This window comes from Amorphus sp. MBR-141 (assembly GCF_053628695.1).
In genome coordinates, this window is the sequence record NZ_JBRJGW010000007.1 from 55,092 (window position 1) to 111,084 (window position 55,993).

Annotated in this window: 49 protein-coding genes (2 of these 49 only partly in view); 26 read left to right on the forward strand and 23 right to left on the reverse strand. The window is 69.1% G+C overall.

From position 1 onward, the window contains the following. Positions 1-971: the 3' portion of a glucose-6-phosphate isomerase gene (pgi, locus tag ACSSVZ_RS11370; protein ID WP_453970065.1), read on the forward strand. Its footprint begins 673 nt before the window's first position; 971 of the gene's 1,644 nt are visible here — the last part of the coding sequence; its start codon lies beyond the left edge, outside the window; the stop codon is at positions 969-971. A gap of 176 nt (positions 972-1,147) precedes the next feature. Further along, on the forward strand, positions 1,148-3,469 hold the full coding sequence (locus ACSSVZ_RS11375; protein WP_453970066.1) for a xanthine dehydrogenase family protein molybdopterin-binding subunit: 2,322 nt from the start codon (positions 1,148-1,150) through the stop codon (positions 3,467-3,469). Positions 3,470-3,475: 6 nt separating this feature from the next. Here ACSSVZ_RS11375 and ACSSVZ_RS11380 read toward each other — a convergent pair whose 3' ends face one another. Beyond that, positions 3,476-4,096, reverse strand: coding sequence for an AAA family ATPase (locus tag ACSSVZ_RS11380; RefSeq protein WP_453970067.1), 621 nt, complete (start codon positions 4,094-4,096; stop codon positions 3,476-3,478). Positions 4,097-4,239: 143 nt separating this feature from the next. On the opposite strand from ACSSVZ_RS11380, the gene ACSSVZ_RS11385 reads away from it, so the two are divergent. Next, entirely contained in the window at positions 4,240-5,292 is a 1,053-nt protein-coding gene (locus ACSSVZ_RS11385) for a DMT family transporter (protein WP_453970069.1), read from the forward strand. Between the two features lie 28 nt (positions 5,293-5,320). Here the strand turns inward: ACSSVZ_RS11385 and ACSSVZ_RS11390 are convergent, their stop codons facing one another. Continuing rightward, positions 5,321-5,860, reverse strand: a complete 540-nt coding sequence (locus ACSSVZ_RS11390) for a MarR family winged helix-turn-helix transcriptional regulator (protein ID WP_453970071.1) — start codon at positions 5,858-5,860, stop codon at positions 5,321-5,323. A gap of 107 nt (positions 5,861-5,967) precedes the next feature. Here ACSSVZ_RS11390 and ACSSVZ_RS11395 point away from each other — a divergent pair, with 107 nt between their 5' ends. Beyond that, positions 5,968-7,005, forward strand: a complete 1,038-nt coding sequence (locus tag ACSSVZ_RS11395; protein WP_453970073.1) for a peptidase M29 — start codon at positions 5,968-5,970, stop codon at positions 7,003-7,005. Positions 7,006-7,118: 113 nt separating this feature from the next. On the opposite strand, the gene ACSSVZ_RS11400 is transcribed toward ACSSVZ_RS11395, so the two are convergent. From ACSSVZ_RS11400 to ACSSVZ_RS11415, 4 genes are all read right to left on the reverse strand, one after another. Further along, positions 7,119-7,649 (reverse strand): CreA family protein, encoded by a 531-nt coding sequence (locus tag ACSSVZ_RS11400; RefSeq protein ID WP_453970075.1) that lies wholly within the window; start codon positions 7,647-7,649, stop codon positions 7,119-7,121. Positions 7,650-7,780: 131 nt separating this feature from the next. After that, positions 7,781-8,674, reverse strand: a complete 894-nt coding sequence (locus ACSSVZ_RS11405; RefSeq protein WP_453970076.1) for a cation diffusion facilitator family transporter — start codon at positions 8,672-8,674, stop codon at positions 7,781-7,783. Positions 8,675-8,832: 158 nt separating this feature from the next. Next, entirely contained in the window at positions 8,833-9,861 is a 1,029-nt protein-coding gene (locus ACSSVZ_RS11410; protein WP_453970077.1) for a glycosyltransferase family 4 protein, read from the reverse strand. After that, complete coding sequence (locus ACSSVZ_RS11415) at positions 9,858-10,664, reverse strand: UDP-2,3-diacylglucosamine diphosphatase (RefSeq protein ID WP_453970079.1); 807 nt, start codon at positions 10,662-10,664, stop codon at positions 9,858-9,860. Before ACSSVZ_RS11415 ends, ACSSVZ_RS11410 begins: the two co-directional genes overlap by 4 nt. A 408-nt stretch (positions 10,665-11,072) precedes the next feature. Here ACSSVZ_RS11415 and ACSSVZ_RS11420 point away from each other — a divergent pair, with 408 nt between their 5' ends. The 4 genes from ACSSVZ_RS11420 to ACSSVZ_RS11435 all read left to right on the forward strand — a co-directional run bounded on the left by ACSSVZ_RS11420 (position 11,073) and on the right by ACSSVZ_RS11435 (position 14,010). Next, entirely contained in the window at positions 11,073-11,861 is a 789-nt protein-coding gene (locus ACSSVZ_RS11420; RefSeq protein ID WP_453970081.1) for a hypothetical protein, read from the forward strand. Between the two features lie 160 nt (positions 11,862-12,021). Continuing rightward, positions 12,022-12,456: a DUF1489 family protein gene (locus ACSSVZ_RS11425; RefSeq protein ID WP_453970082.1), complete on the forward strand. Its 435-nt coding sequence runs from the start codon at positions 12,022-12,024 to the stop codon at positions 12,454-12,456. A gap of 62 nt (positions 12,457-12,518) precedes the next feature. Then, positions 12,519-13,295, forward strand: coding sequence for a VWA domain-containing protein (locus tag ACSSVZ_RS11430; protein WP_453970084.1), 777 nt, complete (start codon positions 12,519-12,521; stop codon positions 13,293-13,295). Position 13,296: 1 nt separating this feature from the next. Further along, positions 13,297-14,010, forward strand: coding sequence for a DnaJ domain-containing protein (locus ACSSVZ_RS11435; RefSeq protein ID WP_453970086.1), 714 nt, complete (start codon positions 13,297-13,299; stop codon positions 14,008-14,010). 97 nt (positions 14,011-14,107) lie between these two features. Here ACSSVZ_RS11435 and ACSSVZ_RS11440 read toward each other — a convergent pair whose 3' ends face one another. Continuing rightward, positions 14,108-15,490, reverse strand: a complete 1,383-nt coding sequence (locus ACSSVZ_RS11440; RefSeq protein ID WP_453970088.1) for a D-alanyl-D-alanine carboxypeptidase — start codon at positions 15,488-15,490, stop codon at positions 14,108-14,110. A gap of 235 nt (positions 15,491-15,725) precedes the next feature. On the opposite strand from ACSSVZ_RS11440, the gene ACSSVZ_RS11445 reads away from it, so the two are divergent. From ACSSVZ_RS11445 to ACSSVZ_RS11470, 6 genes are all read left to right on the forward strand, one after another. After that, complete coding sequence (locus ACSSVZ_RS11445; protein WP_453970089.1) at positions 15,726-16,061, forward strand: phasin family protein; 336 nt, start codon at positions 15,726-15,728, stop codon at positions 16,059-16,061. Between the two features lie 453 nt (positions 16,062-16,514). Further along, positions 16,515-16,838, forward strand: a complete 324-nt coding sequence (gene clpS, locus ACSSVZ_RS11450; protein WP_453970090.1) for an ATP-dependent Clp protease adapter ClpS — start codon at positions 16,515-16,517, stop codon at positions 16,836-16,838. A gap of 9 nt (positions 16,839-16,847) precedes the next feature. Further along, positions 16,848-19,334: an ATP-dependent Clp protease ATP-binding subunit ClpA gene (gene clpA, locus ACSSVZ_RS11455; RefSeq protein ID WP_453970092.1), complete on the forward strand. Its 2,487-nt coding sequence runs from the start codon at positions 16,848-16,850 to the stop codon at positions 19,332-19,334. A 233-nt stretch (positions 19,335-19,567) separates the two neighbouring features. Next, positions 19,568-20,302: an AzlC family ABC transporter permease gene (locus ACSSVZ_RS11460; RefSeq protein WP_453970094.1), complete on the forward strand. Its 735-nt coding sequence runs from the start codon at positions 19,568-19,570 to the stop codon at positions 20,300-20,302. Further along, positions 20,299-20,652: an AzlD domain-containing protein gene (locus ACSSVZ_RS11465; RefSeq protein WP_453970095.1), complete on the forward strand. Its 354-nt coding sequence runs from the start codon at positions 20,299-20,301 to the stop codon at positions 20,650-20,652. Before ACSSVZ_RS11460 ends, ACSSVZ_RS11465 begins: the two co-directional genes overlap by 4 nt. Positions 20,653-20,733: 81 nt before the next feature. Then, complete coding sequence (locus ACSSVZ_RS11470; protein WP_453970096.1) at positions 20,734-21,501, forward strand: hypothetical protein; 768 nt, start codon at positions 20,734-20,736, stop codon at positions 21,499-21,501. Between the two features lie 94 nt (positions 21,502-21,595). Here ACSSVZ_RS11470 and ACSSVZ_RS11475 read toward each other — a convergent pair whose 3' ends face one another. From ACSSVZ_RS11475 to ACSSVZ_RS11490, 4 genes are all read right to left on the reverse strand, one after another. Further along, entirely contained in the window at positions 21,596-22,030 is a 435-nt protein-coding gene (locus ACSSVZ_RS11475) for an HIT family protein (protein ID WP_453970098.1), read from the reverse strand. 134 nt (positions 22,031-22,164) lie between these two features. Further along, the gene (locus tag ACSSVZ_RS11480; RefSeq protein WP_453970100.1) at positions 22,165-23,394 is read right to left on the reverse strand and encodes a GNAT family N-acetyltransferase; all 1,230 of its coding nucleotides are present in this window, start codon (positions 23,392-23,394) and stop codon (positions 22,165-22,167) included. A gap of 114 nt (positions 23,395-23,508) precedes the next feature. Next, positions 23,509-24,261, reverse strand: coding sequence for a glycerophosphodiester phosphodiesterase family protein (locus tag ACSSVZ_RS11485; RefSeq protein WP_453970102.1), 753 nt, complete (start codon positions 24,259-24,261; stop codon positions 23,509-23,511). 37 nt (positions 24,262-24,298) lie between these two features. Continuing rightward, positions 24,299-24,763, reverse strand: a complete 465-nt coding sequence (locus ACSSVZ_RS11490) for a RidA family protein (RefSeq protein WP_453970104.1) — start codon at positions 24,761-24,763, stop codon at positions 24,299-24,301. 273 nt (positions 24,764-25,036) lie between these two features. Between ACSSVZ_RS11490 and ACSSVZ_RS11495 the strand changes: the two genes are divergently transcribed. Continuing rightward, positions 25,037-25,894 carry a cell envelope integrity EipB family protein gene (locus tag ACSSVZ_RS11495; RefSeq protein WP_453970106.1) on the forward strand — a complete coding sequence of 286 codons (858 nt, stop codon included), beginning with the start codon at positions 25,037-25,039 and terminating at the stop codon, positions 25,892-25,894. Between the two features lie 66 nt (positions 25,895-25,960). Here the strand turns inward: ACSSVZ_RS11495 and ACSSVZ_RS11500 are convergent, their stop codons facing one another. Then, on the reverse strand, positions 25,961-26,863 hold the full coding sequence (locus tag ACSSVZ_RS11500; RefSeq protein WP_453970108.1) for an HNH endonuclease: 903 nt from the start codon (positions 26,861-26,863) through the stop codon (positions 25,961-25,963). A 121-nt stretch (positions 26,864-26,984) separates the two neighbouring features. Further along, the gene (locus ACSSVZ_RS11505; protein ID WP_453970110.1) at positions 26,985-28,271 is read right to left on the reverse strand and encodes a DNA polymerase IV; all 1,287 of its coding nucleotides are present in this window, start codon (positions 28,269-28,271) and stop codon (positions 26,985-26,987) included. Between the two features lie 174 nt (positions 28,272-28,445). On the opposite strand from ACSSVZ_RS11505, the gene ACSSVZ_RS11510 reads away from it, so the two are divergent. After that, on the forward strand, positions 28,446-28,817 hold the full coding sequence (locus ACSSVZ_RS11510) for a response regulator (RefSeq protein ID WP_453961214.1): 372 nt from the start codon (positions 28,446-28,448) through the stop codon (positions 28,815-28,817). Between the two features lie 215 nt (positions 28,818-29,032). Here the strand turns inward: ACSSVZ_RS11510 and ACSSVZ_RS11515 are convergent, their stop codons facing one another. The 7 genes from ACSSVZ_RS11515 to topA form a co-directional block, all read right to left on the reverse strand. Next, positions 29,033-29,458: a VOC family protein gene (locus tag ACSSVZ_RS11515; protein WP_453970111.1), complete on the reverse strand. Its 426-nt coding sequence runs from the start codon at positions 29,456-29,458 to the stop codon at positions 29,033-29,035. Between the two features lie 183 nt (positions 29,459-29,641). Then, positions 29,642-29,809 (reverse strand): 50S ribosomal protein L33, encoded by a 168-nt coding sequence (gene rpmG / locus ACSSVZ_RS11520; RefSeq protein WP_453961216.1) that lies wholly within the window; start codon positions 29,807-29,809, stop codon positions 29,642-29,644. Positions 29,810-30,076: 267 nt separating this feature from the next. Continuing rightward, positions 30,077-31,243: an MFS transporter gene (locus tag ACSSVZ_RS11525; protein ID WP_453970112.1), complete on the reverse strand. Its 1,167-nt coding sequence runs from the start codon at positions 31,241-31,243 to the stop codon at positions 30,077-30,079. A gap of 64 nt (positions 31,244-31,307) precedes the next feature. Further along, a complete protein-coding gene (locus ACSSVZ_RS11530; RefSeq protein ID WP_453970114.1) occupies positions 31,308-32,042 on the reverse strand; it encodes an NUDIX hydrolase in 735 nt (244 codons plus the stop codon). Next, positions 32,039-32,497: a DUF983 domain-containing protein gene (locus tag ACSSVZ_RS11535; RefSeq protein ID WP_453970115.1), complete on the reverse strand. Its 459-nt coding sequence runs from the start codon at positions 32,495-32,497 to the stop codon at positions 32,039-32,041. Before ACSSVZ_RS11535 ends, ACSSVZ_RS11530 begins: the two co-directional genes overlap by 4 nt. Beyond that, positions 32,494-34,785 carry a ribonuclease R gene (rnr, locus tag ACSSVZ_RS11540; protein WP_453970116.1) on the reverse strand — a complete coding sequence of 764 codons (2,292 nt, stop codon included), beginning with the start codon at positions 34,783-34,785 and terminating at the stop codon, positions 32,494-32,496. Before rnr ends, ACSSVZ_RS11535 begins: the two co-directional genes overlap by 4 nt. 127 nt (positions 34,786-34,912) lie before the next feature. Further along, on the reverse strand, positions 34,913-37,603 hold the full coding sequence (topA, locus tag ACSSVZ_RS11545) for a type I DNA topoisomerase (RefSeq protein WP_453970117.1): 2,691 nt from the start codon (positions 37,601-37,603) through the stop codon (positions 34,913-34,915). A gap of 285 nt (positions 37,604-37,888) precedes the next feature. On the opposite strand from topA, the gene ACSSVZ_RS11550 reads away from it, so the two are divergent. The 3 genes from ACSSVZ_RS11550 to ACSSVZ_RS11560 all read left to right on the forward strand — a co-directional run bounded on the left by ACSSVZ_RS11550 (position 37,889) and on the right by ACSSVZ_RS11560 (position 39,089). Continuing rightward, a complete protein-coding gene (locus ACSSVZ_RS11550; RefSeq protein WP_453970119.1) occupies positions 37,889-38,104 on the forward strand; it encodes a hypothetical protein in 216 nt (71 codons plus the stop codon). A gap of 191 nt (positions 38,105-38,295) precedes the next feature. After that, positions 38,296-38,652 carry a DUF883 family protein gene (locus ACSSVZ_RS11555; protein WP_453970121.1) on the forward strand — a complete coding sequence of 119 codons (357 nt, stop codon included), beginning with the start codon at positions 38,296-38,298 and terminating at the stop codon, positions 38,650-38,652. Further along, positions 38,649-39,089, forward strand: coding sequence for a hypothetical protein (locus ACSSVZ_RS11560; RefSeq protein ID WP_453970122.1), 441 nt, complete (start codon positions 38,649-38,651; stop codon positions 39,087-39,089). Before ACSSVZ_RS11555 ends, ACSSVZ_RS11560 begins: the two co-directional genes overlap by 4 nt. 54 nt (positions 39,090-39,143) lie before the next feature. On the opposite strand, the gene pbpC is transcribed toward ACSSVZ_RS11560, so the two are convergent. Beyond that, a complete protein-coding gene (gene pbpC, locus ACSSVZ_RS11565) occupies positions 39,144-41,255 on the reverse strand; it encodes a penicillin-binding protein 1C (protein ID WP_453970123.1) in 2,112 nt (703 codons plus the stop codon). Beyond that, positions 41,252-46,702, reverse strand: coding sequence for an alpha-2-macroglobulin family protein (locus ACSSVZ_RS11570; protein WP_453970125.1), 5,451 nt, complete (start codon positions 46,700-46,702; stop codon positions 41,252-41,254). Before ACSSVZ_RS11570 ends, pbpC begins: the two co-directional genes overlap by 4 nt. A 254-nt stretch (positions 46,703-46,956) precedes the next feature. On the opposite strand from ACSSVZ_RS11570, the gene ACSSVZ_RS11575 reads away from it, so the two are divergent. Further along, entirely contained in the window at positions 46,957-47,727 is a 771-nt protein-coding gene (locus tag ACSSVZ_RS11575) for an ion transporter (RefSeq protein WP_453970429.1), read from the forward strand. Between the two features lie 17 nt (positions 47,728-47,744). On the opposite strand, the gene tlpA is transcribed toward ACSSVZ_RS11575, so the two are convergent. Then, positions 47,745-48,410, reverse strand: a complete 666-nt coding sequence (gene tlpA, locus ACSSVZ_RS11580; protein ID WP_453970126.1) for a thiol:disulfide interchange protein TlpA — start codon at positions 48,408-48,410, stop codon at positions 47,745-47,747. A 61-nt stretch (positions 48,411-48,471) separates the two neighbouring features. On the opposite strand from tlpA, the gene argH reads away from it, so the two are divergent. From argH to ACSSVZ_RS11610, 6 genes are all read left to right on the forward strand, one after another. Then, positions 48,472-49,881, forward strand: coding sequence for an argininosuccinate lyase (gene argH, locus ACSSVZ_RS11585; RefSeq protein ID WP_453970127.1), 1,410 nt, complete (start codon positions 48,472-48,474; stop codon positions 49,879-49,881). 116 nt (positions 49,882-49,997) lie between these two features. Next, positions 49,998-50,144: a hypothetical protein gene (locus ACSSVZ_RS11590; RefSeq protein WP_453970129.1), complete on the forward strand. Its 147-nt coding sequence runs from the start codon at positions 49,998-50,000 to the stop codon at positions 50,142-50,144. A gap of 145 nt (positions 50,145-50,289) precedes the next feature. Then, positions 50,290-51,558, forward strand: coding sequence for a diaminopimelate decarboxylase (lysA, locus tag ACSSVZ_RS11595; RefSeq protein ID WP_453970131.1), 1,269 nt, complete (start codon positions 50,290-50,292; stop codon positions 51,556-51,558). Between the two features lie 197 nt (positions 51,559-51,755). Beyond that, complete coding sequence (locus ACSSVZ_RS11600) at positions 51,756-54,338, forward strand: TIGR02302 family protein (protein WP_453970133.1); 2,583 nt, start codon at positions 51,756-51,758, stop codon at positions 54,336-54,338. 199 nt (positions 54,339-54,537) lie between these two features. Continuing rightward, complete coding sequence (ftsE, locus tag ACSSVZ_RS11605; RefSeq protein ID WP_453961232.1) at positions 54,538-55,197, forward strand: cell division ATP-binding protein FtsE; 660 nt, start codon at positions 54,538-54,540, stop codon at positions 55,195-55,197. Between the two features lie 4 nt (positions 55,198-55,201). Further along, positions 55,202-55,993 carry the 5' portion of a cell division protein FtsX gene (locus tag ACSSVZ_RS11610; RefSeq protein WP_453970136.1) on the forward strand. 210 nt of this gene lie beyond the right edge of the window, so the window shows 792 of its 1,002 coding nt (coding positions 1-792); its start codon is at positions 55,202-55,204; its stop codon lies off the right edge, out of view.

A 55,993-nucleotide genomic window follows, 5' to 3' on the forward strand; every position in this document is an offset into this window, starting at 1 on the left:
CCGCGCTCGGCGAGGCCGCGGTGCCGGACCATTTCGCGGCGCTGTCGACGGCCCTCGACAAGGTCGCCGCGTTCGGCATCCGCGAGGACCGGATCTTCGGCTTCTGGGACTGGGTCGGCGGGCGCTATTCCATCTGGTCGGCGATCGGCCTCTCGCTCGCCCTGTCGATCGGCTTCCGCAACTTCTCCGACTTCCTGGCCGGCGCGGCGGAAATGGACGCGCACTTCCTCGACGCGCCGCTCGACCGCAATCTGCCGGTGCTGATGGGGCTGATCGGCGTCTGGTACCGTGATCTGTGGGATTGCCGCAGCCTCGCTGTGCTGCCCTACGACCAGCGGCTCGCGCACTTCCCGGCGTTCCTGCAGCAGCTCGACATGGAATCGAACGGCAAGCGGGTGACCCGCGACGGCACCCCGGTGCCCCGCCCCACCGGGCCGGTGGTGTTCGGCGAGCCCGGCACCAACGGCCAGCACGCCTTCTACCAGCTCCTACACCAGGGCACCGACGTGATCCCGTGCGAGTTTCTGGTCGCCTGTGAACCGCACGAGGCGGACGACGATCATCACACCAAGCTGGTGGCCAACTGCTTCGCCCAGTCCCAGGCGCTGATGCGCGGCCGGACCGCCGACGAGGTGCGCGACCTGATGCTGGCGCAGGGCGCCAGCGCGGAGGAGGCCGATCGCCTGGCGCCGCACCGGGCGTTCCCCGGCGACCGTCCGTCGACCACCCTGATCTATCGGACCCTCGATCCCCGCACGCTCGGGCGGCTGATCGCCCTCTACGAGCACAAGGTGTTCGTCCAGGGGGTGATCTGGAACATCAACTCGTTCGATCAGTATGGGGTGGAACTCGGCAAGGAGCTTGCGAGCGCGCTGCTCGGACCGATCGAGACCGGTGCGGCGCTGCCCGATACCGACGCCTCGACGGCCGGCCTCGTGGCGTACTTCCGCTCCGTGCATGCAGCCCGCTGATGCAGTCGCGACGCGCGACCCATGCAGCACGGGTCATGGTGCTCATGCGCCCGACAGGTTAGACTCGTTTCAACGTCCGGCTCCGGACCGCACCTGACACCGCACCGCGACTGGCACCTTCGCCGGCGGATCCTCCGCCCGGCGCCCGCGCGGTCACTTCTTCCCATGGAGGTCCCATGAACGACATGACCGCTCCGAAGTTCGGCATCGGCGCTCCCGCCCGGCGCATGGAAGACCAGGCGTTCGTCACCGGCAAGGGCAGCTACGTCGACGACTACCGACCGGAAGGCACGCTGGTCGCATTCGTCCTGCGCTCGCCGATCGCGGCGGGCAGCTTCACCATCACCGGCGGACTGGACGACGCGCGGGCCCTCGACGGGGTCCGGCTCGTGCTCACCTACGACGACATCGCCCATCTCGGCCCGCTGCCGTCGAAGGGCATCGGCCCGCAGGTCGACGGCTCGCCGACCGAGGTCCCGCCGCGCACCGTTCTGTGCAAGGACGTCGTGCGCTTCGTTGGCGACCCGGTGGTGTTCATCGTCGCGGAAACCCGCGCCGCCGCCGAAGACGCCGCCGAGCTGATCGAGATCGACTGGGACGCCGCCCCGGCGATCGCCGACCCGGCGCGCGCCCTCGACGCCGATGCGCCGGTGGTCTGGCCCGAGTACGGCTCCAACCTCGCCTTCACCTACGGCAGCGGCGATGCCGTGGCCACGGATGCGGCCTTCGCCAAGGCGGAGAAGGTGGCCAAGCTCACGCTGCTCAACAACCGCCTCGTCACCAACTACATGGAGACGCGCGGCTGCGTCGCCGAGTACGACGCCGGCTCCGGCCGCTACACCCTGACCGTCGTCAGCCAGGGCGGCCACTCGATGAAGGGCATCCTCGCCAAGGACGTCTTCGGCATCGAGCCCGACCGCATCCGCGTCGTCACCCCCGACGTCGGCGGCGGCTTCGGCACCAAGATCTTCATCTATCCGGAATATCCGCTGGCGATGGTCGCCGCGGAGAAGCTCGGCGCGCCGGTGAAGTGGATCTCGACCCGCGGCGAGGCGTTCCTCTCCGACAGCCAGGGCCGCGACAACATCACCACCGCCGAAGTCGCCATGGACGGCGCCGGCAAATTCCTCGGCCTGCGCATCGACCTGGTCGCCAACATGGGCGCCTACCTGCACCAGTTCGGCCCCTTCGTTCCCCGCGTCGGCACCAGCATGTCGACCGGTGTCTACGACATCCCGGCGGCCGACGTGCGCATCCGCGGCGTCTACACCAACACCGTGCCGCTGGACGCCTATCGCGGCGCCGGCCGGCCCGAGGCGGCCTACGTCATCGAACGGCTCGTCGACGAGGCGGCCCGGGTCATGCACGTGTCGCCGGTGGAGATCCGCCGGACCAACTTCATCCGTCCGGAGCAGATGCCCTACGAGACCCCGGTCGGCCGCGTCTACGATTCCGGCGAATTCGCCGGCCATCTCGACCGCGCGCTGGAGGTCTCCGACCATGCCGGCTTCGAGGCGCGCATCGCCGAGAGCACCGCGCGCGGCCGGCTGCGCGGCATCGGCCTCACCACCTACATCGAGGCGTGCGCCTTCCCGGGTGGCGAGACGGCCACGGTCGGGCTCGCCGACGACGGCATCGTCACGCTGCTGATCGGCACCCAGACGAACGGCCAGGGCCACGCGACCTCCTACGCCCAGGTGATGGCCGAGACGCTCGGTCTCGACTTCGACCGCATCAAGGTCGTCCAGGGCGACACCGACCGGGTCGAGACCGGCGGCGGCACCGGCGGCTCGCGCTCGATCCCGCTCGGCCTTCCCTCGGTCAAGGTCGCCTCCACCGATCTCGCCGAGAAGCTCAAGGCGATCGCGGCCGACCACCTGGAAGTGGCGCCGGCCGACCTGGAGCTGGTTGACGGCAGCGTCCGCATCGTCGGCACCGACCGCGCCATGTCGCTCGCCGACATCGCCCGGGCCACCGACGACAAGAGCCTTCTCTCGGCAGCCGGACGCGTCGAGCAGGACAAGCCGACCTTCCCGAACGGCACCCACGTCTGCGAACTCGAGATCGATCCGGACACCGGCCACGTCCACATCCTGCGCTACACCATCGTCGACGACTTCGGGGTCACGGTGAACCCGGTCCTGCTGGCCGGCCAGGTCTTCGGCGGCGTGGTGCAGGGGATCGGCCAGGCGCTGCACGAGCGCACCGTGTTCGACGCCGACGGTCAGCTGCTGACCGCGACGCTGCTCGACTACGCGGTGCCGCGCGCCGACGACGTGCCGTTCTTCCACTTCGAGACCCGCAACATTCCCACCACCGCCAACGCGCTCGGCATCAAGGGCGCGGGCGAGGCCGGCACCATCGGCGCGGCGAGCGCGGTGATGAACGCGGTGGTCGACGCACTGGAGCGGGCGATGGGCGTCACCCACGTCGACATGCCGGCAACGCCGGCCAAGCTTTGGGCGATTATCGACGAGGCCCGCGCCGGCGGTGCCTGAGGGCGCTCAGCGGCGCCCGATCGTCTCCAGAACGAACGCCACGCGCGCCGCCACGGTCCCGCGTGGCAGCTCCACGAGGTCGTAGCCGGCCGCCCGGTAGGTCGCGACCATCGCCGCATGGGTGCGCTCGGCCTCGTCCAGGTCCTGCCTGCGCTCGTCGTCCTGGCCGAAGATCTCCGGCCAGGGCGGGGCGATGAAGACCGTCGGCGCGTAGCGGAAGATCGCCATGGCCCGGGACACGTGCGGCGGAACCTCCAGTCCGCAGACGCGCAGGTAGCCGGCCACGTCCAGAACCCCGCGGTCGAAGAACACCGGTCCGCCGGCTGCGGTCGCGCTCCGGTAGGAGCGCATCTCCCAGGACAGCATCAGCTCGGCGAACGCGGATCGGTCCGCCCATGGCAGCGCGGTGCCGCCGATCGCCACCTGGTCGCGAATGATCGCCCGGCCGGCCTCCTCGGTGGTGGCATATCCGCGGGCAGCAAGCGCCTCCAGCAGCGTGCTCTTGCCCGCGCCCGGTCCGCCGGTGACGACGAAGAAGCGCTCAGCCCGTGTCCGGTCCGGCCTTTCCGCCGATGCGGCCGCGCCGCCATCGGCCGGCCAGGCCTCGCGGGCCTGCATTGCTGCCATCCGGTTTCTCCATTTGCCGGCTTCGTCGTTACTCGTCATAATTTTACTGCAGATGCTCACTATTTGATCGCGCCGTCGCCGCCCGAGGTCTTTCCGGGTGCGGGACGAAGCGCGTTTTCCTTCGTATTCGAGGCCAGACGTCCGTGCGGACAGGAGATGATCACGGCGGCTTTTCGGGAGCCGCCGGTGACGATGCCGATGGGGATCCCGTCCCGGATGCCGCGCTGACGGCGACGTCCGTGCCGCGCGGCCTTGCCGAGATCGCCGTGCCGCCGCTGAATACGATGAAGGGCATCGGCCTCAAGGTCCTCTCCGCCTTCATCTTCTGCGCAATGCTGGCGCTGGTGAAGATCGCCGGCGAGCGGGTTCCGATCGGCCAGATCCTGTTCGCCCGCAATTTCTTCGGTCTCATCCCGGTCGTCGTGATGGTCGCCTATCTCGGCTCGATGCGCAGCATCCTGCGGACGAAGCGTCCGTTCGGCCACATGAAGCGGGCGATCGTCGGCACCGCCTCGATGGCGCTCTGGTTCGCCGCCCTGCAGCGACTGGCGCTGCCCGACGCCACCGCGATCACCTACGCCTCGCCGCTGATCATGGTCGCCTTCGCGGCCGTCTTCCTGGGCGAGAAGGTGCGTATCTACCGCTGGTCGGCGGTTGGCGTCGGCTTCGTCGGCGTCATCGTGATGCTGACCCCGCAGTTCGCTTCCGGCTTCGACATCGCCGGCAGCGCCGAGGCGACCGGCGCGGCGATGGCGCTCGCCTCCGCGGTGTTCATGGCGCTCGTGTCGGTGTTCGTCCGGGAGCTGACCGCCACCGAGCAGACCGGCACCATCGTGATCTACTTCTTCGCGACCGCCGCGCTGCTGTCGCTGATCACCGTGCCGTTCGGCTGGGTCATGCCGACGCCGATGGAAGCGGCCCTCCTGGTCGGGATCGGCCTGCTCGGCGGCATCGCCCAGATCTTCCTGACCCAGGCCTACCGCCACGCCGAGGCCTCGACGATCGCGCCGTTCGAGTACACCACCATGCTGTGGACCGTGCTGCTCGGCGTGTTCGTGTTCGACGAGATGCCGCAGATGGCGGTGATCGCCGGTTCGGTGGTGGTCGTCGGGGCCGGGCTCTACGTGATCTACCGCGAACGCAGCCTCGGTCTGGTGCGCAGCGAGCTGGCGGCCACCACGCCAGCGCGCGGCTGAGCGGCGCCACTTCTGCCGGCCGGAGCGCTCAATCGGCCGGGTCGTGGCCGTTTCCGGGGACGTTGATGGCGAGCGACCGGTCGATGAGCTGCCTCAGGATCCTCTTGATCGCCGCGACCTCGGCATCGGTGTAGCCGGCGAGCATTTCCGCTTCGTGCTGCCTGGCGATCTCGATGAGCGGCCTAGCGATCGCCAGCCCGGCGGGGGTGATGTGGACCCGCACCCGGCGACGGTCGCTGGTGTCGCCGCGGCGCTCGATCAGCCCCTGCGCCCCCAGCCTGTCCAGCACCTTGGAGAGGCGGGGCTGGTTGAACAGGGCGATCTCCGCAAGCCGCGACACCGACATCCCGTCGACGTCGATCAGGCACGTCAGCACCCGCCATTCGGCGATGCCGCTGCCTTTGCCCTTGATGCGGGCGTGCACGCCGGCCGAATAGACGTGGCTCGCCTGCGCCAGCAGATAGGACATGTAGCCGGCGACGAACGAGCCCTCGGGCGGGCCGTAGTCGCGCCCGGCATCCATCGGGGTGTCGTCCGGGGCAGACCGGCGGTCGGGATCGTGCTTCATGGGATTGCGTGCGCCCTCCGACTGATTCATAACTTTTCATGCAATCCGGGAAAAGGGCCCGCCATCCCGTCCCGGGCGATGGCACCGAATCGGGAGTCGATTTCATCATGCTAGCCGATCGTATCGAAGCAAAATGGATCGACAGCTTCGCCGAAGCGTTCGAAGCCTCTGCGATCCGCGCCGACGAAACCGTCGCCATCCTGTCGGAAACCCAGTCGCGCCCGCTCAACGTCCATCTTGCCGAGCTCGCCCTCCAGCGTCTCGGGGTCCGGCCGTTCCACCTGGTGGTGCCGACGCCGCGCAACCCCTGGGGGGTGATCGCGCGGTCGACGGGCGGTACCCAGTCGCTCGGCAACATCCGGCCGGTGGTGCAGGCGCTCGCCTCGTGTGACGTGGTCGTCGACGTGACGCTCGAAGGCCTGATGCACGCGCCGGAGACCGCCGAGATCCTGAAGGGCGGCGCGCGAATCCTGGTGATCTCCAACGAGCATCCGGAATGCCTGGAGCGGATGCGGCCGGACCCCGATCTGGAAGCCCGCGTCAAGGCGGCGGTCAAGCAGGTACGCGCCGCCACCGAGATGCGGGTGACTTCAGCCGCGGGCAGCGACCTGACCGTGGCGATCAAGGGAGCGCCGACGGTCGGCATCTGGGGGTCCACGACGCGTCCCGGCACGCTCGCCCACTGGCCGGGCGGCATCATCGTCTCGTTCCCCAGCCCGGGCACCGTCAACGGCCGGCTGGTGCTGGCGCCGGGCGACGTGAACCTGACCTTCAAGCGCTATTTCGAGGGGGAGGTCGCGCTCACCATCAAGGACGACTACGTGGTCGAGGTGGAAGGGGCCGGCGTGGATGCCGACCTGATGCGCGACTACTGGGCCGCCTGGAAGGACCGCGACGCCTATGCCGTCTCGCACGTCGGCTGGGGGCTCAACCGCAACGCCCGCTACGATGCGCTGCAGATGTACGACCGCCGCGACACCAACGGCACCGAGCTGCGCGCGGTCGCCGGAAACTTCCTGTTCTCCACGGGCGCCAACGAGTTCGCCGGCCGCTACACCGCCGGCCACTTCGACCTGCCGATGATGCACACCACCATCGCTTTGGATGGGGTTCCCGTCGTCGAGGACGGCCGGCTGGTGGACTGAGGAAAGTCTTTTCCTGAGGAAAGTCTTTTCCTCACACCGGCTCGCATTGCTCGCGGCTCCGCATGGGCGGCCTGATCGCCCGGCGCGCTGGCATCGCGTCCTGAGTGGGCTGTCTACTTCTCCAGCGCGTCGGCGCAGCGCGGCGCCGGCTGGTCGCCCCACGGCATGATCGGCACCGTCGACGTCGAGTTCTTCGGGCTGCCTTCGATCAGCTTGTCGGAATAGACTAGGTAGATCAGCACGTTGCGCTCGGCGTCGCAGCCGCGCACGATGCGCATCTTCTTGAAGAAGAACGATCGCCGCTGGCGGAACACCTCGTCGCCCTGCTCGAACGTGCCCTTGAACGACACCGGGCCGATCTGCCGGCAGGCGAGCGAGATGTCCGACACCTCCTCGGCCACGCCGAACATGCCGGAGACGCCGCCTTTCTCCGGCAGGGTGTAGTGGCAGGCCACTCCGTCCACCAGCGGGTCATCGATGCCGTAGACCGCCAGCTTGTGGTCGGGCGTCAGCATGTTCCACTTGGTCGACTTGTCGAAGATCCGGTCCGGCTCCTCGGCGGAGCCGGGAGCCGACGTGGCGAGAGCCGCGAGCGCGAGAACGAGCGCTGCGGCGAGCGACTTGGCAAGCGTGGACACGGCCATCTTCGACGTGATCTCCTTCTCGAGCGTTCCCGGGCGAGGCGGGACACCGGTCTTCCTCGCCCCTCGCGGGGCGCGACCCAGAGATGGGAGCGGCCGGGTCCGCAGACAAGCGGCGCCCGGGGCGGAGGCGGTCAGTCGGTCGCCACCTGCACGGCAGAGCGCTTCGCCTTGTATTCGGGCTCGACGTGGATGGTAATCACCGACTCGGGCACGCCGTTGCGCAGCGCCGCCTCAATGCGATCGCAGATCGCATGGGACTCCGAGACCGTCATCTCGCCGGGCACCACCAGGTGAAACTCGATGAAGGTCGTCGGACCGGAGTGGCGGGTGCGCACGTCGTGAGCCTGCATGGCGCCGCTCGCGTGGCCGGCGATCAGCTCGGTGATCGCATCCATCGTCTCCTGCGGTACCGCCTCGTCCATCAGTCCGCCGACCGATTCACGGATCATCCGCCATCCCGACCAAAGGATGTTGAGCGCCACGATCATCGCCAGGACCGGATCGAGGACGAGCCACCCGGTGAGGCTGACGAGGGCGACGCCCACGATCACGCCGCCGGAGGTGACCACGTCGGCCATCAGGTGGCGCCCGTCCGCCGTCAGCGCCGGCGAGCGGGTCCGTCGGCCGTGGCGCAGCAGCACCATGGCCCACGCCAGGTTGATCACCGTCGCGAGGCCGTTCAGCGCCAGCCCCTCGACCGGGGCGTCGATCGGATCCGGGGCTGCCAGCGCCATGCCGGCGGTCACGAAGATGGCCAGTGCGGCGATGACGATCAGCACGCCCTCCAGCACGGCGGAGAAATACTCCGCCTTGCTGTGTCCGTAGGGGTGGTTGTCGTCGGCCGGCATCGCCGAGATGCGCAGCGCCACCAGGGCCGCCGCGGCGGCCGCGATGTTGATGATGCTCTCGATCGCGTCGGACAGCAGCGCCACGCTGCCCGTCAGCCAATAGGCGAGGAACTTCAGCGCGAAGACGCCGCAGCCGATGGCGATGCTGCCGAGCGCGAGCTTGATCGCCTTGGTCATTCGGGTACCAGAAGTCCGGGTTGGATCGGGCGCGGCGGTGCCGCTAGATCGCGGTCAATTCAGGTCGGGCCGACCTGGTTTCATCGACCGTGATCGACAATGATGTCCTGGAGCGGGAGGCGCGCGCAAAGCCGGGATCCACCGCTCCTCACCCCGCTCTAGGCCGCGTCGGCCGGTCGCGAGGACTGGTTGGCGGCAAGCACGTTCTGGAAGAACTGCTCCGCGCTTGCCTCCCACGAAAACGTCTCCGCGTAGGCCCGGCATCGGTCGCGCGGAATGTCGAGGGCGGCGAGGGCGGCCTTCCGGAGGTCGTTGTCGAGCACGCCGCACTGGGAGTCGCCCACCACGTCGATCGGCCCCATGATCGGAAAGGCGGCGACGGGCACCCCGGCCGCCATCGCCTCCAGCAGAACCAGTCCCCAGGTGTCCGTCAGGCTCGGGAAGACGAAGACGTCGGCCGACGTGTAGTGCGCCACCAGCTCGTCGCCGAGCTTCGGGCCGGTGAACACCACGTCCCGGTAGCGGGACTTCATGTCCTCCAGCGCCGGCCCGCCGCCCACGACCACCTTGGTGCCGGGCAGGTCGAGCTTGAGGAAGGCCTCGATGTTCTTCTCCACCGAGACGCGGCCGACGTACATGAAGATCGGCCCGGGCAGGTTGAGTGCCGGCGGCACGTCCGGGCGGAACTTCTCGTGATCGACGGCGCGCACCCAGCGGTAGAGGTTGGTGAAGCCGCGCTCCGCCAGCGAGCGCTCCAGGGTGGTGTTGGAGACCATGCAGCCGGCGCCCGCGTTGTGGAAGCGGCGCACGAACGAATAGGACCAGCTCAGCGGCACGGGGACGCGTGCCGCGATGTATTCGGGAAAGCGCGTGTGGTAGCTCGTCGTGTAGGGCTGCTTGTTGATGAGGCACCATTTGCGCGCCATCATGCCGAGCGGCCCTTCGGTCGCGATGTGCATGTAGTCGGGCGCCATGTCGTCGATGCGGCGGCGGATCCCGGCGGGTGAGGTGATGCTCAGCCGGATCTCGGGATAGGTCGGCAACGGCACCGTGCGGAAGCCTTCGGGCGACAAAACGTCGACCTCGATGCCCATGCGCCGCAGCTGCTCGATGGTGATCTGCAGCGTCGTGACGACGCCGTTGACCTGCGGATGCCAGGCATCCGTCACCATGACGATCTTGCTCATGCGGCGGCCTGGCGCGTGGTGGCGATCTTCGCCACCGGCTGCGCCCCGATCTCGGTCCAGCGGATCAGCTCGAAGCGCCCGTCCTGCGTCTCGCCGACGGCTGTGCAGCTTTCGACCCAGTCGCCGGTGTTGATGTAGTGCACCCCGTACTCTTCGTGCATCGCGGCATGGTGGATGTGGCCGCAGATGACGCCCTGCACGTCCCGCCGCTGCGCCTCGCCGGCCAGCGTCTGCTCGAACTTGCCGATGAAGTTGACGGCGTTCTTCACCTTCAGCTTCGCCCACGCCGACAGCGACCAGTAGGTCAGGCCCAGCTTGCGGCGCACGATGTTGACCCAGGTGTTGATCCCGAGCGCCGTGACGTAGGCCCAGTCGCCGAGGAAGGCGAGCCACTTGGCGTGCCGGACGACGACGTCGAACTGGTCGCCGTGGATGACCAGATAGCGCTGCCCGTCGAGCCCCTCGTGGATGATGCTGTCGACCACCTCGACGCCGCCGAAATGCGTGCCGACATAGTCGCGCAGGAATTCGTCGTGATTGCCGGGAATGTAGACGACCCGGGCGCCCTTGCGGGCCTTCCGCAGGATCTTCTGGACCACGTCGTTGTGCGGCTGGGGCCAGTACCACGACCGCTTCAGGCGCCATCCGTCGATGATGTCGCCGACCAGGTAGATCGTCTCGGCCTCGTGGTAGCGGAGGAAATCCAGAAGCAGGTCGGCCTGGCACCCGCGGGTGCCCAGATGGACATCGGAGAGGAAGAGCGCGCGGTAGGTCTGCGTCTCGATCCGGTCTGGCACTGGCATCCTATCGACCACGATTCCGGTCCCGAGGGTGTCGATGGGTTCGGTCTGCAAGCTGTTTGCCAGCCTCAGCCTATTTCATCAACTCGATTCGAATATCAACTATATGACACCGCTGTGGTCGATTCACGACCCCGGACCGCGGCATGGCTGTCGGCCGCTCCGTGCGGGGGCGGGCGGGGCGTCCTGAGCCGGCGAAACGGCCCGGCAGATCGCCGCGTCGGCGACCGCCGCAAGGGGGGTGACGGGACCGGCCGACGGTTGACTCTTGCGCCTTCGTCCGTAGTGATAGCGGCACGTTTTTCGCCAGTCGCGGTGGGTTTCGCCGCGCTGCACCGACCACCGAAGATCCTGTTCGACACCGCGGCGGCCAGGGCGCTCGCCTGGGTGATTGCCAAAGAGGACGCAGGAATGCGATCGATTTTGTGTGCGGCGCACGCCGGTGGCCAGGGCAAGACGACCCTGGCCCAGCTCGTCTACCTCGGACTGCAGCGTTCGGGGGCGACGTACAAGCTTGCGTCCGCCGACTTCGTCGACGACACCGGCCGTTCGAAAATCGGCAAGATGTATCCCCAGCGGGTCACCGAGTTCGGCGTCGGTGCCGAACTGTCGATCGCCAAGAAGGCGAACGACATGAACGCCTCCCTGAAATACTGGGACCGGCTCGGTCGCAGCCTGCTCGAAGGCGGCGTGGTGGTCGACCTCGGCGCCAACGTGGTCTCCCAGGTGACTGAATGGGCGCGGGCCCGCCGCGTCAGCCAGATCTTCCAGTCGCGCAAGGCCCCGCCGGTCGACGTCATGCTCGTCTGCCGCGCCGAGAAGCACGCCATCGACGACATTGCCGACCTCGTCCGCCAGTTCAACGACCAGGACGTGATGCCGATCTCGCGCATGTACATCGTCCTCAACGAGGCCGGCGGCAGCTTCTCGACCCTGAAGATCTCCCAGGAGCTCAACAAGATCGCCGAGAACCGCGCGCTGCACTACATCAAGCTGCCGCGCTGCACCTCCGAGCTGTGGCACCTGATGGAGCTGAACTTCGTCTCCATCGAGGACGCCCTGAACCTCACCGAGGACGAGGCGGCGGAGAAGTTCGACATCGACATCTGGGAGGCCACCTCCGGCGTCGCCGACCTCCGGATCTGGTTCGACCGCGTCTATGCGAACATGAAGGAAGAGGGCGTCTTCGAGGGCGCCTGATCCCCGCGCCGCAAGATCGTCGCGATCCGGGCCGCCGTCTCCGAAGGGGGGCGGCGGCCCGTTCGTTTCGGGCGCCGGCGGCGCTGCGGACGCACCTATCCCCAGGAGATGGCGCGGCCGCCCTTGAAGCGGCCCGCGCCGCGCGCCAGGTTTACCGGCGATGACAGTGCACATCCTGAAACTCTGCGTCGGCGCGGACACGATCGACGACCTGCGCGGTTGGGTCGAGCAGCGGGTCGACGCGCGCCGGGCCGCCGGCGAGGAGGCGGTGTCGCGCCATGTCACCCGGATGACGCCGAAGCGCGGCGACGAGATCGCCGGATCCGGGTCGCTCTACTGGGTGATCCGCGGCTTCATCCAGGTCCGCCAGCCGATCCTTCGCCTCGATCCGATCGTCGATGCCGATGGCGTCAAGCGCTGCGCGTTCGTGCTCGCCCCCGACCTGATCGAGACGCGCAAGACGCCGCGGCGGCCGTTTCAGGGCTGGCGGTATCTCACCCCTGCCGAGGCGCCGCCCGACGAGCTCGGGCTCGAGGGGGACGACGACATGCCGGCGGACATGCGCCGCGAACTCGCCGATCTCGGCCTGCTCTGAACGACCGGATTCGCCCGCCCGAACGGCCTCCGCGACACGACGCACTTTGCCTGTCGCGCCGGATGCGCCATCTAAGAGGGGTGAGCAACGACAAACGCCCCACCACCCGCACGCCCGTGCGCCCGACCGTGACCGCTTCGACCGGCCAGCCGCCGGCCGAACGGTCGACCCGTGCCGACATCGACGCCTTCGTGGCGCGATCGCGCACAGTGGCGACGTCCCCCGGCACCGGCCGGCGCGGGCGGCTGATGTTCGCTCTCGATGCGACCATGAGCCGTCAGGCGACCTGGGACCGCGCCTGCGCCATCCAGGCCGATATGTTCGACGAGGCGGGCAAGGTCGGCGGCCTCGACATCCAGCTCGTCTATTTCCGCGGCTTCGGCGAATGCCGGGCCTCGAAATGGGTGTCCGACACCTCCCGGCTGCGCGACCTGATGACGCGGATCGACTGCCGCGGCGGCCTGACCCAGATCCGCAAGGTGCTGCGGCGGGCGATCGAGGAGACGCGGACCGAGAAGGTCCACGCGGTGGTCTATGTGGGCGACTGCATGGAGGAGGCGGTCGACGAGCTCTGCGCCCGCGCCGGCGAGCTGGGCCTTCTGAAGGTGCCGGTGTTCGTCTTCCAGGAGGGCACCGATCCGGCCGCCTCCCGCGCCTTCGCCGAGATCGCGCGGCTGACGGGGGGCGCCCACCTGACGTTCCGCGCCGACGCGGCCGACGAGCTGGGCCGGCTGCTGCGGGCCGTGGCTGCCTATGCGGCCGGCGGCCGGGCGGCACTTGCCGACATGAGCGCGCGCGGCGAAGAGGGGGCGCGGCTCCTGATCGGGAAGATGAGCTGAGATGATCTGGCTGTTGCTCGGAACCCTGGCGTTCGGTGCCATCGTGGTGGCGAGCCACGGGTTCTCGCAGGCCGATCCGGCGGTGCTGGCGCGCCGGGCGCGGATCGCCGGCGGGATCGTGTGCCTGCTGGTGGCGGTGGGGCTGGCGGTGCGCGGCATCTGGCCGCTGTCGGGTCCGCTCGGCCTGTTCGGCCTGTCGCTGCTGGGCCTCGGTCCGCTGGCGGGCCTGCGCCGGTCGCGCGGAGCGCCGCGATCAGCCGGCCAGTCGTCCGCGGTCACCACCGACTTTCTGCATCTGAGCCTCGATCACGATTCCGGAGCGATCGAGGGGGAGGTGCGGGCCGGCCGGTTCGCCGGGCGAAGCCTCGACAGCCTGTCGGAGGCGGACCTGCGGGAGCTGCTGCACGAGGTCGGCGGCGACCCGGACAGCGTGACGCTAGTCGAAGCTTATCTCGACCGCCGGACGCCCGGCTGGCGTGAAGACCTCCACGAGGACCCGGGTCCGCGGCAGGACAGCACGGCGGCTGCGACTGGTTCCCTGAGCGAAGAAGAGGCCTACCAGATCCTTGGTCTTCAGCCAGGTGCTGGAGAAGGCGAGATCCGTGCCGCGCACCGTCGGCTCATGAAGGGGCTGCATCCCGACCGGGGCGGCAGCACGTTCCTTGCGTCGAAGATCAACGAAGCCAAACAGCGGCTTCTGGGCGGGCATAACTGACACGGTACGCATCCCCTCGGAGTTCCCCAGTTTCAGGTGCGCCGCAGTCCGCGGCGCAAGTCTCGCGGTGTTGTCGGAGCACCCGGATGGTGCTCGTCTACGACGACGGATTGAGCGCCCAGCAGGACACCTTCCGCTTCTTCAGCTCGCTGCACGCTTCCCAGGCCTCCGACTTGGAGGCGAACCCGGTGAAGCGGGCGCGGTAGAGGGTGGTCCCGTTGACGTCGACCCGCTCCGTGTAGATCTGCCGGCTGCCCAGGATCGCACCGTTCTTGCGCTGGGCGTCGAGCAGCAGCGACCGGGCGTTGCTTTCGCTTTCCGCCGCCGCGATCTGCACGTGCCAGCCGCTCGGTGCGGCCGCCGTCGGCTCGGGCGCCGCGGCGGTGTCGACCACCGAGGCCGTCGCGTCTTCGGCAAGGTCGACGCTGTCGGCCGATCCGATCGCCGCGACCTGTTCGATCGGGTCGTTGGCGACTTCCGCGGCGTTGACCGACGCGGCATAGGCGGCGATCAGCTCCGGGGTCAGGCGCTGGGGGGTGTCCGGGGCTTCGGCGACGAAGACCGGCATCTCCGGGCGCGACGAGGGGACCGGGATATCCTCGGCCGCGATCACGGCCATGCCGGCGGTGCCCTGCTTCGCCTTCGGAATGTAGGTCTCGATCAGGTCGGTCATGTGCTGGTCGCGGGTGCGGCCGGTGCGCCCGCCCATCACCACGGCCACGATGAACCGTCCGTCGCGCTTCACGGAAGCGACCAGGTTGAAGCCGGAATCGTTGATGAAGCCGGTCTTGATGCCGTCCACGCCGTCGACCTTGCCGAGGAGGCGGTTGTGGTTGCGGTAGGACTGGCCGCGATAGGTGAACGACCGGGTGTTGAAATAGCTGTAGTAGACGGGGAAGTCGCGCTGCACGGCCAGGCCGAGCCGGGCCAGATCGCGCGCCGTCGTGTGCTGGGCGCGGTTCGGCAGGCCGGAGGCGTTGCGGAACACCGTGGAGCGCATGCCGAGCCGGCGGGCCGTGCTGGTCATCCGCTCCGCGAACTTGGCCTCGGTGCCGCCGATCTTCTCGGCGATCGCCACGGCCACGTCGTTGGCCGACTTCGTCACCAGCGCGCGGATCGCATCGCGGGTGCGGATGGTCTGCCCCGGCTTGAAGCCGATCTTGGAGGGCACCTGCTTGGCGGCGAACGCCGACACCGGGATCGGGGTGTCCAGCGTCATCCGCCCGGCGCGCAGCTCTTCGAAGAGCAGATAGAGCGTCATGATCTTGGTGACGGAGGCAGGGTAGCGCTCTTCGTCGGCATACCGGGCGAACAGCGTCTCTCCGGTCGATCCGTCGACGACGATCGCCGCATACTTCGAATTGGCTTCGCCGCTGTGCGTTGAAAGTGCGAGGGCTGCCGCGCCGATCAGCACGACCGCCGCGAGACGGGCGAACCAGTTGGCCCCTCCCGCGTTGGCTGAGACTCGCCCGCTGTTCATTGTAAGACCCTTACTCGCTACGCGTGTTGCCGCCTCGTCCGGATCCCGCTCTGTGGCTGGACTTCCGGGCTCGTCACGTCGCACCGTAGGGGGTAGCGGTTATCGGGTCGTAAACACGATCTGAACTTTTTGCCCGATGTTGCGTTGCGGGGCTGCCTTGACGTGCATTGTGCAACGCACCACACTGCTCGCCTCAACTCCCGGGCGTTCCGTTTTCCGCAGCAGCAGGTGACCCATGACCAACGGCCTCGAGCAGTTTCAGGCAATCAGCAAGGACAATCTGGATACGGCGGTCAAGTCGATCGGAGTGGCCCAGGAGGGCTTCCAGGCGATCGCGGTCGAGCTTGCCGACTACTCCAAGAAGAGCTTCGAGGATGGCACGGCCGCGCTCGAAAAGATCATGGGAGCGCCCAGCGTCGAGAAGGCTGTCGAGACCCAGATGACCTACGCCAAGTCGGCATATGAAGGCATGGTTCACGAAGTCGCCCGGATCGGCGAGCTTTACGCCGCGCTCGCGCAAGGTCTTTACAAGACGACGGACGGCGTGACCGCGAAGATGTATGCGAAATAGGGCGGCTCGCTACATTCGAGCTCTTCTGTTCTGACGCAGTTCTAAAAAGCCCGGCGCCGAAGTGTCGGGCTTTTTTCATTCCCGGGGCACAACCCAAATAGTATGGCCCGGCGGATTGCGTCGTCGAGTGAGCGGCTTACAATAGTGCCAACGGCCTCTTACATCTGTCATCGAAAGGCACTGCAAAGGAGGCGCACCGGGCCGGCCCCGCGGCATCAGCCAAAAGCCGAGACGGTCCCGCGCCAGACTGAATCATCCGGGATCACCCGACCTCGACCCTGTTGCGAGTGACGGTTCCCATCGTGTGACTTCGACACGTCCTCCGCACCGGGCACCTTCGGGTCCCGGCTGGAAGGGCCCCGAAACGGACGAGCCGACCGCTTGCTGGACCGAGTTATTGCTAGTCACCACGGACCGAGCGCCATGAGGACCAGCCCCATTGCCCCGATTGTGATGACGAAATCCGACAAAGACGACGACCGGTCCGGTACGGTCGTCGTCACCCGCACGCGGCCGAAGACGAAACGGCCGAGCATGTACCGGGTGCTGCTGCTCAACGACGACTACACGCCGATGGAGTTCGTGGTGCACGTGCTTGAAAGTTTCTTCCAGAAGAGTCGCGACGAGGCGACCCAGGTCATGCTCCTCGTCCACCATCACGGGGTGGGCGAGTGTGGGGTCTACACGTACGAAGTGGCGGAAACCAAAGTGACCCAGGTCATGGATTTCGCCCGTAAGCACCAGCATCCTCTGCAGTGCGTCATGGAGAAGAAGTGAGGAACCCTCGTGCCATCATTCTCCCGTAGCCTTGAAAAGGCGCTGCACCAGGCGCTCGCCTATGCCAATGAGCGCCACCAGGAATACGCCACGCTCGAGCACCTTCTGTTGGCGCTCGTGGACGATCAGGATGCCGCGGCCGTCATGCGGGCCTGCAACGTCGACCTGGAGAAGCTGCGGCGCGATCTCGTCGAATACGTCGATACCGAGCTTGAAAACCTCGTGACCGACGCCGGCGACGATTCCAAGCCGACAGCCGGCTTCCAGCGTGTCATCCAGCGCGCGGTCATCCACGTCCAGTCCTCCGGGCGGGACGAGGTGACCGGGGCGAACGTGCTCGTCGCGATCTTCGCCGAGCGCGAAAGCCATGCGGCGTTCTTCCTGCAGGAGCAGGACATGACCCGCTACGACGCGGTGAACTACATCTCGCACGGCATCGCCAAGCGGGCCGGCATGTCGGAATCGCGCTCCTCGCGCGGAACCGACGACGACCAGGCGACCGTCGAGGGCGGCGAACGGGTCAAGCGCAAGACCGACGCGCTCGAGGCCTATTGCGTCAATCTCAACGAGAAGGCCTCGAAGGGAAAGATCGATCCGCTGATCGGTCGCGCCAACGAGATCAGCCGGACGATCCAGGTCCTCTGCCGCCGGCAGAAGAACAACCCGCTGCTGGTCGGTGATCCCGGCGTCGGCAAGACGGCGATCGCCGAAGGCCTCGCCAAGCGCATCGTCGACGACGACGTGCCGTCGGTGCTCGCCGACGCGACCATCTTCGCCCTCGACATGGGGGCGCTGCTCGCCGGAACCCGCTATCGCGGCGACTTCGAGGAGCGACTGAAGCAGGTCGTGAAGGAGATCGAGGAATACCCCGGTGCGATCATGTTCATCGACGAGATCCACACGGTGATCGGCGCCGGCGCCACCTCGGGCGGCGCGATGGATGCATCGAACCTCCTGAAGCCGGCGCTCGCCTCCGGCTCGATCCGCTGCATCGGCTCGACCACCTACAAGGAGTACCGGCAGTTCTTCGAGAAGGACCGGGCCCTCGTCCGGCGCTTCCAGAAGATCGACGTCAGCGAGCCGTCGGTGCCCGACGCGATCGAGATCCTCAAGGGCCTCAAGCCCTATTTCGAGGAGTACCACTCGATCCGCTTCACCAACGACGCCATCAAGGCGGCGGTGGAGCTGTCGTCGCGCTACATCAACGACCGCAAGCTGCCGGACAAGGCGATCGACGTGATCGACGAGACCGGGGCGTCGCAGATGCTGCTGCCGGAAGCCCGCCGCCGCAAGACGATCGGGGTGAAGGAGATCGAGGCGACGATCGCCACGATGGCCCGCATCCCGCCGAAGTCGGTGTCGAAGGACGATGCCGAGACGCTGCGCAACCTCGACGAGAACCTGAAGCGCGTCGTCTACGGTCAGGACGCGGCCATCGACAAGCTGTCCTCGGCGATCAAGCTCGCCCGGGCCGGCCTGCGCGAGCCGAACAAGCCGATCGGCAACTACCTGTTCTCCGGCCCGACCGGCGTCGGCAAGACCGAGGTGGCCCGCCAGCTGGCGAGCACGCTGGGTGTCGAGCTGCTGCGCTTCGACATGTCGGAGTACATGGAGCGGCACACCGTGTCGCGGCTCATCGGCGCGCCGCCTGGCTATGTCGGCTTCGACCAGGGCGGTCTCCTGACCGACGGGATCGACCAGCATCCGCACTGCGTCCTGCTCCTCGACGAGATCGAGAAGGCGCACCCGGATCTGTTCAACATCCTCCTGCAGGTGATGGACCACGGCAAGCTGACCGACCACAACGGCAAGCAGATCGACTTCCGCAACGTCATCCTGATCATGACGACCAACGCGGGTGCGGCCGACATGGCCAAGGCGCCGATCGGCTTCAACCGGGCAAAGCGGGAAGGCGACGACACCGAGGCGATCAACAAGCTGTTCACGCCGGAGTTCCGCAACCGCCTCGACGCGATCATCCCGTTCGGCAGCCTGCCCGCCGAGGTGATCTACCAGGTCGTCACCAAGTTCGTCCTCGAGCTCGAGGCCCAGCTAGCCGACCGCAACGTCACCTTCGAGCTGTCCGAGGCGGCCATCAAGTGGCTCGCCGAGGAGGGCTACGACGAACGCATGGGCGCCCGGCCTCTGTCGCGGGTGATCCAGGAGCACATCAAGCGGCCGCTCGCCGACGAGGTGCTGTTCGGCAAGCTCATGAAGGGTGGCACGGTGAAGGTCGACGTCGAGGAGAAGGACGGCAAGAAGCAGCTGTCGCTCGAAACGATCGCCGACGAGGTTGTCAGGCCGAAGCGTCCGGCCAAGCCGAAGAAGGCGCCGGCGCCGAAGAAGGCTCGCCAGTCGAGCGGCTCTTCGGGATCGGGCGGGTCTGGAGGATCCAGCGGATCCGGCGGGTCCGGCGGATCAGGTCCGGCCAGCGGTGCGCCGACCAAGCGGCCGTCCAAGGGCAGCCTCGTGCCCAAGGTTCCGCTGACCCAGTAGGCACCCCGTGCCGCCCGTGCGGTGCGCGCCTTCGAAACGACAAGCGCCGGCCCGAAAGAGCCGGCGCTTTTTTTGTGCCTCTCCCGGCCCTCGGGCGGCGCCCTCCGGCGCCTGCGGGCTCCCGCGCGACGGGTGCGGCCGCCATGGCCCGAACGGGACACGCGCTCGGCGCTTCGGTCGCCGCCCCAACTGTGGTACCCGCTGGAGGTGCCGACCTGCGTGTGAGTCCCTCGGTGATCGACGACCCTCCGTCTTCCTCTCTCTCCCCCGCCCGGTGGTTCCTGAAGGGAACGCTGAAGCTCGTCTCCGTTCCCGCGCTGGTCCTGATGACCGCCCAGGTCGGGTTCGCGGCGCTGGCGCGCGAAGTCGGCTTCAGCCTCGGGGAGGCGGTGCTGATGGCGGTGACCGTGTGGGCGCTGCCGGCCCAGGTGGTGTTCGCCACCTCGCTGGCGTCTGGCGCCGGCTGGGTGGCGACGGTGCTGGCCGTGTCGCTTTCCTCGATGCGCTTCCTGCCGATGCTGATGTCGTGGACCGCCGTGGTGCGCACCGAGCGGACCTCGCGCACCACGCTGCTGCTGCTATCCCACTTCGTGGCGATCACGTCCTGGGTGTTCACCATGGCGGAGATGCCGGAGCGGACGCCGCGGGCGTCGCGGCTCGCCTATTTCGCCGGCTTTGCCACGGCGCTGCTCGTCGTCAACGTGCTGACGGTGGCGGTGGCGTTCGTCGCCATCGGGACGATGCCGGACTGGGTTTCCGCCGCCCTGGTGCTCCTCACCCCGCTCTACTTCCTGCTGGCGCTGGTGGGTGCCGGGCGCGTTCTCGACGATCACGTGGCGCTTGCCCTCGGCGTGATCCTGGGGCCGATCCTCCACCAGCTCGGCATCGGCCTCGATCTCCTGTGGACCGGCTTCATCGCCGGCACGATCGCCTATCTCGTCGGGCGGGCGAAGCGGAGGCGCATATGACGTCGGGCGAAGCGCTGAGCCTGCCGGGTCTCGGCCCCTATCTGTCGATCCTGGTGGCGGCGGCGCTGCCGACCCATGTCTGGCGCTGGATGGGGGTGCTGCTCGCCGAGCGGCTGCCGAACGATTCGGAGGTCTTCATCTGGATCAAGGCGGTGACCACGGCGCTCGTCGCGGGCCTGGTGTCGCAGCTGATCCTGTTCCCCCACGGGGCGCTGGCCGACGTGTCCATCCCGGTCCGGATCGTGGCGGCGGGCGTCGGTGTCGGCGTCTATCTGGCGACGAAGAGGACGCTCGCGCTCGGCATCCTCTCCGCCGAGGCGATCCTGATCGGCGCCTGGTTCGTGGTCTGACGGAGCGATTTCCGGAATTGACCGCCCCATCCTCCGGCTGCTACCGATTGGTGTTCAGCAACCTTGGGGCGAGGTATGGTCATGCGGACGGTTGCAGCGGTTGTCGCGGTCGGGTGCCTGGTCCTTGCCGGCTGCGAGACCTATCCCACGGCGTCACCGGATTTCAGTTTCACCAAGACCAGCCTCGGATACCGCAATTCCGGCCTGCTGAGCGAGGGGCGGATCTACTTCTGGGACACGGAGACGAACGAGCTTCTCGATCTCGGTGATTCCGTCGAGCTCCGGACGATTGGCAAAGTGGGGCCTCAGAAGTTCGAGGCGCGGAATCTCGCCGGTTTCGAACTGGTCGCGTCGGCTGATCTCGCACCCGCCGCCAAAGCCGAGGTCTCCGCCTACATTTCAAGCAATTTCGCGTTTGAGGTTGAGAACGCCGAGAAGGAGGAAAGCGACAATCCGCTGGACGCCGTGCTTGCCAAATACAGGGATATCCAGCCTTCGAACGGCTACTATCGCTGGCGGGTTGCAGAGCTGACGTCGGACCCGCGGCGCTACAAGCTCGTGGTCATCAAAGACCCGGTCTATGCCACGAAGGAACTGATCAGCATCGACAACAACGCCGGTGCCTCGGGCTCCATCGACGTTCCGACCGATGCCGTCGGCACGGTGAAGGTGAAGATTTCGCGCACGGCGTCGGCCCTGTGCGAGGGCGCGCGGGCGCTGTGTTTCGTCAACGTGCACGTGGCGGAAGCCAGCCTCAATCAGACCGCAGGCGAGAAGACGCTGGACCTGCGAACCACCGATCGCATCTCCAGCGAAAATCTCTCCGCGGCCTTCCGCAAGCTCATCTGAGGTCGCATCGCGGGCCTGCCGCCTCGGTCCGGCGGGCGGGCCCGCAGGGTTGCCGGTTGCCCTCGCCGTGGCCGCGTTACCTGCCGCGGCCGCCTCAGCCCGCCGCCAGCGCCGCCTTCAGCTTCTCCGCCTGGGCTGTCAGCACGTCCTTGTCGGCCATGTCGCCCGTGTGGGGACGCAGCGCCACGCCCTCGTAGCGCGGCAGGATGTGGACGTGGGTGTGGAACACCACCTGGCCGCCGGCCGGCTCGCAGAAGTGCTGGACAGTCACGCCATCGGCCTCGAAGGCCGTCTTGGCGGCCCGGGCGAGCTTCTGGGCGGTGGCCATGGTCGCGGCCAGGTCCTCGGGCGCGATGTCGAGGATGTTGCGCGAGGCGGCCTTCGGGATCACCAGGCAGTGGCCGTCCGAGCGCGGCATGATGTCCATGAAGGCGAGGGTCCTGTCGTCCTCGTAGATGGTCATCGCCGGCATCTCGCCGCGCAGGATCTTCGCGAAGACGTTGCTGTCGTCGTAGGGCACGGTGGTCATGTCGGCTCCGGTTCGCATGGGGTACGGCCGACCCCGGATCAGGATGCGCCGGCAAGAATCGGCGCCTGGACATCAAACCCGATCGATCCGCGCATTCAAGCGCCCGATGTGTGTTCGCCTGCGCTCAGGTCTGCTCAGCAGGGATCGCCGCGGCGGAAGGGCACGTGCTCCGCCAGGATGCCGCGCTCCGTCTCCATGGCGCGGCGCTCCCGGTCCAGGTAGTCGGCGATCGCGCGCCTGAGCCCCGGGTGCAGGATGTAGTGGGCGGAGCGGGTGGCGTGCGGCTCGTAGCCGCGGGCCAGCTTGTGCTCGCCCTGGGCGCCGGCCTCGACGCGGGCGAGCCCGCGCGCCAGCGCGAAGTCCATCGCCTGATAGTAGCAGATCTCGAAATGCAGGAACGGGTGGTCCTCGGTGCAGCCCCAGTAGCGGCCGTAGAGCGTGTCGGAGCCGATCAGGTTCAGGGCGCCTGCGATCGCCCGCCCGTCGCGGCGCGCCAGCACCAGCGCCACCCGGTCGGCCATCGCGGCCCCCAGCGCCGAGAAGAACGCCCGGTTCAGATACGGCCGGCCCCACTTGCGGGCGCCGGTATCCATGTAGAAGCCGTAGAAGGCGTCCCAGTGCGCCTCGGTCAGGTCCGCCCCGGTCACCCACTCGATCTCCAGGCCGGCGGCCAGCGCGTCGCGGCGCTCGCGGCGGATCTGCTTGCGCTTGCGCGACGACAGGGCGCCCAGAAAGCCCTCGAAGTCGCCGTAGCCCCGGTCTTCCCAGTGGAACTGGACGTCGGTGCGCGGCAGGTAGCCGCGCGCCACCAGCGTCTCCCACTCCGGCTCGAGCAGGAAGGTCGCGTGCACCGAGGAGGCGTCGGCCTGGTGGGCGAACGCCGCCAGCCCGTCGGCGAGATGCGTGCGCAGCGCATCGGCGTCCGGGCCGGGCCGCACCAGCAGCCGCGGCCCGGTGGCCGGCGTGAATGGCACCGAGACCTGCAGCTTCGGATAGTAGGCACCGCCGGCGCGCTCGAACGCATCGGCCCAGCCGTGGTCGAACACGTATTCTCCCTGGGAATGGACCTTGAGGTAGCTCGGGGCGGCCGCCACCAATGCGTCGTCGGCATTGCGGATCAGCAGCGGGCGCGGATACCAGCCGGCCTCGGGCCCCACGCAGCCGGTCTCCTCCAGCGCGCTCAGGAAGGCGTGGTCGACGAACGGATCGTAGGGCCGGGGCGCTGTTCCGTCGTCCACCAGGCTGCCCGCCTCGCGGCGCCAGCCGGGGTTGGCCAGGCGGTTCCATTCGTCGCGATCGACCGCCGAAACGCCTTCGACGGCTTGCAGGACGAGGGCGGTCGGGTCGGTCGGCTCGACGGACATGGGCTCGATACTCGCAACGGACGCTTGGCGCGCTTGGGAGGACGCCGCACCTTGGGAGAGTCTGTCCATAGGGTAGGCATTGCGCGCTCCGGCTCAAGGGCCGGTCACCACGGCTCAGGCCCGAAAGCCCTCGAAGATCATCTGGTCGGCGACCCGTGCGGCCTTCTGCCGCTCCGCCTGGGTGCGCACCGTCCAGGTCAGCAACGGCACGCCGAACAGGCGGCGCAACAGCGTCGTGGACCCCGTCGGCAGATCCTGGATGCGGTAGGCGACGAAGTCGGGGCGCGTGCGCGGCGCGTGCAGGAGGTGGGTCAGCGCGAAGCGCTCCATCACCGAAAGGCGGGGAAAGTCGCGCGCGTTCGAGCTGTCGCAGGCGACGATCCCGTGCGGCCGGTCTGGCATCAGGCGCCGGCTTGCGGCCACCAGCTCCGGGTCGAACGACATGATGGCGACGGGCCCGTCGTAGCCGGCAAGCGCCTCCGCCGTGTGGCGGGCGAGCGCCGGATCGCGGTCGCGCTGCCATTCCGTCTTCAGTTCCAGGACCAGCGGCGTGCGCCCGGCGACCGTCGCCAGCAGGGCGGCCAGCGTCGGAATGGCTTCGCTGGTGCCGCGCAGGGTGACGCCGGCCAGCTCGCGGGCGGTCCAGGCCCGCATCGGGCCTTCCGCGTTGGTCATCCGGTCGAGGCTGCCGTCATGGAAGACCATCGGCACCGCGTCGGCCGACAGCTGCAGGTCGACCTCGATGGCGTAGCCGCCGTCGATGGCCGCCGCGGCCGCCGACAGCGCGTTCTCCACGGCGCCCGTCTCGGCGCCGTGGAGGCCGCGATGGGCGATCGGGCGGCTTGTCAGCCAGGCTGCGCCGGCCATGGTGGCGGGTTCCCTTGCCGCGCCCTCCTTCGAGGGACTACGCGACCTCGAAGATCGCCTCGACCTCGACGGCGACGCCGAACGGCAGCGACGCCACGCCCACCGCCGAGCGCGCGTGCTTGCCGCGGTCGCCCATCGCCTCGACGAAGAAGTCGGAGGCGCCGTTGATCACCTTCGGCTGGTCGGTGAAGTCCGCCGTCGAGTTCACGAAGCCGCCGACCTTCACCAGCCGCACGATCTTCTCCAGGTCGCCCAGCGCCGCCTTCGCCTGGGCCAGCACGTTGATGGCGCACAGCTTTGCCGCCGCCTGTCCCTGTTCCACGCCGTAGTCGGCGCCGAGCTTGGCCACGTGCTCCAGTCCGTTCGCCCCCATCGGGATCTGTCCGGAGATGAATAGCTGCGACCCCGAGCGCACGGCCGGCACGTAGTTGGCGGCGGGTGCGGCAGGCGTCGGCAGGGTGATGCCAAGCCCTTCGAGACGGCTTTCGATCGTGTCGGCCATGACGGGGGATCCTTCTGTCCGGTGCGGGTGCGTGCTGCCCTTTCATGTCGGATGTGCGCCGGGGCGGCAAGGGGCGTCGCCGGAGATGGCTCTGGCGGGTGAAGGGCGTTATCCTCGTTCAAGTGCCGTTGGCGCCTGCAGGCCGTCCGGTGTGGCCCGCCCAGCGAACCCGTGCCGTGGACGAAGGGTCTTGCATCCCTCATGCGAGACCGTCCACTCTGCCGGCGCGTTGCCGCACTGGCGACGGCCCATGATCGGAATGCGAGGATCCCCATGCGTCTCCTGGTTGCCGCCGTGGCATCCGTACTGCTCCTGTCGCCGCTTGCCTCGCCGGCTCATGCCACGGCGGGCGGCGCGGACCCGGCCGAGATCGCCAGGGGGCTGCTGCCGCATCGCGCGGTCTACGACATCAGCCTCGACGACGCCTCGTCGTCGTCGAACATCGCCTCGGTGTCGGGACGTCTCGTGTTCGAGGTCACCGGGTCGTCCTGCGAGGGCTTCACGGTCAACAGCCGCTTCGTCACCGAGGTCAACGACCAGGACGGCGGCCGGCGGGTCACCGACCTGCGGTCCAGCACCTACGAGAATGCCGACGCCGACAGCTTCCAGTTCCTCAGCCGGACCTTCACCGACCAGCGGCTCCAGGATGAGGCCAAGGGCTCGGCGCGCCGGACCGACGACGCGGTGGTGGTCGATCTGACCCAACCGCAGGAAGCCAAGCTGCGCTTCGACGGCGACGTGATGTTTCCGACCCAGCACCTGATCCATCTGATCGCCGCTGGCGAGGCGGACCGGCGCATCGTCGAGGCCGATCTCTACGACGGCTCCGACGCCGGCGCGACGATCTACACCACCACCGCCATCCTCGGCGCCATGTCGGAGGAGCCCGTCGGCACCGACCCGGACACCACGCTGGCCGATGCCGTCGGCACCGCGCGCCACTGGCCGGTGAGCCTGTCCTATTTCGATCTGTCGAAGGGGCAGGTGGGCGAGCTCACGCCGATCTACACCCTGCGCTTCCAGCTCTACGAGAACGGCGTCAGCCGCGGCCTGTTTCTCGACTACGGCACCTTCACGCTGACGGGAAAGCTCGTCGAACTCGACCGCCTCCCGCGCTCCACCTGCAAGTAGGCCCTTCCGTTCGGATCGGCTGGCCCGACCGGCAAACGCTCGCGGGCGCCGTCCTCAGCTGCTTTTTCACTGCTTGAAGCAGTTGTCCCGGTGCCACTGCAGGTAAACCGGGTGAGGGCGCTCCGCCGCCCGCTCGGGGGCGATCGCTCGTCCGCTCTTGTTGAGGAAAGCGCGGATCTCGCCGGGGTCGTTGGATTGCCGGGAGACCAGGATCTCCAGGTCGTCCGACAGGCTGATCAGGCCCCGGTCGAACATCCAGTGCGCGGTCCCCGACAGCGCCAGACCGTTGCGAACGGTGTCGGGGCCGTTTGCCTCGACGGGCCGAATATGGGCGGCATCGACCTCCGCACGTCCGCCGCCATTGATAAAGCGCAGGCCGCTGATGGCGCAGCGCTGGTCGTAGGCGCGCAACACCACCCGCCGGAACGTGCGGTCGCGGACGATACGGGACGTCAGCTGCACGAGGCGGTCGCGCGGCTCTTCGAAGGTGAAGGGCGCCTGCTCGTCGTGAAAGCCGTCCTTCGGGGCTGCATCGCCGAGGCGGGGCAGGAAAGGCTCCCGATCGTCCAGACCGCGGTCGATGATGCGGCGGAAATCAGCTGGCGACAGCGGGCGTACGGCTGCCTGGGCGCGGCCGGAGATCCGCCCGTCCTCGTTCAGCACCCCTTGCTCGACGAGCGCGCCGGTTGCATCGGCAAACGGAACCTGGGCGGCGAAATCCAGGTAGCTGCCGGGCTCGATCAGGGCGAGGTACATGCCCGCCGCCGTCGGGTCGGGGATGACCTTCTCGACCTTGGCGACGGCGAAGTAGCCTTTCGTCTCACGCACCTTGGTCGGCTCGTAATAGACGATCCAGTCGCCCACACAGGCCTCGACGCGACGCCGATACTGGCTGGGGAAATGATACTGCTTCTCGGGAATGTCCCGATAAATCGAATCTGCGCGGTGAATGAAGACGCCGAACCCCATGCACCTCTTTTAGCCCGGCCGCCGTCCGTTTTCCCAGCGGCTTTGCGCTGACAGCCGACGAACCCCGGTGACATGTGATCGAGGTCTCGGGGGCCTCTTCCGTGGGCGCGGATCATTCACCCTACCGCCGCGGCTTGCCGCCGTCCGGGCGGAAGGTGAGGCCGAGCTCCACCGAGCGGTCGCCGAACTTGCCGCGCAGCCGGTCGATGGCCAGTTCCGCCTGGGCGCGCTTGGCACGCTGGGGCTCCAGGAGGTCGGTCGGATCGGCGTTGATCACCGGCTCCAGCTCCGACACGCCGATGCCGATCAGCCGGAAGCTGCGCCCGTCGATCTCCCGGGTGAGCAGGTCGGCGCCGGTGGAGAAGATGCGGTCGGCGAGCCGCGTCGCGTCGGGCAGCTGGCGCGCCCGCGTCGTCAGCTTGAACTCCCGCGTCTTCAGCTTCAGCGTGACGGTCCGACCGGCGATCTCCTGTGCCTTCAGCCGCGCCGACACCTTCTCCGACAGTCGCCTGAGGATCGGCAGCAGCGTCGCCGCGTCGGAGATGTCGGTGTCGAAGGTGGTCTCGGCGCTGACGCTCTTGCGCCCGTCTGAGGGGTCGACGCGGCGCGGGTCGATGCCGTTGGCGAGCCGGCCGAGCCGCTGGCCCTGGGCGCCGAGGCGGCGCAGCAGCGTCTCCTCCGAGGCGGCCTGCAGGTCGCGCACCAGCCGGAAGCCGGCGGCGCGCAGCGTCCGCTCCAGCGCCGGGCCGACGCCGGGCAGCTTCGACACCGGCTCCTCGGCGAGCCGCTCCACCGCCTCGGCCTGGTCGATCACCACGAAGCCGCGCGGCTTGTCGAAGTCGGACGCGTACTTGGCCAGAAAGCGGTTCGCCGACAGCCCGACGGAGATGGTGATGCCGACCTGGCGCTCGACGCGGCTGGCGAATTTCGCCAGCGTCGCGGCCGGGCTCGCCCCGTGCAGCAGCTCGGTGCCGGCGAGATCCAGGAACGCCTCGTCGATGGAGATCGGCTGCACCAGCGGCGTCAGCTCGTCCATCAGCGCGCGGATCTCGCGGGCAACGGCGGCGTATTTCGCCATGTTGGGCTTGATGACGACGGCGTCGGGGCAGGCCTCCAGCGCCTTGAACATGGGCATGGCCGAGCGCACGCCGGAGATGCGGGCGATGTAGCAGGCGGTGGAGACGACGCCGCGCTTGCCGCCGCCGATGATCACCGGCCGGTCGGCGAGCGACGGGTCGTCGCGCTTCTCCACCGAGGCGTAGAAGGCGTCGCAGTCGACATGGGCGATGGCGAGCCGGGTCAGCGAGCGGTGCTGCACCAGGCGCGGGCTGCCGCAGGCGGGACAGCGCGTGCGGCGCGTGGCGCCGTCCTCGAAGCTGGTGTGGCAATCGCGGCAGAGACCGGGCATGCCCGTGCGATCCGTGGTCGGGGTGGGTGCGGACGGCCCGTGCGCGGCAAAGCCGGCGCATCAGGTTCACATCCGGCGTGCGAAGACTATCATGCGCCGGTTCGCGGTCGATTCGAAGACCCATGCGGCGGGCTGCACAGGGCAGCCGTCCGGGCCGCGCATTCCGGGGGATGCATGCCGAAACGGGTTCTGATCGTGGAGGACAACGAGCTCAACATGAAGCTCTTCCACGACCTGTTGGAGGCGTCCGGCTACGACGTCGTGGAGAGCCGCAACGGCACCACGGCGATCACGCTCGCCCGGTCCGAGCGTCCCGACCTGATCATCATGGACATCCAGCTGCCGGAGGTGTCCGGCCTCGACGTCACCCGCCAGATCAAGGCCGACGACGACCTGAAGGCGATCCCCATCGTCGCCGTCACCGCGTTTGCCATGAAGGGCGACGAGGAACGCATCCGCCAGGGCGGCTGCGAGGCCTATCTGTCGAAGCCCATTTCGGTCGACAAGTTCCTGGAAACGGTCCGCACGTTCATTGGCGAGGCCTGATTTTATGCCCCTCACGCCGAGTGCGCTGGGCGCACCGGCTCCGGGTGGGCGGCCTCCGGCCGGCGCGCGGTCGCGCGCTGGTGGGTGCGGGCGGCGAGGACGGAAGGCTGGGTCTCTCCGCCGTTGCCCCAAACTCCGCTCCTCCCCGCGAAGGCGGGGATCCAGGGCGGCAGGCCGCAGCCTCTCGGATCTCGGGGTTTGCCGTGGGCTGCGGATCACACCCCGAAGGTGATGCTGCCGTCGGCGCCGATGGTCCAGGCGGGGTTGAAGGCGATTTCCCAAGCGTGGCCGTCGGGGTCGGCGACATAGCCGCGGAGCCCGCCGTGGGGCGGCGCCTCGGCGTTGCGCAGGATCGTGCCGCCCGCCGCCGCGAGCCGGTCGAGCGCCGGCTGGACGTCGTCGGCCGCCGCCACGTTGTGGGCGAGCGCGAAGGCGCCCGGCCCGTCGGCGGGCGGCCGGTTGCTGTCCTCGGCCAGCGCCTCGCGCCGCCACAGGCCGAGCACGAAGCCATTCATCTGGAAGAACACGATCTCGCCGGCGATCTCGAAGACGGGCGTCCAGCCGAACCCGTCGGCGTAGAAGCGGCGCGACCGCTCGGGATCGGCGACCCCGAGGGTGACGACGGACATCTGCTGCTGCATGGCGGCCTCCGGAGAACGCAAAAAGCGCCGGACGGCGTGGCCGTTCGGCGCCTGGAGCCTGGCCCCGCCGGGTGACATCACCTGCTCGACGGGAAACGGCTGCGGATCGGTCGGGCAGGGGCCCCGTGCGGCGGACCGGAGGGTCCGAGCGGGGCCGCCCTCAGCGCGGCAAAAGGAGCCGGGCTATTTGATCTTCGCTTCGCGGAACTCGACGTGCTTGCGCACCTTCGGGTCGTACTTCGTCTTCACCATCTTCTCGGTCATGGTCCGGGAATTCTTCTTGGCGACGTAGAAGTAGCCGGTGTCGGCGGTCGACACGAGGCGGATCTTGATGGTTGTGGCCTTGGCCATGTCGGCAGTCCCTGGCGCTGGAGCATTCCCGGTGAAGCGGAAGCCGCTTCGCGTGTGCGAAAATGCGAGTGATGAAACGGTCGGTCGGCGCGCCGTTTCGGTCCGTTCACGGTCGGTCTGCTCGCAATCGGTCCGATCGGACGACGTCGGTCACGTGGATCGCGCGTGGCCCCGGCCGCCAATGGGCTCCGTGGGTGCGGAAATCGTGAAGCGCGAAACCTAGTCACCGGCGCGGCAAAGTCAAGCGGCGTTCGCGATCCGCCCGCCTCAGCCGGCCCGCGCCTGGGCAATGCGGACTGCCGCCAGGATCGCATAGGCGGCGAAGAAACCGGCCACCGCCACCGGCAGCCCGTTCGGCGGCCACAGATCCAGCCCGATCCCCATGATCGCCGGGCCGACCAGCATGCCGGCCGCGTACATCATCACGAAGGCCGAGTTGGCGGCGGCGAGGTCGGTGCCGGAGAAGCGGGCGCCGAGATGGGTGAGGCCGACGGTGTAGAGCCCGCCGGTCATGCCGCCCCAGACGAACAGCAGCGCCAGCAGGATGGCGAGATCGCCGGCGGCCAGCGGCATGGCCAGCGCCCCACCGACGCCCACCAGCGCGCAGACGAGCAGCAGCACGCGCCGGTCGACCCGGTCGGCCAGCAGCCCGAGCGGGATCTGGGTGACGACGTTGCCGAGCGCCATCGCCGACACCAGCAGCGCCGCCTCGCGCGGCGTGAAGCCGAGTTCCAGTCCATAGAGCGGCAGCAGCGCCAGCCCGCCCGATTCGACCGCGCCGAATGCCATGACGGCGAAGATCGCCGCTGGTGCCACCACCAGGAACGTCACGACCTTGGTCTTCGGTCGGGACAGGCCGCGCGGCGCCTGGTTGCGGGCGAGCGCCATCGGCACCAGCGCCACCAGGAAGATCGCCGTGCCGATCAGGAACGGCGTCGCCCCCTGGGTGCCGACCAGACCGAGGATCGCCGGGCCGGCGGCAAAGCCCAGCGACAGCACGGTGGCGTAGATGCCGATGGCCAGCCCGCGCTTGCCGTCGGGCGCCAGCGCGTTGATCCAGAACTCGCCCACCGCGAACGCCGTCGTCGCGGCCGCAAAGAACACGAAGCGCAGCGGAAACCACGCCCAGAACGCATCGACGAGATAGAAGAAGGGGAAGGTGACCGCCATCACCGCCAGCGCCGCAATCGCCACGCGGGCGGTGCCGAACCAGCTGACCGCCGCCGGCACCGCCAGCGGCACCAGCAGCGAGGCGATGCCGCCCACCGCCGAGTTGAGACCGATCATCGTGGTGGAGACGCCGCGGCTTTCCAGCACCAGCGACAGCAGCGGCAGGCCAAGGCTGATCGACAGGCCCACGGCCGCCATCGAGGCGATGGCGGCGGCGATGGCCGGCCAGTTTCCCGGGGCGGAACCGTCGACCGCCGAGCCCATTGCCGCTAGCTCGCGCTGCGGAGCGGCGGGACGCGGAGGGACAGCCAGGCCACGGTGCGGGGCATCAGACCGTCTCCCGGACGAAGCCGTTGCCGCGCCAGTGGTAGAACGACACCGGCGCCGCCTCGCGCAGGTCCGGATCGCCGTCGAGGCGCAGCAAGAGCTCGTCGATCACCGTCTTGGTGACGGTGGGCATGTCGAGATGGGCGACGTCGCGCAGCGGCACCCACTGCACGTCCTCCAGTTCGCCGGACGGGCCGGCGTTGCCCGGCAGCCGGTCGGCGATGTGGTCGGCGGAGACGGCGAAGAAGCGGGTGTCGAAGCGGCGCGGCCGGCGCGGTGGCGTGATGGCGCGCGCCAGCAGGCGGAACGGCGCCAGGTCGGGCAGCAGCGAGCGCTCGGCAAACGCCGCCCAGTCGGCACCGACGGGCTTTCGCGCGCTTCGGGCGCCGATCAGGATGCCGACTTCCTCGTAGGTTTCGCGGATCGCGGTGACGGCCAGCGCGCGAGCGCGGGCGGCCGATCTCGGCGCGCGCATCTTCGCCATCACCCGCATCCGCGTCGTCTCGTCGTAGTCGGAGGCCACCGGCACCCGGGAATCGCCGGGGTCGACGCGCCCGCCGGGAAACACGAATTTGCCCGGCATGAACACGTGCGCCTTGTGGCGCTTGCCCATCAGCACGTGCACGTCCTTGCCCCGGCGGTCGAGGATCAGCAGCGTCGCGGCGTCCTTGGGACGCCGGTTGGGATAGGTCGTAACCCGCTCCGCCTGGGTCAGGCGGAGGGTGAAGTCGGTCACTGACGCACCTCGGCCGCGGGATCCGGGATCGGTCCCTCGGGCGGCGCGTTCGGGTCGAACCCGTGCATGTAGAGGGCCCACTGATAGGCCACCAGCGCCCCCTTGATGGGCCGGAGCAGCGCCAGGCACGAGATCAGCGTCAGCGGTCCCCACAGCAGCGCGTGCACCCAGAACGGCGGGTGGTAGGCGATCTCGACCGCCAGCACGAGGCTGACGATGATGTGGCCGACGATCACGATGGTGAAATAGGGCGGCGCGTCGTCGGCGCGGTGATGGTGCAGGTCCTCGCCGCAGTGCGGGCACTGGTCGCGCACCGTCAGGTAGCCCTCGAACATCGAACCGATGCCGCAGGCTGGGCACTTGGCCTTGGCGCCGCGCAGCACGGCGGGCCAGATGTCACGGACCGGCAGGCCGTCGGAGCGGCCTCCGAAGGTGGATGGCGTCGACTGGGTCATGATGATGTACGCGCCTTTCGTCGTCCCTTGCTGGCGGTGGGCCGCTTGCGTCCGCCCGAAGCCGGGGGCTTCTTTTGCGGCCGGGACTTTGCTCCTTGATACCGGCCTTCGCGCAGAAGCTCAAACCGAAGGGCGCCCGCAAAGGGCGCTGCTTCAACGAGCCGCACGTCGACCCGGTCGCCCAGCCGGTAGCGCACCTTGGTGCGGCTGCCGACGAGGGCGCGGGCGGCCTCCTCGTAGCGGAAGTAGTCCTCGCCGATGGTGGATATGGGGATGAATCCGTCCGCACCCGAATCGTCGAGGGCGACGAACAGGCCGGACCGCGTCACGCCGACGATCCGTCCGGAGAAGTTGGCGCCGACATGGTCGACCAGCCACAGGGCGATCAGCCGGTCGACGGTTTCGCGTTCGGCCGCCATCGCCCGGCGTTCGGCCACGGAGATTTCGCCGGCCAGCACGTCCAGCCCGGCCGCCTGCTCGTCGGTCAGCCCGTCGGAGCCGAGCTTCGCGGCGCGGATCAGCGCCCGGTGCACCACCAGGTCGGCGTAGCGCCGGATCGGCGAGGTGAAGTGGGCGTAGCGCTTCAGGTTCAGCCCGAAGTGGCCGATGTTGTGGGGGGAGTATTCCGCCTGGGCCTGGCTGCGCAGCACCACCTCGTTGACCAGGTGGACGTTCTCGCTGCCCCGCACCTTGTGCAGCACGCCGTTGAACTGCGACGGCCGCAGGTTGCCGGTCTTCGGGAAGCTCATCTGGATGGTCGACAGGAACTCGCGCAGGCCGGTCAGCTTCTCCTGGCTGGGGCTGTCGTGGATCCGGTAGAGGATGGTCAGGCCGGCCTTCTCGCAGGTCTCCGCGGCGCACACGTTGGCCTGGATCATGAACTCCTCGATCAGCTTGTGGGCGTCGAGGCGGTCCGGCGTGATGACGCGGTCCACGGTGCCGTCGGGCTTCAGGAGGATCTTGCGTTCCGGCAGGTCGAGGTCGAGCGGCTCGCGGGCATCGCGCCCGGCCGACAGGATCTCGTAGGCCTCCCACAGCGGCTTCAGGATCGGCGCCACCAGTGGGCCGGTCTTGTCGTTCGGCATGCCGTCGATGGCGGCCTGCGCCTCCTGATAGGAGAGCTTCGCCGCCGAGCGCATCATCACCCGGTGGAACGAGTGGCCGCGCTTGCGGCCTGCCTTGTCGAAGACCATCCGCACCGCCATCGCGGGGCGGTCTTCGCCCTCGCGCAGCGAGCACAGGTCCGTCGACAGCCGCTCCGGCAGCATCGGCACCACGTGGTCGGGGAAGTAGACCGAGTTGCCGCGCTTCTCCGCCTCCATGTCGAGGGGCGAGCCGGCGCGCACGTAGAGCGCCACGTCGGCGATCGCCACGGTGGCGATCACGCCGCCCTTGTTGCTGGGGTCGGGATCGGGCTCGGCGTGGACGGCGTCGTCGTGGTCCTTGGCGTCGGCCGGATCGATGGTGATCAGCGGCAGCTGGCGCCAGTCCTCGCGGCCCTTCAGGGTCGTCACCGCCTTGGTCTTTTCCGCCGCGTTCAGCACGGCCTTCGGGAACACGTGCGGAATGCCGTGGGAATGGATGGCGATCATCGAGATCGCGCGCTCGGAGCTCATCGAGCCGATGCGGGCGACCACCCGGGCCGTCGCCGGGCCGTAGCGGCCGGCGCGCTTCACCTCGACTTCGACGAGCTCGCCGTCCTGGGCGTCGCCCATGTCGTCGGGGTCGAGCAGCAGCGTGTCCTTCTGCTTCTTGTCGACCGGGGAGAGGCGGCCGCCGCGGCCGGTGTCGTGCAGCACGCCGAGAATGCGTGCCGGCTTGCGATCGATCACCTTGATGATCTTGGCGGTCTGCAGCGGCGCGTCGTCGGTGGCTTCGCTGATGCGGGCGAGCACCCGGTCGCCGACGCCGGGCGCCGGTCCGGGCCGGCCGCGGCCCTTCCGCTCGGTGAGCACGACGACCTTGGGCGCCGGTCCGTGTTCCTCTTCGTCCCACTCGGTCGGCTCGCCGATAAGCTCGCCGTCCCTGGATTTTCCGGACAGGTAGAGGACCGTGACGCTGGGCAGCGTGCCGGGACGGTCGAGGCGCCGTCCCCGGCGCTCCACCAGACCGTCGTCCGACAGCTCGCGCAGCAGCTTCTTCAGGCCGATGCGCTGGTCGCCGGTGATGTTGAAGGCCCGCGCGATTTCGCGCTTGCCGGTTGCGCCGGGATTTTCGGCGATGAATTTGAGAATGGCCTCGCGAGAGGGCAGTTCGTTCGGTTCGATTGTTTTCTTTGCTCGGGCCACCTGGGCCTCGTCTCCAGATCACGGGGTGGGTCGGGTCCGACGGGACCGCTCCCCAGCAAGGTGATCGTTTCTCTTGCGCCGGCGCAAGGGGCGGGCGGGAAATCGGTTCCCGCTTGCCAGCCCCGCGCTAGCTTGATGTCTTGGAAGACCCTTTGGCGGTCTTCGCCGCAGGGGTCTTGCCCGATGCCTTCGTGGACCGGGACTTGGTTGACGTGGTGGCTTTCTTGGCCGTTGTCGAGGTCTTCGCCTTCGACTTGGCCGCGGATGCCTTCGGCTTCGCCGCCGACCGGGTGGATGCCTTCTTCGGCGCCCCGGCCTTGGCTTCGATCAGCGCCACCGCCTCGTCCATGGTGAGGGCCTGCGGGTCGCTGCCCTTCGGCAGCGTCGCGTTCACCTTGCCATGGTTGACGTACGGGCCGTACTTGCCGTCGCGCACGCTCACCGGTCCGCCGGCGGTCGGATGCTCTCCGAGCGCCTTCAGTTCGGCGGCGCCGGCGCGGCCCTTGCCGCGCTTCTCGCGCTTCTCCGCGATCAGGGTCACCGCGCGGTTGAGCCCCACGGTGAACACTTCTTCGGGCGAATCGAGGTTGGCGTAGGTGCCGTCCAGCAGGACGAACGGGCCGTAGCGGCCGATGCCGGCGGTGATCGGCTTGCCGCTCTCCGGGTCCATGCCGACTTCGCGTGGAAGCGACAGGAGCTTGAGGGCGGCTTCGAGATCGAGGGTCGCGGCACTCCAGCCTTTCGGCAGGGTGGCGCGCTTCGGCTTCTCGCCTTCGGCCGGCTCCCCGAGCTGGATATAGGGTCCGAACCGGCCCGAGCGCAAGGTCACGTCGAGTCCGCTGTCCGGATCGGTGCCCAGAACGCGCGGTCCCTCGGCCTCCGCCTCGCCCTCGCCGTTGGCCTGGGCCAGCTGGCGGGTGAAGCGGCAGTCGGGGTAGTTCGAGCAGCCGATGAAGGCGCCGAACTTGCCGAGTTTGAGCGACAGACGGCCGTCGGCGCATGACGGGCAGGCCCGCGGGTCGCTGCCGTCCGCCTTCTTCGGGAAGATGTGGGCGCCGAGGATCTCGTTCAGGGAATCGAGCACGTCGGTGACGCGCAGTTCCTTCGTCTCGTCGACGTTGGAGGAAAAGTCCTTCCAGAACTCGCGCAGCACGTCCTGCCAGGCGAGGTCGCCGTTGGAGATCTTGTCGAGCTTCTCCTCCAGGCTCGCCGTGAAGTCGAACTCCACGTAGCGCTCGAAGAACGCCGCCAGGAACGCGGTGACCAGGCGGCCCTTGTCCTCCGGCACCAGCCGTCGCTTGTCGAGGGCAACGTAGCCGCGGTCGCGCAGCACCGCCATGGTGCTCGCATAGGTCGACGGCCGGCCGATGCCGAGTTCCTCCATCTTCTTGATGAGGGTGGCTTCGGTGTAGCGCGGCGGCGGCTCGGTGAAGTGCTGGCGCGTCTCGATGGCGGTCTTGGTGGGCTTCTCGCCCGTCTCGATCGGCGGCAGCCGGCCGCCGCCTTCGTCTTCCTCGTCGTCCTTGCCCTCCTGGTAGAGGGTGAGGAAGCCGTCGAACTTGATGACCTGGCCGGTGGCGCGCAGCTCCGCGGCGCGGCCGCCGCCGGTGGCGGCAATCTCCACGGTGGTCCGCTCGATCTCGGCCGATTCCATCTGGCTCGCCACGGCGCGCTTCCAGATCAGCTCGTAGAGCTTCGCCTGGTCGGCGTCGAGCAGGCGGGCGACGTCCTTCGGGCGGCGCGACGCCTCGGTCGGGCGGATCGCCTCATGAGCTTCCTGGGCGTTCTTCGCCTTGGTCGCGTAGTGGCGCTGCTTCTCCGGCAGGTAGCGGTCGCCGTAGGAGGCGGCGATCTCCCGGCGCATGGCCTGGATGCCCTCCTGGCTCATCTGCACCGCGTCGGTCCGCATGTAGGTGATCAGGCCGACCGTCTCGCCGCCGATGTCGACGCCCTCGTACAGCCGCTGGGCGATCTGCATGGTGCGCGCCGACGAGAAGCCGAGCTTGCGGGAGGCTTCCTGCTGCAGCGTCGAGGTGGTGAACGGCGGCTGCGGGTTGCGCCGCTGCGGCTTCGCCTCCACCGAGGTGACCGCATAGGCGGCGCCGTCGAGGAAGGTGCGGATCGCCGTCGCCTCGTCGCCGGTCTTGATGGAAAGCCTGTCGAGCCGCTTGCCGTCGAGCCCGGTGAGGCGGGCGTCGAACGGCTCGCCGCCGGCGCTGATCATCTTGGCGAGCACCGACCAGTATTCCTGGGTGATGAACGCCTCGATCTCCGCCTCGCGGTCGCAGACGAGGCGCAGCGCCACCGACTGCACGCGGCCGGCCGAGCGGGCGCCGGGCAGCTTGCGCCACAGCACCGGCGACAGCGTGAAGCCGACCAGATAGTCCAGCGCCCGCCGCGCCAGGTAGGCGTCGACCAGCGGCGTGTCGATGGCGCGCGGGTTGCGCATCGCCTCGGTCACGGCCTGCTTGGTGATCGCGTTGAAGACGACGCGCTCGATGCGCTGGTCCTTGATCGCCTTCTTGTCGCGGAGCGCCTGCAGCACGTGCCAGGAAATCGCCTCGCCCTCGCGATCCGGGTCGGTGGCGAGGATCAGGACGTCGGCGTCCTTCACCGCGCGGGCGATGTCGTTGATGCGCTTCTGGGACTTCGCATCAACGGCCCACGACATGGCGAAGTCCTCGTCCGGACGCACCGATCCGTCCTTCGCCGGCAGGTCACGGACGTGACCGTACGACGCCAGGACGTGGTAGTCCGGGCCGAGATACTTGTTGATCGTCTTCGCCTTGGCAGGCGATTCCACGACAACGACGTGCATCGATACCTTCGCGTTCGTTGGATCTTCGAGAAGCGTGAAAAACCAGGGCCACCGCCGGGCGGAGCTGCCCCGGCGCGGCCCGGTCCGAGCGGAGCAGGGGCGTCGACCGAGGGGCGGACAATCCGGAATCCAAGGCGCCCTGTCAAATGGGGTCGTCTGCGGCGTACGCTACCCTATCGCACGGCAACAGCAACCAATGAGAGTATCTTCACCAAAACATGCACGTCATGATATATGTCGGCAGGCTCCCGTCCGCATCCGGGAGAGATCAGGAGGTCGCTGCCGATGTCGCCGACGGATCAGCATGGCAAGCGCGACGACGCTTCGGGCACCATCCGGCCCGAGGACGCCGCGCAGTATATCGAGGGCATCAGCGTCGAGCTGGCGACGATGGCGCGCGGCTCGGGGCTCGATTTCCTCGCCTACCTGCTGGACGTCGTCCGCGAGGAGGCGGCGGCGCGGGCCATGGAAGGGTCGGCCGGCCGCCGCAAGCTGACCTGAGCCGGGGCCCGGCGGGCCCGCTTTAACCCTGTCGGGGGATCGGGCCTTGCGGGGGCGGGCCGCCGTCGTCACCAATTCGCAGACGTGCGACACTGTGGGGGCCTGCAGGGAACTTACGGCTTCGAGCGCCGTTCCTTGGGTCGAGCGGGCTGGGGTCCTCAGCCGCATCAGGACGAGCGACGGAGACGACGATGGCTGACGTTGAAGCGAAGATGGCTGACGAGCGCGCCAAGGCTGCGGCCAACCAGGCCGGCCGGAAGACCGACGATATTTCCCGGGACATTGAGGCGCTGCGCGCCGATCTGGCGAGCCTCACCGATACGGTGCGGAACCTGCTCGGCGAGGAAGCCGACGCTCTCAAGGAGCGCCTGCACAGCGGTGCCGACCGGATGAAGCGCCAGGGCCGGGAATACCGCGACGCCGCCTACGACGAGATGAAGTCGTACGAGGAGGAAGCGGAAGCGGCGATCCACCGCAATCCGTTCACCGCCGTTCTGGTGGCGCTCGGCTTCGGCCTGTTCCTCGGCTTCCTCAGCCGCGGACGATGATATCCACCCTGCTGACCGAGCTGACGGCGACCGCCAGGCTGTCCGCCATGATGACCGTGCGGAGCATCGTCCGCATGGTCGTCCTGTCGCTGGCAGCCCTTTTGGCGGCGCTTGGCATGGTGATCTACCTCGCCAACGCGCTGCACCGGCTCCTCGCCGAGCGCTACGACCCGGTCACCGCCGACCTGGTGCTGGCCGGCGCCTTTCTGGCGCTTCTGGTGATCATCCCGCTGCTTCTCGGCAGGCGGCGACGGAGGGTGGTCGTCCGCCGCCCTTTATCTGAACCGCCAGCGGCCGCAGCGCCCCTGGCGGGACCCTCTGAAGCCGGTCCGTTCCCCGGCGTCGGCAGCGTCTGGCCGCCGAAGAAGCCGGTGGTGTTCGGGCTGATGTTCACCGCGATGGCGGTGGGCTTCGGCATCGGGCGCCGGAAGGGGTAGGCCGCCGGCGCGTCCGGCGGCCCCGCTCACTCCACCGCGGTCACTCCACCGCGGTCACTCCACGGTGACGGTCACCGAATCCGACTGGCCTTCCGGGTCGAGCACGGTGATGCGCACGACGCCCGGATGATCGATGGCGATCTGGGTGCCGCGCCGGTGCGCCGGCACCGTGATCGGCCGCCCGTCGACCAGCCACACCAGCCTCTCCGCCGCCCCCTCGACCTTCACCGACAGCGGCTGCCGTCCGCCACCCGGCTCCGTGAGCGACACCGTGGCGCCGTCGGGCGGGAACGCGATGGTCAGCCCCGGCCGGGACGGATCCACCTCCGGCCGGCGCGGGTCGCGGAACCGCCGGAGCGGGATCGGCAGGCTGCCGGTGTCGGCGATCAGCGTCCCCGGCGGCGGCGCCCGCAGCGGCGTGCGCGCCGGCGACACCCGTGCGAACGCGTCGAACAGCAGGGGGGCTGCCGCCGTGCGGCCGGTCAGCCCCGGCACAGGTGCCGCATCGGCCCGCCCCACCCACACGGCCACCACCGTCTTTCCGTCGAAGCCGATCGACCACGCATCCCGGTATCCGTACGAGGTGCCGGTCTTGTAGGCGATCTCGCCGCCGCGCGCGTTCACCGGCGGCGGCGTGCCGCGCAGCACGTCGGATACCAGCCACGCCGCGCGCCGGTCGAACAGCCGGTCGCCGGCGCCGCGCGCCGGATCGGCCCCGTCGGCCACCGGCAGCGCGTGCAGCCGCACCGGCGCGCCGCCGCGGGCAAGCGCCACGTACAGGTAGGCGAGATCCTCCAGCGTCAGCCCCAGCCCGCCCAGCCCGATCGCCAGCGACGGCGCCTCGATGCGCGGCAGCTTCAGGGTCGCGCCGGTGCCGCGCAGCCGCACCGCCAGCCGGTTCGGGCCGATGGCGTCGAGGACGGCCACCGCCGGCACGTTCAGCGAGCGCTCCAGCGCCTCGCGGATGGTCACGGTGCCGTGGAACACGTCATCGAAATTTTCCGGCCGGTAGTCGCCGAAGCGGATCGGCCGGTCCTCGATCAGGGTTTCCGGGTGGGCCAGTCCGGCTTCGAAGGCGAGCCCGTAGATGAACGGCTTCAGGGTCGAGCCCGGCGAGCGGATCGCCCTTGTCATGTCGACGTGGCCCTGCCGCATGGTCGACAGGAAGTCGGCCGAGCCGACGGAGGCCAGGATCTCGCCGCTCTGCTGGTCGGCGACGAGGATCGCCGTGGAGATCGCCGGGCCCAGCGTTTCCGCGCGCTCCCGCGCCAGCGTTTCCAGCTCGCGCTGCAGCCGCGCGTCGAGGGTGGTGCGGTGGATGGCGGCCTCGGGCTCTCCGGCCACCAGCCGCCGCGCCAGGTGCGGTGCGAGCATCGGCACCGGCCGGCGCGCCGTCGGCACGCGCTCGCGCTTGGCCTCGTCGGCCTCGGCCTGGGAAATGACGCCGGCCGCCGCCACCCGGTCGAGCACCCGGTCGCGGGCCGCCTTTGCCGCCTCCGGGTGCCGGTCCGGCCGCCGTCCTTCCGGCGCCTGGGGCAGCGCCACCAGCAGCGCCGCCTGGCCAAGTGTCAGCCGCGCCGGCTCGCGGCCGAAATAGGCGAGGCTCGCCGCCCGCACCCCTTCCAGATTGCCGCCGAACGGCGCCAGCGCCAGATAGCGCTTCAGGATCTCGTCCTTGCTCAGCCGCCGCTCCAGCTGCACGGCATGGACCATTTCCACCAGCTTGCGGTCGAGGGTGCGCTCGTGCCGGTCCTCCAGCAGCCGCGCCGTCTGCATGGTCAGCGTCGACCCGCCCGAGACGATCCCGCCGGTGGTCACCGCCTGCCAGACGGCGCGCAGCATCGCCCGCGGGTCGACGCCGAAGTGGTCCCGGAACCGCTTGTCCTCATAGGCGAACAGCAGCTCCAGATAGCGCGCGTCGACCGCGTCCACCGCAACCGGCAGCCGCCAGCGGCCGGCCTGCGTCGTGAACGGCCGCAGCAGCGTGCCGCTGCGGTCCAGCACCATCACCGACGGGCGGCCGGTCGGATCGAGGGTCGGCGGATTGCGCGCGTCGAACACTGCCGCCGCCACCGCCCCGGTGGCGACGAGCCCGCCGACGGCCACGGCCGCGAAGGCGAGGCGGCGGCCCCGCCGGCGCCGCCGCGGCGTCCCGGATGCGGTCATCTGACCGGACGCACGGTGGCCGATCCCGGCGCGGTGCGCGCGAAGCGGCCGGGCCGGTACATGTCCTCCACCTGGGCGGCCGGGTGGGCGAACGTGCCCGGCGACACCGCCCGCACCATGTAGGCGACGATCATCGGATCGGTGCTGTCGCCGGAGCGCGAGAACGCCGCGATGAACCGGTCGTCCCGGAAGCCGAGATGGTCCGGGGTGACGTCGGTCTGCAGCCACGGGAAGGCGGCGAGATCAGCGCTGGTCACCAGCGCCGGGTTCTCGATCTCGAAGCCCGCCGGCAGCAGGTCGGCGATCAGTAGCTCGGCCGGCCGCGCCTCCACCTCGGTCGCCGTCAGCACCACCACCATCCGGTCGTTCTGGGCCACCTGGCGCGGATCCACCGGCTCGCCGTCGAGGCTGTAGTACTGTCGCTCGATGGACAGCCCGTTGGCGGCGGCCGGCAGCGGCAGCCGAGGCGTGCCGGTCACCGTCACCGCCACCTGGGCCGTTTCGTGGCCGCGGTTGGCGATGCGGATCGGGTCGCGCTGCAGGGCCGGCACCGACATGGAGCGGAACACGGCGCCGCCGTGGGGCAGTCCGTCGACGGTCAGGTCCAGCCCGCCGTCGGAGCTGCTGAGCGCATGCGCCGCCATCAGCTGCCAAGCCATCTCCTGGGTCGACAGCCCGTCGGTGTGTGCCTCGCTGGCAACCGCCACAGCCCGGGTGAAGGCCGGCAGGCCGCTCACGTCGATGCTGGCTTCGGCGGCAAGCGTCAGGCCGGCCGCGGCGTCGCGCAGCGGCGAGCCATAGTCGCTGCGGTTGGGCAGGTCGTCCTGGCCGATCGGCGGCAGTCCGTCCGCGGCGGCCGAGAAGGCCCGGTCGGCGCGCTGCCGGTCGCCGGAGAACGCCACCGCGGCGGCGACCTGCGCCTTGGCCAGCGGCGTCCCGAAATCGTCCAGCCGCTCGTCGATGAAGTAGCGCAGGTCGCCGATCGAGGCGCGGCCGTTGCGGGCCAGCACATAGAGCCCGTAGGCGACGTCGGCGCCCTCTCCAGCCTGGAAGTCGGAGCTGTAGGAGAGCGTGTTCTGGATGTTGTCGAGCGCCAGCGTCATCGACAGCGCCGGCACGGTGTAGCCGGCCTGCCGGGCGCGCGTCAGGAAGTCGGTGACGTAGGCGTTGAGCCAGAGATTGCCGCCGACCGGCGCCCACAGGCCGAACCCGCCGGAGGAATCCTGCATCGCCAGCACCCGGCGGATCGCCTTGTCCACCCGCTCCTTGATCGCCGGATCGGAGGCGATGCCCACGTCGGCGGCCACCTGCGCCAGATAGAGCAGCGGCATGGCCCGGCTCGCGGTCTGTTCCGCGCAGCCGTAGGGGTAGGTGTCGAGCGCCGCCAGGATACCGGGCACGTCGATCGGCGCCCCACTGGTGACGGCCAGCGTCACCCGCGCGTCGTCGGGCAGCACCGATGCTGCAAGGCCGGCGTCGATGGTCGTCTCGCCGCCCGAGGCCAGCGCCTGCAGCCGACGTTCGCTGACCGGCGGTGCCGCCGGTCGGACCGGCAGGGTGAACGACTGCGCGAAGGAACGGCCGTCGGGCCCCGAAAGCGTCGCGGTGATCGTGCCGGTGCCCGGCTCATCGGCCGACAGGCCCACCTCCACCGTCGCGGTCTGCTTGGCGTCCAGCGTGAGCGAGGCGGTCGACTGGTCGAGCACCACCGGTCCCGTCGGCACCAGCGTCAGCTCATAGGCGCCGGCCGGTCCGTCGACGTTGTCGAAATCGAAGCGGATGCGGGTGGCGTCGCCGGGGGCGAGGAAGCGCGGCAGGCTGCCGGTCACCACCACCGGATCGCGGACGATCAGATCGGCGTCGGCATTGCCGACCTTCCCCTTCGTCCAGGCGATCGCCATGACCTTCAGCGTGCCGTTGAAGGCGGGGATGTCGAACGGCACCTCCGCCTTGCCGTCGGCACCGACGGTGACGATGCCGGAGAACAGCGCCACCGGTTCCTGCGTCGGCGGCGCGGCCTGGAAGGCACCGGCGTCGGCGCCGCCGCCCGAGCGGATCTGGCCGCGCACGGCGCCCAGCGAATCGATCAGGTCGCCGTAGAGATCCCGCATGGAGATGCCGAGCTGGCGCTGGCCGAGATACCATTCGGCCGGGTCCGGCGGCTCGTAGCCGGTGAGATTGAGAATGCCCACGTCGACGGCGGCCACCGTCAGGTAGGCGGTCTCGCCCGGCTCGATGCCGTCCACCGTCACCGGCACCACCGTCGTGGTGCGGGGCTCGGCGACGTCCGGGAGTTCGAAGGAGACGTCCAGGGTGCGCGCCTGCCGGTCCAGCGACAGCCAGTCGAGGCCGATCGCCCGCGACGGCATCCGCCCTGCGCTGACGTCCATCGGGCGGAACAGCATGGCCGTCACGTAGGCGCCGGGTCCCCAGCTCTCGTCGACGGTGAGGTCGACGGACGTGCCCTCGGCGGGCACCTCGACGGTCTCGGAATAGAGCAGCCGGTCCGTCACCACGGAGATGACGGCGGTCCCGGCGAAGCGGGGATCCAGGCGCACCTTGGCCGTCTCGCCGGGGGTGTAGTCGGCCTTGTCGAGGCCGACTTCCAGGACGTCGGGCGTGTCGGCCTGGGCCGACAGGCTCACCCAGCCGGCGGAGAAGGTCACGCTGGTCGCGGTGGTGGCGCTGCCCGGATCGGTGACTTCGAGCCGGTAGCTGCCCCAGTCGACGGCCGCGGAGATGCGGGCGGTGTCGCCGGTGGTGAGATCGACGGTGCCGTTGGCGACCCGCTGGGTGGACACGATCGGCTCGTAGGTCCAGTTCGAGCCGTCGCGGTACCACTGGAAGCGGCGGTTCACCTTGAGCAGTTCCCAGTTTGCGCCGGCAAGGTCGATGCGTTCGCCGGAGGTCCCGATGGCGATCACCTCGAACCCGGCGGTGGCGCCCTCGCTCACCTGGTCGCCGGAGAACAGCGGCTTCACGCCGATCATCGGCGCGGAGGGGGCGACGGCCCGGGTGATGCGTTCTTCCACGGCGCGGCCGGAGGCCTCGCGCACCCGCACGGTTACCTCGGCCTCCAGCGGCCGGGTGGTGGCGGCAAACGTCGGGATGCCGGCGGAGATGGTCGCCCGGCCGTCGGGGCCGGTGAGCGGCAGCTCCACCAGCGGTGCGCGCTCCGGTGTCAGCTGGTCGTCGTCCAGGCCGAACGAATAGCCGGCAAAGCCGGGCACCTCCTCGGCGGGCTTGATGACCGTCTCGCCTTCCAGCGTGAGGCCGGCAGCGGGCGCGCCGTAGAGATACTGGGCGTCCACGTCGATCGCCAGCTGGCCGCCCGCGGTGACCGGGCCTTGCGCGGCCTCGAGGCTCACCTCGATGCGCTCGGGCACGTAGTCCTCGACCAGGAAGGTGGTGCCGCCGATCGCCTGGGCCTTCGGGTCCACGTAGGCGGACACCCGCCAGGTGCCGGTCATCGCGCCTGCCAGCAGGCCGATGTCGGTGGCGAAGCCGCCGGCGCGGTCGCCGGTGAGCACGATGCGGCGGTCCTCCATGCCGTCGGGGCGGCGGACGATCAGGGTAAGCGGCACCCCGGTGGTGGCGACGGCATCGTCGGCGCGCAGCAGCGTCGTCAGGTGCACCGTCTCGCCGCCCCGGTAGATGCCGCGCTCGCTCACCACGAAGGCGTCGAGGGGGCCGGGGGCCGGGCGGCCCTGGTCGCCCCGGTCGGTCAGCTCGAAGCCGGCCGCCGTCAGGTCCAGGAAGGCGTAGTCGCCGCTCTCGGTCTCGGCCACCAGCAGCGCCGGCGTCATGCCGTCGCCGGCCTGGGGCGCGGCCTGGGTTTCCAGCAGCGCGTGGCCGGTCGCATCGGTCTTGCCGGTGGCGAGGATCTGGTCGTTGCGGGCGATCAGCCGCACCTCGACGCCCGCAAGCGCGTCGGCAGTGGCGATCGAGCGCACGAAGGCATCGACGCCCGCGGTGCCCGACATGGCGGCAAGGCCGAGGTCGGAGACGATGAACCACTGGGTGGCCAGCTGGCCGTAAGTCTCGCTGTCCTCGATGGGCTTGGCGGTCATCACGTAGACGCCGGGCTCCAGCGTGCCGATCGCCTCGGACACCGGGAAGGCCGTGGTGATTTCCTCGTTGAGGGACATGGTCACGTCCATCGCGCCGGACCAGACGCGGGAGCCGGTGCCGCCGACGATGTTGTCGACCTCCCAGGACGACAGCTGCCGCTTGAAGTCGCCGCCGCGGATGGTGCCGGCCAGCCCCCGGTCGCCGATCCGCAGGATCTCCACGGTGAGCTCGCGGGTGTTGACGGTGGTCACCGGAATGCCGACGGCGCCGGTGCGCGGCAGCACGTAGGCGTTGCCGGAGAAGCGGGCGATCGGCGCCTGGTCGCGCACGTAGATGGAGAACGGCGCGGAGTTCGCCAGCGTCTCGCCCACCGTGGAGGGCAGGCCGGCGCGCACCGTCACGTGGTAGCGCTCGCCGTGCTTCAGCCCGTCGATGCAGAGCTGGCGGTCGTCGACCGAGACGACCGGGTCGCGGATCTCCTCGACGCTGACATACTTGGCGAGCTCGGCCGGGGCGCCCTGCAGGTTTTCGGAGAACTGCACGCACATGCGCGGGCTTGCGGCGTCGGAATCCACCGAATAGTCGAGGATCCGGAAGCCGTATTCGTCGCGCAGCGCCTCGAAGCGCTGGCGCGTCGCGGGATCGTCGACGATGGAGAGGCTCGCCTTCATCGCCTCGATCGCCGGCCGCCACAGCGACTGGCGCTGCAGGGCGTCCGACAGGGTGGCGAGCGCGGTCGCCTGCTGGGCGGCGTCGGTGGCGCGCGTCAGGCCGAGATAGGCAGAAGCGGCGGCCTGCTGCGGCAGTTCCTGCTGCTGGCGCCAGTCGTCGGTCTTGATCTGCAGGAGGTCGCGGGCCTCGTCGGTCCACGCCCAGCCGGGGCCGTCGGTGAGCTGGCGGGCGTAGCCGGGGTTGAAGCGGCCGATGGTCTGGCCGGTGCGCATGGCCGCCAGCGCCTGGGCCCTCAGCCGCGTCGCGTCGCGCACCGTGTCCTCGGGCAAGAATGACACGTCGGGCAGCGGCAGTGGCTCTGCCTGGGCGGCCTGGCCGCGGTCGACCGTGCGGATCTCGCCCGACAGCGCGCCGACGAAGCGCTCACGCGGCCCCACGTCGGACTTCAGGAAGCACCACTGGGCGCGCTCGTTGTAGGTGAAGGCCCGGCACTGGGTGTCGGCGATGCAGGCGGATTCGCAGACCGACTGCGGCACCTCCTTGAGGGTCTGGTAGTCGAAGCCGGGCAGGTCGGTGTCGCGGTAGGTGACGATTTCGCGATCCTGGGCGGCCGCCGGGCCGGCGGCCATCGTGGCCGCGCCCATCGCAACGGCCGCCGCCGCGGCCACGCGCATCATCCCCCGGGGAAATCCGAGCCAACCCATACGTCCCACTCCCTCGTGCCCGCCGCCGAGCGCCATTCGGCCGGCGCTTCCCGTGCGGCACCCGATGCTACACCCTCGGCCCTGAAATTTCATGAACGGATCGGGCGTGTCGAGGCGGCGGATTGCGCGAGGTGGGTGCGGCGCGCTCAAATCTACGCTATGGGCGGACAGGGATGCAGGAGGTGTCAGCCCGCGTGAGCGAGAAGACGACCGAGACGGAGGGGGCTGCGCGTGCGCAGCCACAAACCACGCGAATAGCGCGGATTCGCGCAGTTCTGTCCGCGCTTTATTACGGCGATACGCGCGCTGCGCAGCGCTTCCGCGTTGCGCTTCTGGTGCTCGATCTGGCGCTGATCGCCTATTTTCTGGTGACGTCCACGCTGGAAATCAGCCATTTCTGGCACCTTGTGGACTATTTGATCGGTCTCCTCGTCGTCGCGGACTTCGCAGCGCGCACGCTGATCGCGGATCGCCCGCTGCGCTTTCTGCGCTCCTTCACGGCGATCTGCGACCTGATCGTCATCGTCAGTCTTTTTGCCAGTGCCTTCATCGACAATCTCGGCTTCCTGCGCGTCATCAGGATGCTGAGGCTGCTGCGCTCCTATCATGTCGTCAAGGATCTGCGTAAATACTCGAAGTGGTTTCTGCGCAACGAGGAGGTTATACAGTCCGCGTTGAATCTCACCGTCTTCATCTTCGTGGTGACGGCCGTGGTGTTCGTCCTGGAAGACCAGCGAAATCCGCAGATCCAAACCTATTTCGACGCGCTCTACTTCACCGTTACGACGCTGACGACGACGGGCTACGGCGACATCGTCCTGACCGACACCATCGGCCGCGTGCTCGCCGTTCTCATCATGATGTTCGGGGTCGGCCTGTTCCTGCGCCTCGCGCAGACGATCTTCCGGCCGACGAAGGTGCAGTATTCCTGCCCGGACTGCGGCCTGAGCCGCCACGATCCCGATGCGGTCCACTGCAAGCACTGCGGCGAGACGCTGAACATCCCGACCGAGGGGGAGTGGTAGGCCGGCCTGGCCGCACGTCAGCGCTGGGCGTCGATCGCCGCGGTCACCAGCCCCACCGCCTCGGGAGCATCCCATTCGGCCGGTCCGCTGAGCACGCCGGCGGCGCAGCCCTGCTGGTCGACGATCATCGTGGTCGGCATGCCGAGCGCCAGGCCCTCCTTCTTCAGGGCTGCGAACAGCTTCATGGTCGGCTCGATGAAGAAGGCGAGGTTCGAAATCCCTGTTTCCGCGTAGAAATCCTGGGCGCGGCCGTCGTCGTTGGTGTCGACGGAGACGGCGACCACCTGGAAATCCTCGCCGCCCAGCCGTTCTTCCAGCGCGTCGAGCGCCGGCATTTCGGCCCGGCACGGTGCGCACCAGGTCGCCCAGAGGTTCAAGAGTACCGTCCGGCCAGCGAAATCGGCGAGACTGACGGACTTCCCGTCGCCATCCTGGAAGGTGAGCGCGGACAGGTCGACCGGGGTCGCGAGCGGCTTGAAGCCGGCCACCGTGCCCTGGGCGGCGGTGTCGAGCCGGCCGGCCATCGATGCGGCCGCCGCGCATTGGCCGTCGCCGCCGTTGCCAGCAAACCCGCCGGTCACGTATACCGCGCCCACCCCGGCCACGATGCCGACCAGCACCACGGCGGCAGCGACAGCCGCACGGCGGCGCGGGCGAGGGGACTTGCAGGTTGGTTCGGACATGGGTTCGGGTCGTCCCTGGCGGGTCAAAGATCAATGCGACGGCGATGAAAGCAGTGCGGACATGAGCAATCGGATGTGGGGCGGGCGGTTCGAGAGCGGCCCCGACGCCATCATGGAGGAGATCAACGCGTCGATCGCCTTCGACAAGGCGCTGTACGCCCAGGACCTGGCTGGCTCGCGTGCCCACTGCCGCATGCTCATGGCGCAATCCATCATCGAACGCGAAGATGGAGAGGCGATCCTCAAAGGTCTAGACGCAATCGAGGCCGAGATCCGCGACGGATCGTTCACCTTCTCGCGCGCCCTCGAAGACATCCACATGAACATCGAAGCGCGTCTGGCCGAACTGATCGGTCCGACGGCGGGGCGGCTGCACACCGCGCGCTCGCGCAACGACCAGGTTGCGACCGACTTCCGGCTCTGGGTGCGCGACGCCATCGATACCATCGACGCGGCGCTCACCGAACTCCAGACGGCCTTCCTTGACCAGGCGGAGGCGCACGCGGCGACCATCATGCCCGGCTTCACCCACCTGCAGACGGCGCAGCCGGTGACGTTCGGTCATCACCTGATGGCCTACGTCGAAATGATCGGGCGCGATCGCGGCCGCTTCGCCGACGCCCGCGCGCGCCTCAACGAATGCCCGCTCGGCGCGGCCGCGCTGGCCGGCACGGCGTTTCCGATCGACCGGGCGGCGACGGCGGAAGCGATGGGCTTTGCCCGTCCGACGGCGAATTCGATGGATTCCGTCTCCGATCGCGATTTCGCGCTGGAGGCGCTGTCGGCCGCCAACATCTGCGCGCTGCACCTCTCCCGGCTGGCCGAGGAGATCGTGATCTGGTGCTCGGCGCCGTTCGCGTTCGTCAAGCTGTCCGACAAGTTCACCACCGGCTCGTCGATCATGCCGCAGAAGCGCAATCCCGACGCTGCCGAGCTGGTGCGGGCGAAGACCGGCCGCATTCTCGGGGCGCTGACCACGCTCTCGACGGTGATGAAGGGCCTGCCGCTCGCCTATTCCAAGGACATGCAGGAGGACAAGGAGCCGGTCTTCGACGCCCTGCCGACCCTGTCCCTGAGCGTGGCTGCAATGGCCGGCATGGTGCGCGATCTGGTGCCCAACGAGAAGGCCATGCGGCGCGCCGCCGGCCAGGGCTATTCGACCGCGACGGATCTGGCCGACTGGCTGGTGCGCGAGGCCGGGCTGCCGTTCCGCGAAGCCCATCACGTGACCGGCCGCATCGTCGCGATCGCGTCGGACAGCGGGCGGTCGCTCGATGCCCTGACGCTTGAGGAAATGCAGGCGGTCGACGCGCGCATCGACGAGCGGCTGAAAGGCGTCCTATCGGTGGCCAAGTCGGTCGCCAGCCGGACCAGCTACGGCGGCACCGCGCCGAAGAATGTGCGTTCGCAGGTGAAGCGGTGGCGGCGACGCCTTGACCAGCAGGGGCGCTCCGGAGGATCAAGGGACTGACGGTTCGGCGAATGGAACGGACGGACGGCCGGCGGCCCGATGCGGGCGCCGCGCGAGCGGGGAGATCGAGCGTGGTTCGAGCGGATCGGCGCGTGATTGTGGGAGCGGCTCTTGTGGTGAGCCTGGCGCTGGGTCTTTCGGCCTGCGGCAAACGGGCGGGCCCCTACGCGCCGCCGCCGCCGGATCCCGCCACTCATCCTCAGCCGGAGCTCGGCCCTGATGGCTCGCCGAAATTCCTGCTCGATCCGATCCTGAAGACGTAAGGCGATTTCCTTCCGTTCAGACCGGCCCGGTCGGGACCAATGCCGGGTCCCTGAGTTCGCATGATCGGTGCCGCGCGCGCGCAAGACGCGTTTTCGTAATCAGCCTGGGTCCGGCCGCTGCCGACCCCGATCCCGGAGCCCTCGGGTGCATCATTTCGACTACCGCGACGGTGTCCTCCACGCCGAGGACGTGTCCATTCCGGCGATCGCCGAGGCCGTCGGAACGCCCTTCTACGTCTACTCCACCGCGACCTTCACGCGGCACCTGACCGTTTTCACGGAGGCGATGGACGGACTGCCGGCGCTGGTCTGCTACGCCATGAAGGCGAACTCGAACCAGGCGATCCTGACCACCCTGGCGCGGCTCGGCGCGGGCATGGACGTGGTCTCCGAGGGCGAACTGCGCCGGGCGCTTGCCGCCGGCGTGCCGGGCGACAAGATCGTCTACTCCGGCGTCGGCAAGACCGACCGGGAGATCGCCGAGGCGCTTGCCGCCGGCATCCTATGCTTCAACGCCGAATCCCAGCCGGAACTCGCCCGGATTTCGGCGGTGGCGACCGAAATGGGCCTGGTGGCACCGGTGTCGCTGCGCATCAACCCGGACGTCGATCCGAAGACCCACAAGAAGATTTCCACCGGCCAGCGCGAAACCAAGTTCGGGATTCCTTATGACAAGGCCCGGGCGGCCTTTGCGGACGCCGCCCAACTGCCGGGGCTGAAGGTCGTGGGCATCGACATGCACATCGGCTCGCAGATCACGGCGCTGGAGCCGTTCGACCAGGCGTTCGACGTTCTCGGCACCCTGGTGGACCAGTTGCGCGCCGACGGGCACACGATCAGCCATGTCGACCTCGGCGGGGGTCTCGGCGTGCCCTATGACAGTACGCTGGAGGTTCCGCCGCGCCCCGAGGCCTATGCCGAGGTGATCCGCAAGCACGGCAACCGCTTCGGCTGCCAAATCATTCTGGAGCCGGGCCGGATGATCGCCGGCAACGCCGGGATCCTGGTGACCGAGGTGATCTATCGCAAGCGCGGCGAGGAGAAGGACTTTCTCATCGTCGACGCAGCCATGAACGACCTGATCCGCCCGACGCTCTACGACGCCCACCACGACATCCTGCCGGTGGACGAGACGGTCGCGGCGCGCAGGGCCGTGCGTACCGACGTGGTCGGTCCGGTCTGCGAGACGGGGGACTACCTGGCGCTCGACCGGATGCTGCCGGAGGCCGAACGCGGCGAGCTTCTGGCGGTGATGACGGCCGGCGCCTACGGCGCGGTGCAGGCCGGAACCTACAACACCAGGCGCCTCGTGCCGGAGGTGCTGGTCAACGGCGGGGCCTTCCACGTGGTCCGCCCACGGCCGACTTACGAAGAATTGATTGGGCTCGACAGCCTGCCGCCCTGGCTCGACTGACCCGCGAAAGCCCCCAAAAGGTACGGTTTCGCTGCAGAGAGCCGCATTCCGCGGCCTCGATGGCCATTGCCTTGCCTTCAAATCGCCAGTCGGCTCGGGTCTTTTTGGATGCGTGCCTTAAATGACCTCATGGCACGGGGCGTGCTAGCCTCATGCCGTGGGGATCGGTTTGCGTGGAGCGGCTGCATGGAGCGGGAATGACCAGAGGGTCCGGACCGGACGAGACGAGGGCGACGACCGCCGAACCGGCAACCGATCCGGTGGCGATGCGCGTCGACCGCCTCGTGCGCCGGGCGCGGCTGTCGCTGCTGTGGGAGCGGCTTTGGCCGGCGCTGGCGCTGCCGCTCTGCGTCGTCGGCCTGTTCCTGGCGCTCTCCTGGCTGGGCCTCTGGCTGTCCGCCCCCTACGGATTGCGCGTCGGCGCCCTGGCGGTGTTCGGCGTCGGGCTTCTCGCCTCCCTCGTGCCGCTGGCGCGGCTGCGCATCCCCGGTCGACGCGAAGCCATCCACCGCCTCGAGCTGCAGTCGGGCGTCCCGCACCGACCGCTGACCGCCTACGAGGACGATCCGGCGCTCGACACCACGGACCGTGGCACGCGCGCCCTCTGGACCGCCCATCGGGCCCGCATGGTGGGCGCGCTGGAGCAGGTGTCGGCGCGGCTTCCGTCGCCGAAGCTCTATCGGCGCGATCCCTACGCCCTGCGTGCGGTGGTCGGCATCCTGCTGTTCGTCGGCCTCGCCGCCGGCTCGGGCGAATACTGGTCGCGGATCCGCGCGGCGTTCGTCGTGCCGCCCGAGGCGACTACCGAACCGTCGCTGCGGCTCGACGCCTGGGTGTCGCCGCCGGCCTACACCGGCATGGCGCCGCTGTTCCTGACCGGCACGGCCCGTCCTCAAACCAACGAGATCTCAGTGCCGGCGGGCAGCGAGCTGGTGCTCCGCATCCAGGGCGCGCCGGACGTGACCGTCGACGTCGCGGCCGCCGGCGCGGTGCAGTCGGTCGAGACGGCGCCGGTCGGCGCCGCCGCGGAGGGGGATCCGAACGCCGCTGCCGACGGTCCGCGCGAGGCAACGGTGGCGCTGACCGAAAGCGCCCGGGTGGAGGTGAAGAGCGGCGGCAGCGTGATCGAAAGCTGGCCGTTCTCGGTGGTGGCCGACGCGGCGCCGACGATCCGCTTCACCGACGATCCGACCGCCACCACGCGCGGCGCGCTGGAGCTTCATTACGAGACCGGCGACGACTACGGCGTGAGCGAGGCGCGCGCCGAGTTCACGCTGGTGGAAAACCCGTCGTCGGTGGAAACCGCTGCCGCGCCCCGGCCGCTGATCGATCCGCCGGGCTTCCCGCTGGCGCTGCCGAGCCGCCGCGACGGCGCCGGTGCCGCGCGCACCCAGAAGGACCTGTCCGATCACCCGTGGGCGGGGGCGCTGGTGGAGGCGACGCTGGTTGCCACCGATGCGACCGGCCAGGAAGGACGCAGCGAGCCCAGGCGGTTCGTGCTGCCGGCGCGCAGCTTCTACCAGCCGGTTGCCCAGGCGCTGATCGAGCAGCGGCGTATCCTTGCCTACGACGCCAACGCGCAGCCGAACGTCATCGACGCCATTTCCTCCTTCATGCTCTACCCGCAGGCGATCTTTTCCAGCGACGGGCACTATCTGGCCGTCGACTCGCTCTATCGCGAGCTGGTGGCGGCCCGGGACGACGCGGCGCTGACGGAGGTCGTGGAATCGCTCTGGAACGTCGCCGTGATGATCGAGGACGGCGAGCTGTCCGATGCCCAGCGTGCCCTGAAGGCGGCCCAGGAGGCGCTGCGCCAGGCGTTGCAGAACGGCGCCTCGGACCAGGAGATCGCCCGGCTCACCCAGGAGCTGCGCGAGGCGATGAACCGCTACATGCGCGAGCTGGCCCAGCAGGCGATGCGCAATCCTCCGTCCGCCCAGCAGATGGATCCGAACGCGCAGATGCTGTCGCAGCAGGATCTCGACCGGATGCTGTCGCAGATCGAGGAGCTGGCGAAGTCCGGCGCGCGCGATCAGGCCGAGCAGCTGCTGTCGGAAATGCAGCGGATGATGGAGAACCTGCAGGCCGGTACGCCGCAGATGATGCCGCAGAGCGGCATGGGCGAGATGGAGCAGATGCTCGATCAGCTGGGCAAGATGATCCAGCGTCAGCAGGAACTGATGAACGAGACCCACCGCCTCGATCGCAACGGTCAGCCGGGCCAGCAGGGTCGGCGCCAGCCGGGAGGCGAAGGCGGCGAACAGAATGGCATGGGCCAGACCCCGCAGGAGCTCGCCGACCAGCTGCGCCGGCTGCAGGAGGGCCAGGGCCAGCTCGGCCAGCGCCTGCAGGAACTGATGGACCAGCTGGCCGACCAGGGCCTGCAGCCGAACGACCAGTTCGGCGAGGCGGGCGAGGCGATGGGCCGGGCGGAGAACCAGCTCGGCCAGGCGCGCCCGGGCGAGGCGCTGGGCGATCAGGGCGAAGCGCTCGACCGGCTGCGCCAGGGGGCCCAGTCGCTGGCCAACCAGATGGCCGGCAACGGCAACCAGCCGGGCGGCAATCAGCCCGGCCAGACGGCCCAGGGGCAGGAACGCGACCCGCTCGGACGCTTCCGGCGCAACGAGGGCTCGGACATGACCAGCCGGGTGCAGATCCCCGACGAGATCGACGTGCAGCGGGCGCGGCGCATCCTGGAGGAACTGCGCAACCGGCTCAGCGACCCGAGCCGGCCGATGATCGAGCTCGACTATCTGGAACGGCTGCTTCCCGGCAACTGAGGACCGTCGGCGGGGCCTCCTCCAGGCCCCGCGGAAGCGGGAGCGATGGGCGGCGCCTTGATTTGACGGCGCCCTGTCCACAGGATTGGCGCGCGATCGCGGCGTCTGATTCGATCCGTGTCAGCACTTCATTTTCGTTCAGGTCGGACCGGTCCGACAGGTCGGACCGATCCGGGCGACAAATGCTCCAGGAGCCGATGTGATCCGCTTCGAGAATGTCGGGCTGCGCTACGGGGTGGGACCGGAGGTCCTGAAGGACGTCAGCTTCCACATCCCGCCGCGCTCCTTCCAGTTTCTGACGGGACCTTCGGGCGCCGGCAAGACGTCGTTGATCCGGTTGATGTTTCTGTCACTGAAGCCGACCCGCGGCTTCATGAGCGCCTTCGGCAAGGACGTGACCCGCATCTCCTCCACGGAGTTGCCGGGCCTGCGCCGGCGGATCGGCGTGGTGTTCCAGGACTTCCGCCTGCTCGACCACCTGACCACCTTCGAGAACGTCGCGCTGCCGCTTCGCGTGGCCGGCAAGGAGGAGAGCGACTATCGCACCGACGTCGTCGAGCTGCTGCGCTGGGTCGGCCTCGGTCACCGGATGCACGCCTTTCCACCGGTTCTTTCGGGCGGCGAGAAGCAGCGTGCGGCGATCGCCCGGGCGCTGATCACCCAGCCGGAGATGCTGCTCGCCGACGAGCCCACCGGCAACGTCGATCCGCCGCTCGCCCGGCGGCTGCTGCGGCTGTTCCTCGAGCTCAACCGGCTCGGCACGTCGGTGGTCATCGCCACCCATGACATCGGGCTGATGGACCAGGTCGACGCGCGTCGGCTGATTCTGTTCGACGGACGGCTGGAGGTTTCCGAGTAGTCCGATGGTGCGCTTCTTCCGCCGCAGGACCCGGGACGAGGACGACGACGCGTTCGCCGATGCCGACGGACGCGACCCCAACGGCGGGACCATCGGGTTCGACAGCACCTCGGCCACCAGCCCCATCGTGCCGGCGCGCTCGGTGGCCGGACGGGCGCTGCTGTTCGTCATCGCCATCATGACCTTCCTGTCGTGTCTGACGGTCGGCGCGGTGACGCTGGTCAACGCGGCGGCGGGCGACTGGCAGTCCGACATCTCCCGCGAGATCACCATCCAGATCCGCCCGGTGGACGGGCAGGACATGCTGGCGAAGCTCGACGCCGCGGTGCGCATCGCCGAGGCGCAGCCGGGCGTCGATAGCGCCAGCGCGCTGTCGGTGGCCGATACCAACGCGCTGCTGGAGCCGTGGCTGGGGTCCGATCTCGATCTCGGCGAGCTGCCGGTGCCGCGCCTCGTGGTGGTCACCCTCGGTGATCCGGCGCTGCTCGACATCGCCGCCTTCCGGGCCGCGCTAACGGCCGAGGTGTCCACCGCGACCGTCGACGACCACTCGACCTGGTCGGGCCAGCTCGCCTCGGTGGCGCGCACGGTGGTGATCGGCGGCTTCTCCATCGTCGCGCTGATGCTGATCGCGTTGGCGCTGTCGATCGTCTTCGCCACCCGGGCGGCGATCGCATCCAACGTCCAGGTGATCGAGGTGCTGCATTTCGTCGGCGCCGAGAACGGCTTCGTCGCACGCGAATTTCAGAAGCATTTCCTGCTCAAAGGGCTGATCGGAGGGCTGCTGGGTGGCGGC

What these genes read in the sequence shown, in the direction of transcription:
- ACSSVZ_RS11375 (WP_453970066.1), top strand. Translation starts at nt 1,148, where the DNA reads ATGAACGACATGACCGCTCCGAAGTTCGGCATCGGCGCTCCCGCCCGG.
- ACSSVZ_RS11380 (WP_453970067.1), bottom strand. Translation starts at nt 4,096, where the DNA reads ATGGCAGCAATGCAGGCCCGCGAGGCCTGGCCGGCCGATGGCGGCGCG.
- ACSSVZ_RS11390 (WP_453970071.1), bottom strand. Translation starts at nt 5,860, where the DNA reads ATGAAGCACGATCCCGACCGCCGGTCTGCCCCGGACGACACCCCGATG.
- ACSSVZ_RS11395 (WP_453970073.1), top strand. Translation starts at nt 5,968, where the DNA reads ATGCTAGCCGATCGTATCGAAGCAAAATGGATCGACAGCTTCGCCGAA.
- ACSSVZ_RS11400 (WP_453970075.1), bottom strand. Translation starts at nt 7,649, where the DNA reads ATGGCCGTGTCCACGCTTGCCAAGTCGCTCGCCGCAGCGCTCGTTCTC.
- ACSSVZ_RS11405 (WP_453970076.1), bottom strand. Translation starts at nt 8,674, where the DNA reads ATGACCAAGGCGATCAAGCTCGCGCTCGGCAGCATCGCCATCGGCTGC.
- ACSSVZ_RS11410 (WP_453970077.1), bottom strand. Translation starts at nt 9,861, where the DNA reads ATGAGCAAGATCGTCATGGTGACGGATGCCTGGCATCCGCAGGTCAAC.
- ACSSVZ_RS11415 (WP_453970079.1), bottom strand. Translation starts at nt 10,664, where the DNA reads ATGCCAGTGCCAGACCGGATCGAGACGCAGACCTACCGCGCGCTCTTC.
- ACSSVZ_RS11420 (WP_453970081.1), top strand. Translation starts at nt 11,073, where the DNA reads ATGCGATCGATTTTGTGTGCGGCGCACGCCGGTGGCCAGGGCAAGACG.
- ACSSVZ_RS11425 (WP_453970082.1), top strand. Translation starts at nt 12,022, where the DNA reads ATGACAGTGCACATCCTGAAACTCTGCGTCGGCGCGGACACGATCGAC.
- ACSSVZ_RS11430 (WP_453970084.1), top strand. Translation starts at nt 12,519, where the DNA reads ATGCGCCATCTAAGAGGGGTGAGCAACGACAAACGCCCCACCACCCGC.
- ACSSVZ_RS11435 (WP_453970086.1), top strand. Translation starts at nt 13,297, where the DNA reads ATGATCTGGCTGTTGCTCGGAACCCTGGCGTTCGGTGCCATCGTGGTG.
- ACSSVZ_RS11440 (WP_453970088.1), bottom strand. Translation starts at nt 15,490, where the DNA reads ATGAACAGCGGGCGAGTCTCAGCCAACGCGGGAGGGGCCAACTGGTTC.
- ACSSVZ_RS11445 (WP_453970089.1), top strand. Translation starts at nt 15,726, where the DNA reads ATGACCAACGGCCTCGAGCAGTTTCAGGCAATCAGCAAGGACAATCTG.
- clpS (WP_453970090.1), top strand. Translation starts at nt 16,515, where the DNA reads ATGACGAAATCCGACAAAGACGACGACCGGTCCGGTACGGTCGTCGTC.
- ACSSVZ_RS11465 (WP_453970095.1), top strand. Translation starts at nt 20,299, where the DNA reads ATGACGTCGGGCGAAGCGCTGAGCCTGCCGGGTCTCGGCCCCTATCTG.
- ACSSVZ_RS11470 (WP_453970096.1), top strand. Translation starts at nt 20,734, where the DNA reads ATGCGGACGGTTGCAGCGGTTGTCGCGGTCGGGTGCCTGGTCCTTGCC.
- ACSSVZ_RS11475 (WP_453970098.1), bottom strand. Translation starts at nt 22,030, where the DNA reads ATGACCACCGTGCCCTACGACGACAGCAACGTCTTCGCGAAGATCCTG.
- ACSSVZ_RS11480 (WP_453970100.1), bottom strand. Translation starts at nt 23,394, where the DNA reads ATGTCCGTCGAGCCGACCGACCCGACCGCCCTCGTCCTGCAAGCCGTC.
- ACSSVZ_RS11485 (WP_453970102.1), bottom strand. Translation starts at nt 24,261, where the DNA reads ATGGCCGGCGCAGCCTGGCTGACAAGCCGCCCGATCGCCCATCGCGGC.
- ACSSVZ_RS11490 (WP_453970104.1), bottom strand. Translation starts at nt 24,763, where the DNA reads ATGGCCGACACGATCGAAAGCCGTCTCGAAGGGCTTGGCATCACCCTG.
- ACSSVZ_RS11495 (WP_453970106.1), top strand. Translation starts at nt 25,037, where the DNA reads ATGCGTCTCCTGGTTGCCGCCGTGGCATCCGTACTGCTCCTGTCGCCG.
- ACSSVZ_RS11500 (WP_453970108.1), bottom strand. Translation starts at nt 26,863, where the DNA reads ATGGGGTTCGGCGTCTTCATTCACCGCGCAGATTCGATTTATCGGGAC.
- ACSSVZ_RS11505 (WP_453970110.1), bottom strand. Translation starts at nt 28,271, where the DNA reads ATGCCCGGTCTCTGCCGCGATTGCCACACCAGCTTCGAGGACGGCGCC.
- ACSSVZ_RS11510 (WP_453961214.1), top strand. Translation starts at nt 28,446, where the DNA reads ATGCCGAAACGGGTTCTGATCGTGGAGGACAACGAGCTCAACATGAAG.
- ACSSVZ_RS11515 (WP_453970111.1), bottom strand. Translation starts at nt 29,458, where the DNA reads ATGCAGCAGCAGATGTCCGTCGTCACCCTCGGGGTCGCCGATCCCGAG.
- rpmG (WP_453961216.1), bottom strand. Translation starts at nt 29,809, where the DNA reads ATGGCCAAGGCCACAACCATCAAGATCCGCCTCGTGTCGACCGCCGAC.
- ACSSVZ_RS11525 (WP_453970112.1), bottom strand. Translation starts at nt 31,243, where the DNA reads ATGGGCTCGGCGGTCGACGGTTCCGCCCCGGGAAACTGGCCGGCCATC.
- ACSSVZ_RS11535 (WP_453970115.1), bottom strand. Translation starts at nt 32,497, where the DNA reads ATGACCCAGTCGACGCCATCCACCTTCGGAGGCCGCTCCGACGGCCTG.
- topA (WP_453970117.1), bottom strand. Translation starts at nt 37,603, where the DNA reads ATGCACGTCGTTGTCGTGGAATCGCCTGCCAAGGCGAAGACGATCAAC.
- ACSSVZ_RS11550 (WP_453970119.1), top strand. Translation starts at nt 37,889, where the DNA reads ATGTCGCCGACGGATCAGCATGGCAAGCGCGACGACGCTTCGGGCACC.
- ACSSVZ_RS11555 (WP_453970121.1), top strand. Translation starts at nt 38,296, where the DNA reads ATGGCTGACGTTGAAGCGAAGATGGCTGACGAGCGCGCCAAGGCTGCG.
- ACSSVZ_RS11560 (WP_453970122.1), top strand. Translation starts at nt 38,649, where the DNA reads ATGATATCCACCCTGCTGACCGAGCTGACGGCGACCGCCAGGCTGTCC.
- pbpC (WP_453970123.1), bottom strand. Translation starts at nt 41,255, where the DNA reads ATGACCGCATCCGGGACGCCGCGGCGGCGCCGGCGGGGCCGCCGCCTC.
- ACSSVZ_RS11570 (WP_453970125.1), bottom strand. Translation starts at nt 46,702, where the DNA reads ATGGGTTGGCTCGGATTTCCCCGGGGGATGATGCGCGTGGCCGCGGCG.
- tlpA (WP_453970126.1), bottom strand. Translation starts at nt 48,410, where the DNA reads ATGTCCGAACCAACCTGCAAGTCCCCTCGCCCGCGCCGCCGTGCGGCT.
- argH (WP_453970127.1), top strand. Translation starts at nt 48,472, where the DNA reads ATGAGCAATCGGATGTGGGGCGGGCGGTTCGAGAGCGGCCCCGACGCC.
- ACSSVZ_RS11600 (WP_453970133.1), top strand. Translation starts at nt 51,756, where the DNA reads ATGACCAGAGGGTCCGGACCGGACGAGACGAGGGCGACGACCGCCGAA.